The following is a 57,347-nucleotide window of genomic DNA, read 5'->3' as shown; positions in this document are numbered from 1 at the left end:
AGATAGTTGTGAAGCACTTCAAGAAAACCGCTATGACTGGCGTGATTGCTTTAAGCATGATCGTTGGGGCAGGGGCTGCTTCAGCCGCTACGTACACGGTTAAAGGCCAGGATACGATGTGGACGATTTCCAAGCAGTATGGAATACCGCTCAGCACCCTGATCAGGCAAAATCCTCAGGTGGCTAACCCGAATATTATCTGGCCGGGCATGGTATTGAACGTTCCTGGCGCTGCGAAAGGAACAACAACGCCGACCTCGGCTCAATCCTCTTATGCCGATCAAGTCGTTGCCTTGGTCAATCAGGAACGTGCGAAAGCCGGTCTGAAGCCATTAGTTTATGACAAAGCCTTGTCGGCCATGGCGCTGGATAAAGCAAAAGACATGAACAATAACAAGTACTTTAGCCATACTTCACCAACTTATGGTTCCCCATTTGATATGATGAAATCGTACGGCATCCGGTATACGTATGCCGGCGAGAATATAGCTATGGGACAGAAAAGTCCGCAAGAAGTCATGAAGGCCTGGATGAACAGCTCCGGTCATCGTAAAAATATTTTGAGTCCAAACTTCACGAAAATTGGCGTTGGCTATTATAATAATTATTGGGTGCAAGAATTTATTGCTAACTAATAAGCAATCAGACAAACACGTTACAGGCAGCGGCCGTTTCCCGATCACCTTCGGGATCGGCCGCTGTTCTCCTACTATGGAGCATTCCCTCATGCCTCGGGACTCATTCGTTCATAAATATGACGCTCAAAATAATAAAAAAAGGCATCCGGAGTAAGTTCATCTGGAACAAACCCCGGATACCTTTATTTATGTTAGCGATGGAAAGGAATGAAATTAGAACGGGAAATGACGATAGGTATTTTGGATGGAAACCCATTTGGTGATGGTAAACTCCTCGACAATCCACGGATTCCCGAATCTGCCGAGCCCGCTTGCCTTATTTCCTCCGAACGGAATATTAGGGCTGTCGTTCACCGTCTGGTCGTTAATATGCGTCATACCGCTATCGATTTGCAGGGCAAGCTCTTCTCCTTTGGCCAGATCGGACGTAAAGATCGCCGAGCTTAAACCATAGGCCGTATCGCTTGCCAGTCTAATCGCTTCTTCGTCCGTTTCCGCTTTAATCATGGTAGCGATCGGTGCGAACAGCTCGGATTGCGCAAGATTACTGGAATTATCGACTTCCGTAAATACATAGGGAGTCAGAACATTGCCCTCACGTTTTCCTTCCAATGCGATCTTCACGCCGTCACGTTTGGCTTCCTCAATCACTTGAAGCGCTTTCTGAAGCTGACGCTCATTGACTAGAGGACCGATAACGGTCTTCGGATCGCTCGGATCGCCGTAAGGAAGAGCTTTGGCGCGTTCCACAAACTTCTGGACGAACTCATCGTACTTATCCTTATGGATAATCATTCGATTAATAATCATACAAATTTGGCCCTGATGAATGAATTTCCCGAAGACCGCGGCGTCCACAGCCCGGTCTACATCCGCATCCGATAAAACGACGAACGGGCTGTTCCCTCCAAGCTCAAGGGCAACACGCTTTAGGTTCCGGCCCGCAATCTCGCCAATGTGTCTTCCAACCGCCGTCGAACCGGTGAAACTGATCATTTGGGCATGCGGATTCGTAAGCATTTCGTCTCCGATTTCGGTCAGGTCGGTCAAAATCACTTGCAGCACGCCGTCAGGAAGACCTGCATGCTCGAACGCTTTCGCGATAATGGACCCGCCCGTCAAGCCAACCTGAATATCAGGCTTATGCACGACGCTGTTCCCCAAGGCAATAGCCGGCGCAATGGTGCGCATAGATAAGTTCATAGGGAAGTTAAACGGAGATATGGAGGAAATCACGCCCAAAGGAAGACGGTGAATATGATTGACCTTGCCTTCGATACCGGACGGAACTTCCCTAACCTTATAAATTTCATCGGCAAGACGAATCGCTTCTTCCATCACTTCTATAGCCAGATGCAGTTCCACGTTGGCTTTTAGAACGGTGCCGCCCGTTTCCCGGCTAATCACGGCAGTAATCGACTCCCGATTCGCTTGTAAATATTCGATGGCCTTATGAATGACTTCTTTTCTTTGTTCCGCGGAAGATTTCGCCCATTCCTTCTGGGCTTGCTTCGCACCATCAAATGCTTCTTGCAGCTGTTTGACCGACGCTAAACGCACAGATGTCACAACGGAATTATCGTAAGGATTCAAAATATCGTAGGTCCGTTCACTAGAGCCTTCCGTCCACTGGCCATTGATATAGCTTTGGTTCAAATCCTCGTAACGTGTCATATTTTCGTCGCTCCCTTATATGGTTATTATTCCAAACAGCTGTAAGCGTTTTTATAATTGTTTTACAAAAACATACTAAGATTCATAACTCCTAAAACAGCCTGATCCGGATAAATGGTTCGCGACGCAAGCTTCCATTCTCCATTCTCTTTGCGTATCACATCTTCCCGTTCTCCGAACATCTTCTCGGTTTCAATATCCGAGCCCCGGCTCCGGTGGAATAAAAAGTAGCTTCGAACCTTGTATTCGTCGGGCTGAAGACCGGGATCGACCGTGATGTTACTAATAAAATGCCGCTGCCGCGGCGCCGGATTTTCAACCCAAGCCGAAGTCGTATACAACCTGTTCACCCTGGTGGTCAGCGACTTCTTCGTTTCTTCCAAATGCGTCATCTCATCGACGATATTGGAGCCGCCCCGTTCTTCGGTCGTCACACGGACGGGCATCCGGTAAATGAGGTCATCGGCCAGCAATTCTAACCATTCTTTATATTTCCGATGATCCAGCAAATACGCTTCGTCTTGGAGAAATCTGCTAATTTCGTAGTGCAATTGCGGGTTCATTAGCAACCCTCCTCAGAATCATTTATATCTTTCGTAATGAGTTCCAGCCAATACTCGTGCATACTTCTGGATATGGCGTCAATGTAGCAGGTCGGATAAGCGACGCCGGGTCCCGGGAAGGACGGATCAGGGTCCACATGACCGAATCCCATGAGATAATTGCTGACATTGTTGTAGCTCAGTTCTTTATCTCTGACCATCAATCCCTTACTGGCTTGAACGACGCGGGCCCATATCTCGGTGTCGTCCTGCTCCAAAGTACCGGAAGTGCCGAAGGAACCGATATAGCCTTTATACGCTTCCTGCTTGTAATCTTCCGGCGCGGCCTTATCGATCATAAACCAGCACCAAACTTCCACTTTATCGGGTCCCAGCGGCCTCCAAACCCGGAAATTCAAGTAGTTGTGCAAATGTCCTTCCGTTCCGTGAATAGGGCTGACGAAGGAAAGATTCGGGTAGACGCCCCCTACAAAGACGGTCGTTCTGGATAAGATGTCCGCTTGCTCGGGAGTCAAGTTTCGCTCGAACATCGGCCACATCGATTCAGGCGTTGACTGATAGCGATGGATGGATCGGCCTGTAGCGGACGTGATCACGTTAATGCCGTGCCCGTGCTCCATAACGACTTGATGGCCATATCCTGCATATAAAGGATCTTTGGGACTGATTCCCATCTCCACCGTTGAGCGGTGCGCCGTCTGCACGTGATACGGATCGGCAGAGAAATTTTCGCTTGTGCTCTTCCAGTTGGCTTGGGCTACCCAGCGTTGCGGAACTCCCCGGACTTCCATGCCGCCGTCGCTTCTGCCGAGCAGCATGTCGAAGTACCATTTCATATCGCCTAAATATTCTTCCAGTGAGATGGCGTCAGGATCCAGGTTTCCGAAAATCATGCCTTGATACATGGCTACCTTAGGAATCGGACGAAGGCCCCACTCGCTTTTGTCCATCTCTTCTCCGTACACCTTGTCTCCGGCTACAATTCCGATCAATTCGCCATCCGTGTTATAGCTCCATCCATGATAAGCACATGTAAACGTTTTCTTTTTCCCGAAATCGGCTGTACATAAATGTGTTCCCCGATGTGTACAGGAGTTGAGAAAAGCCTTGATCTCCCCTGCGCTGTTTTTGACGAGCAATACAGGATCGTTAACCATCCACCGCGTTACATAACTGCCCGGCTCTTTGAATTCCGATTCATGCGCCAAAAACTGCCACGTACGCCCGAATACCTTTTGAAGTTCCAACTGGTAAACTTCCGGATCCGTTAAGACCCACTGCGGCAGCAAACCTTCCGACATTTTTTGCTTTAAAACCTCGAGCGTTTTTTTGTCTAACGTATTTCTTGTCATCTGAACCTCTACCTCCTTGCCCGAATTTAAAAAAGCGCTTTCAAACCTAATAGTAAGCGGTTCCACTGTTGTGAAACATGACACTAGACGAGGAATGAAGGACATCTCCATTATGAATTCCGTATAGCTGATCATGGACGAGAATACGATATCCTCTACTCTGATTCATCTAGTGAACTGGCGAATCATCAAGTGATCTGATATTTCAAATATATCCAATTTCATTGCACATGTCAATTTAAAAATCTCTTTTCGTTTGTTCAATATTCATTCCGAAAAACAAAAAATCACCCCTCCTGGAGTGATCGATTTTATTTAATGATGTAGCCCATCCGCAGCGATATTTTCAGGGCGGTCTCTTTCGTCAGATGGATTAATCGTTCTCTTGCTTCCCCTTCCATCTTGAAGCTGGATCCGGAAACGCCGATGGCCGCTATCGCTTTTTCTTTGCTATCAAATACAGGAACAGCGATGGCCGTAAAACCGCTGAAAGTTTCCCCCGCATCCACAAAGAAGCCTTCTTTCCGAATGTCCTCCAGACGCTGGATAAAACGTGCATGATCCGTCATGGTATCCGGCGTAAAAGCTTCGAGCGGGTAACGGCGGAGAAGATCGCGTACAAATTCCGGCTCCATATAAGCCAGCAGGACGATTCCGAGGGCTCCGTTATGGAGGATACGCCTTCGGCCTATAAAGTTTCGGGGCTGGAAGCCCTCGTCGCTGTCAAACCTCATGAGATACTGGAGCGTTTCACCCTGGGGAACCGCCAGCACCGCAGAATGACCGGTTAGTTCCTGTAAATCCTGCAGGTAATGTGCAGCTTCCCGGTGGATATCCAGATGCTCTAGAACAATCCCCCCGTATTCCAGCGATTTATAGCCGAGACGATACGTGTTCTCTTTCGGATCATAATGAATAAGTCCATTTCGTTCCAGCGTCCACAGCAGCCGATAGACCGTCGCTTTGGCCAATTTTGTTTTTCTAATAATTTCTTCGATGGATTGATCCGGCCGCTCAAAGCTGAAGCAATTTAAAATTTGGATGGCACGCTCCACCGCTCTAACTGGTTCCACATTCAATTCCCGCATCGTCAAAACTCCGGTTCATCAAATTAGATTGCATCCTGTATGTGCCGATTATGTAAGTTATTGTGAAGGTTTCGGCATTCCATTCGCATTATACCACACTTTTAGCAGCGATGTGCTAATCATCTATGTTTTTGCATAAGAGATTGATAGATTTGCAAGTGACGTCAATTACCCACCGTTAAGCTTATCGGTGGGTGTTTGTTCGTCCTATTGGGATACAAGATTTAAAGCCGTCTGAATATTCGTCATATCGAGCTGAAGCTGCTCCTTCACTTCATATGGATGATACAAGCCATTCTGCACCATATAATTGGAAATTTGTTCGTGAGTAAGAATCGCTTCCTCCAGCTGTCTGCGTAAGACATCCTTAATTTCAGGAGTCGCGGTTTCTGTAAGAGCCAAGGCATACGTGATGACGCTGTTTTTGGCCGCTATAAGAAAATCCGTCGCAATGACTTGATCGGTCATCGTATTCATTCCCGTTAAATGCTCAAGAATCGTGTTCATTAACTCGCCTCCTACCTGATCGCTTGGGATAACAGATCGTTTAACTCCTGAATCTGTCTGGTTGATGACTGGACGTCTTGCTGCAAGATATCGTTCAACGCCGGATCTGATACCAACCTCTGCATCGTTACGGACTTCGTCAAGCAGACGGTTTTGAATGAGGCAATTTCATGAAGCTCCAGCGTTTCATGTAACCCGAACCTATTATTCATCTTTTCACAGCCTCCTATGCTTGGTCGTGCAGCGGACTTCCCCAGGTTTCAAACCGCTTAAGGTTTCAGAACGACTTTAATGCAGCCATCCGTTCTGGTGTCGAAAACTTCATAACCGTGCTTCGCTTGCTCCAACGGCAGCACATGGGTAATGACATCGGCGGGATCGACCTTACCTTCAGCGATCAAGTTATACAGATAAGGCATATAGTGGATAACCGGCGCTTGCCCTGTTCGGATGTTCACGTTGCGCTGGAAAATATCGCCCAGCGGGAAGCCATTGTACCTCGCCCCGTACACCCCTGTGATTTGAATCGTTCCGCCTTTTCGTACAGCTTGAGAAGCGATTACAATTGCACCCATTGCACCGCCATGAAGCTTTAAACCCGATGCAAGAAACTCCATGGGGCTCATCTTTCCGCTCATGCCGACACAGTCGATGACAACGTCCGCCCCGCCCTGGGTTATTTCCTTCAGATGATTTCCGATGTTTTCTTCCTGTTCGAAATTGACCGTTTCCACTTTATTCGTCCGCTTGGCATGCTCCAGCCGGTAATCGACGTAATCGACGGCAATTACCCTCTTCGCCCCTTTCAGCCAAGCGAACTTTTGTGCAAGCAATCCGACCGGGCCGCAGCCAAGGACGATCACGGTATCCCCGTCTTTCACCCCGGCATTGTCTATGCTCCAATAAGCCGTCGACATGGCGTCGGCCAACAACACCAATTTCTCATCCTCCACCTCCGAGCCTTCCGGAACCTTGAAGGACGTGAAGTTGGCGTAAGGGACCCTCAAATACTGCGCTTGCCCTCCGGGATACCCGCCCGTCGTTCCGGAATACCCGAAGTAGGCTCCCATATCTCCGTTTTTATTGGAGTTATCGCACTGACTTTCCAGCTGGTGCTTGCAGTAAAAGCATTCGCCGCAGGCGATATTGAACGGGATGATAACCCGGTCGCCTTTTTTGAGTTTGGTTACTCCCGGACCCGTTTCCTCAACAATCCCCATCGGCTCATGACCGATCACATAATCCGTAGGCAAATTGGGGATCATGCCGTGAATCAGGTGCAAATCCGATCCGCATATGGCTGTCGTTGTCAGCCTGACGATCATATCGTCTGCTTTTTCGATTTTGGGGTCTTGAACCTCTTTGACTTCGACATTTTTAATGCCTTGAAAGGTGACGGCTTTCATGTGATTGTTGTTCCTCCCTATTATTTGTCTGGTGTCGCGAATAAGCCGAGTCGAGAGGTATCTTCGGGAAAGAGCTTCATTTGGGCGATTTGAACCGTGGTCTGGGCGGCTTTCAGATCGATCGGGAATTGTTCGTTGACATCGTACGGATGCAGCCAGCCATTATGTATCATCAGCCGGCTGATTTCGTCATGCAGCGCAAGAGCTTCGTTCAATTGATTCTTCAATACGGTTCTGACTTCGGGGGTTATGGCTTCCGTTAATGCAATGGCGCAGTTTCTTACCCCGTTTTTGGCGGAGAGCAAGAAGTCAAGCGCAAACAGCGAATCGGCTTGATCGGGCATCCCCTCGGCGTTTCGGGGATCTAAATAATCTTCCATAATCGAGGCACCTCCAATTATTGAATCGGGAATTTGGCATACAGGCCTTGAAGCTGTTGAATAGCTTTAATCGATTGATCTACATCTTTTTGCATCAATGCTTTGAGGTCTTTATTGAACACCAATCCCTGCATCATTTTCGATTTCGTCATGCAAATCGTTTTAAAATTGAGCATCTCATGAATTTCCATCGATTCATGCGGCGCCAAGCCGTGTTGAGACATGTTCATCACCTCCTGTTCAACAGAGCTATTTTATCCTCAGAAATAAGGCTTATACAGTGACGTAACATATATTGTCCCGGCCATTTTTTAGGTATAAAAAAAAACAAAAACCGCTTGTCGTCCATACGACACGCGGTCTAGATTCGGTATTCGGCAGTCCTGAAGCCGTCCTTTATTCCCAAGGATAGTTCGTGATCAAATAATCGGCGAACTTCTTGCTCTCTTCCCTTCGAATTTTGCGCATTTCCGCCCGGTGGGCCGCCGTCTCGAACAATTTCTTTTCTTCCTCAGTCTCAGGGACGATCTGGGGAACTTGAACGGGCTTATTGTTTTCATCCAGCCCGACAAATGTTATGAAGGACGTGGCGGCTATATTTCGTTCTCCGGTGCGCAAATCCTCCGTAATGACTTTAACGAATATTTCCATCGAGGTCCGGCCTGTCCATGTAACAAAAGACTCTAACGCCACGCTGTCCGTTGGCCGGATCGGAAACAAGAAATCCACCGAATCCATCGAGGCCGTAACTGCAGTAACCCGGCACAGCTTGGAGGCCGATATGGAAGCAATATCATCGATTTGAGACATTAATTTGCCGCCGAACATCGTATTATGATTGTTTACATCGGGCGGAAATACTCTGGAAATTTTGAAGCATCTTGTTTCCCTTACATATTTTTGTTCCAATCCCAACACGTCACTTTCTTCAATATGATGAACAGTCTCCCCAACTTCAGGTCCGTTATGCTTGTTTACAATTTCCAGTATATAGGTTACGCCCCGATGTGCCAAGCTTGCTTAAGGATTCAATTGATCCAGCTCCGCCGTTACTTTTTCAATCATTTGAACGAACGATGACAGCTCTTCGGAGCTGGCGGCCTGCGTTTGTGCCTGATGGGTCGTCTGCTCCGACTCCAATTTGACTTCTTGCAGCAAGCGCAGTATGATGTCAAGCTTGGCATGGATTTGTACAAGGGCTTCTTTGGATTTCGCGGCGAGCTTACGGATTTCATTGGCGACGACTTCAAAGCCGCGACCCAGCTCGCCGGCGCGGGCGGCTTCAATGGCCGCGTTAAGCCCAAGCAGCTGCGTCTGGGAGGATATCTCTTCCATAAGCGAGCCCATATGATGAATATATTCAATTTCCTGAGTCAGCTCATACACGGTGTCCAGTGACTTTTCCTGCGATTCCGCGGTACGGATGGCCGTTTCCGCCACCGATTGAGTACTCCCGCTTAGTTCAACCATCATCGAGGCCAGATCTTGCACGGCAGCGTTTATTCCTACCAGGAGATGTCCGCGTTCTTCGGCAAGCTTTTCCACTTTTTGCTTCTCTCCGGCCTCATAAGCTTCAAGCACCAGCTGCGAATCAAAATTAAACATCTTGGTAACGGCTTGAATAACCGGCAGCCATTCGTCCGGAAGCACATGCTGGAAATGGGCTGTGGCGAGATCCAAATAAAGCATGTAGGTTCCCAGATACCACTGTGTCGTTAACCCGATGCTGGAGTGCACCCCGCCGATAAAAAGTCTCCTGTTGATAAAAGACTCGTCGATCTTCCCCTCCGTCAGAGAGAGAAAATACCATCTCTGCGTCTCTTTAAGCCGATCGATTGTGCTATGGGCTTCAATAATTCGCCTAAGTTCGGACTGACGCATAATGCGTTCATAGAGCTCGTCCACCAGTACGTTTACGACTTTTGAAAATTCCGCTTTTTTATTTTGCAGAAGCAATAAATCATCGGCCGTTATGCCGATGTAGTCCAGCTGCTCTTTGCGTCGACCCGATAAACCTTCCATGCACTCATCCCCCAAGTCAGCATTCATCTAATTCATATTCATTAGCATAAAATATTAATTGCTTAAAAAGTGTGACGTATATCACACGCCTGCGGCCATGAAAAAAGCCGCTTCCCTGAGCGGCTTCATCCCTGCATATTTTAATGAGAACCTATTACCACGTCACATAACCCGGTGATTGCGTACTCGCATGACCGAACATATCCATCACGGGAATCGTATAAGCGAATAAAATGAGCACAACCGTTAGAGCAATCCACACTTTCCAGCGCTCTAAATACCGCGGAGTCGCTTCTTCCGGTTCCGCCGCCTCGCCGATCGGATACTCTGTGTATCCTTTGGGAGCGCGCAGCAGGGCCACAACATTATATATCATCAACGCCAGCGCGATGAACAGGATGATGCCTCCGATCGCCATCGCCGCATAGTAGGGCATCCACAGCACCGCATCCGGATGGTCCCCATACGTCGTATAGGCCGTTCGCCTTGGCGAACCCAACAGACCTACGGTGTGCATCGCGCCCGACATGAATAACATGCCGACGCACCAGATTACCGTCTGAATTATTCCCAGCCTGTTGATCCGCGGTGTCAGCAGCCGGTTGGTGACGGCCGGGATAAGCCAGTACGTAATGCCGAAGAACGTCAGCGCTACGCTGGTCGCCACCGTCAAATGAAAGTGTCCCGTCACCCACAGCGTATTGTGCACGACCACATTCATCTGATTGCTTGCATTCACAATGCCGCCCGCCCCTGCCGGAATAAAGACCAGCATGCCCATGAAGGGCGCGAAGAAGCGAACATCTTTCCAGGGAAGCAGCTTCACCCAGCCGAACAAACCGCGGGCACCCTTAGCCCTGCCGGCCGACTCAAAGGAAGCGAACAGGGAGAAAGCGGTCATGAGCGACGGTACGACGACCATGAACGTGAGGACGACCTGGATGAATTTCCACAGCGGGCTGATGCCCGGCTCCGTCAATTGATGGTGAAAACCGACCGGAATGGAGAACAGCAGAAGCAGGATGAACGACATTCTCGCCAAGGCGTCGCTGAATATTTTGCCGCCGATGATTTTGGGAATGATCACATACCAGCAAATATAGGCGGGCAGCAGCCAAAAATAAACGAGCGGATGACCGAAATACCAGAACAAGGTGCGGCTGAGCATGACATTGATTTTTTCCGTCCAGCCGAACGACCAGGGGATCAGCTGAACGAGAACCTCGACCGCCACGCCGATCGTCGCAATTTGCCAGAGCAGCATGGTGCAGACCGCCATAAATCCGAACAGCGGCGATAGCTTGCCGCGATGCGTTTTTTTCCAATACATGTAATGATAGAAAATGCCGAAGCCGCTGAGCCAGCTGCCTACCACCACCAAAGCTAAACCGATGTAAAAGTACGGAGAAGCTTTAAGCGGCGCGTAAAACGTATATAACACGCTTGCTTTATTCAACAAAATCATGACTACGTCGATCAGTGTGCCGAGCGACATGAGGACAAACCCCGCCCAGCCAAGCCGGTGCGTTAGGGGGAGCAGCTCGCCGCCCATCGTCTTGGAAACTCCCGAATACAGGAAGCCGATAATAAAATAAGTGGTAAAGACAAGCGCCATCAGCACGCCGTGGGCGGTGAGAAGCTGATAATAGCCGATGCCTCCAGGCAGCGTATACATCCCTCCGCGCACGACGCTTTGCAGCAAACCGGCAATGCCTCCAAGCAGCAGCGCCACGAAAGCAAACACAATATGGGCGACGACAAGCGCCCCGTCTCTACGGTTGAATGATTGCGATTGATTTGAATTCATGGCATTCCCTTCCCTTTTGAAATCGCTTATTTCACGACAATGACGGTATTCATATATTCATGACCGGTGCCGCAATATTCATTACACAGGATGAGATACTCGCCTGGCTTCGTAAATTTGTGGGAAATTTGACTGACCTCCCCCGGAATCACCATCATGTTCACGTTGGTCCCCGGGATTTCAAAGCCGTGGATCACGTCCGGGCTGGTAATCGTAAAATGAACCGTAGACCCGGCTGGCACTTCCATTTTGTTCGGGGAATATCCGAATGCGTAAGCAATCATCACAGCCTCGTATTCGCCATCCGCAACCTGCTTGATGCCCGGCGCATCGAACGGGGCGGTTTCCTGTACCCGGGTCGGATCAATCATATGACGGTGCGGGCTGGGTGGCTGAGCGCCCATGGCAAAAGCGGATATGCCCAAAATACCGAGAAATACAAACAGCATGGCTAACCCGAATGTGAGCCAGATTTTCTCCAAACGATGAATGTGCATCGGCTTTCCTTCTTTCTTTATTTCGTTATTGTCGAACGATGAACAGGATGAAAACCGCCAGCCACATCAACACCACAAATGCACCCAGCGCCATGACGCTGACAAACGTGCCTTTGAATTCCGTTTCTTGGTTAGGCTGTTCCGGTATGGACCTAGACTCCGTTCGCTCCTTGATTTGCTGCAAGTCGGCGCTCACTTTAACCCCTCCCTCATTTGAAGCGCGGTTTGACGTTTCTCATGTTTCTATTGTATCGATCGCATAGCGATCCATCTGTGATTTTTTGCACAAGCGGGCTGCCGCTGTTTCCTGGTTTGTTCGCGAAGAACATTGCCGAGTTTCGCCTTCATTCTCCTGACAAGCTCTATCTGTTTGCTGCTCTCCATGACCTTTGCTTCCAGTGTGGTAAACGGCGTTTTCTTTGACATCCGTTATGTCATTATGTTTTTTGGGCTGGTGTTTGGCGGTATCCAAACAGGCCTTCTTCTTCTCCTTGAGTTCATCATCTACCGTTTATATCTTGGCGGCGAAGGAACATGGGTCGCTGTCCTCATCATAGCCTTCACCTTTACTTTCTCCCTGTTTTTTCACAACATCTACAGAACGACATTGCGGAAATCGCTGGTTACTTTTTGGGCTGGAATCGTATTCTCGTTGTTCCCGCTAGCGCTTACGTATTTATTTTTCCCTGCCTATGTTACCAAACATCTTGCCTTCCACATCGTTGTTATTCCCGTCCAAAACTCAATAGGAATCTGGCTGCTGATGTCTTTGTTCAGCAAATCTGTTTCCAACAAGGAAATCTTTATTAAGCACGCTCAAAATGAAAAAATGGAAGCGATGAGTCATATGGCGGCTTCGCTCGCCCATGGGTGCGCAACCCTCTCACGGCCGTGAAAGGCTTCCTGGTACTGATCCGGGAAAAGCCTCGAGAGCTTCAAAAGGTTAGGCAGTATATTGATATCAGTTTGGATGAAATTCAAAGAACCGAATCGATCATAACGGAGTATCTCTCCATAGCCAAGCCTCCTGCCGAACGACACGGGATCATTAACTTTTCAGAGCAGGTGCAAATTATCATGGAGGTCATGACTCCCTATGCCAATATGTATAATGTGCAATTGGACGTACATCGGCTTGAAACCCCCCTGCTGATCTTGGCAAATCCGGATGAGATGAAACAAGTGCTTGTTAACTTTATTAAAAATGCCGTCGAGGCATGTTCCGAAGTGACGAACGGACAAGTCATCCTGACTCTCCATGCGGAAGAACATTACGCCAAGCTTTCGATCAAAGACAATGGGATCGGGATGAGCGAGGATCAAATGAAGCGGCTTGGCACGATTTATTTCTCAACAAAATCAAGCGGAACCGGGCTGGGACTTACCTTTTCCTACCAGGTGATTCATGCCATAGGCGGCTTAGTAAGCGTGTCCAGCAAGACGCAAGGAGATACAAAGTTTACCATCTCTCTCCCCTTGTACGGCCCCAAATAAGAAAAAGCTCCTGACCGACAGGAGCATGGACCGGGAACAACAAAAGGCCAGACTCAAAGTCTCGCCCGGGGGATCCATCGTGAAGCCGCTAGATTTCAATATCAATCACAATGCCATCAAGTCTTCCTACGCTCCGAATAAAGGCCGAGCAGGCATGATGCTCCGTATTGGCTTTATACGCGTCAAGAGCCGCCCGATCCTCGAAACCAACTTTCAGCACAACCTGGTACCCTTGATTTCGGTCTGAACTACCATTAAATTCATCCTACCAAGACAATTACTTGGGGTTGTTGGGATCGCGCTGCAATTCGTATCGATTGACGGGACGGCCTAAGCCGCCATAATGCACCTCAAGACGCACGATCCCGCGTTTCTCCAGAAATTCCAAATACCGTCTGGCGGTTACCCGGGAGATGCCTACTCCTGCCGCGGTTTCCTCCGCAGACAGTCGGCCGCCCTGAAGCTTCATCACGCTGAGCACCTGCTTAAGCGTCGCAGCATTAAGCCCTTTAGGCAGATCGTCGGACGGGACTTGCACATCATCAACCGGAGCTTCCTTCGTCCCCGCTTCATTCGCGGTTTCACCGCTGATCAGAAGGTCATCCAACTGATCCTGCGTTACCGATTCCCCCGGTCTAAGCGCCATTTGCTGTGCACGGTATCGTTCCAGCGTTTGCCGAACCCGCTCCATCTTGAAAGGTTTAATGATATAATCGAACGCGCCATTGCGCATCATAGTACGCACCGTCTCCGTATCCTTCGCAGCCGTCACGACGATCACATCGACAGGCAGCATGCTGGAACGGAGGCGCTGCAGGGTGGCGATCCCGTCAAGCGACGGCATGAAGATGTCAAGAAAGACTAGATCCGGCTTAAGCTGCTCGATCAGCTTAAGACCTTCCAGACCGTTGGCTGCTGTACCTACAACCTGGAACCCGTCCACCTGCTCTACAAACTGGCGGTTCACTTCCTGCACCATAGGATCGTCTTCAATCAGCAGCACCCGAAAATGCGGTTTCTCTGTGTTACTCATCACGGACACTTGCCCCACCTTTCATCGGAAAAATAATTTCCATCGATGTGCCCAAACCGACCGCCGATTCACATGTTAACTTGCCGTTCCCTTTCGTTACAATATCGTTCAACAAATACAGGCCCATACCGCGGTTCTCCCCCTCCTTGGTGGAAAAACCGCGTTCCAGCATGCGGTCCATCGTTTCTTTCGACATGCCGCATCCGTTGTCCTCGACAGCTATGGACAGCAGTTCATCATTTTGCTCGATGCTGATGTACACTTCTTTATGTTCAGCGTCCAAAGCGACAAGCGCATCGAAGGCATTTTCGATCAGGTTGCCGAGCAGCAGTACGAAATCATGACGGTCCAGCAATTTTGGAAAGCGCTCCAGCCTGCTGTTCGGATCGATCCTGATCTCGATGCCCAGCTCCTTGCCGCGGCTGATTTTGCCCAGCAGCAGTCCAGCCACGCCGTCATCGTCGAAGTGCTGCTGCAGAAACCGGGTGATCTCCTCCTGCTGCTCGGCGATTTCGAACAAGTAGTTGAGCGCCTCCTCCTGCTTGCCGAGCTGAATCAGTCCCGCCGCCGTGTGTATTTTGTTCATATACTCATGATTTTGCGCGCGCAGAGCATGAACAAACTCACGGACGCCTGTCAGTTCTTCGGCCATCCTCGTCACTTCGGTCCGATCCTGAAAGATTCCGATGGCCCCGACCGTATGACCCTGCTCGCGGATCGGAATCTGGTTGCTCCACAGGATGGCCGCTCCGAATTTCAGCTCTCTGCCCAGTTCCGGCTGACCCGAATCGAGCACCTCCATCAGCCGCGTTTCCGGAATGACATCGCCGATCGGCCTCCCGGTCACATCGTCGCTTATACCGAAAATTTGTTTGGCGCGCTCATTGAAAATCGTGATGGCTCCGCCGCGGTCGATGGCAATAACCCCCTCGTGCATCGCCTGGAACGCCGCCGTACGTTCCCGAAACATACTGGCGATTTCCTGCGGCTCCAGATTGAACATCTGCCGCTTGATATGGCGGGCCAGCAGTACAGAGCCAAAAATACCGAACAGCAGCGACAGCAGCGAGGTAACGACGACCGAACGCTTCTCTTCGCCGATCAGCTCATCCACGCCCGGCAGCAAGCCTCCCGCAACAACAACCCCTACCTGCTCGTGCGCGGCATTCATGACCGGCACGAACGCTCGAAGACCGACGCCCGCTTCGCTTCGCACTTTGGAGACATAGGTGTGCTCGGCGAATGCGGGATCGTCCTCTTCTGCGGCGAATATTCCGCCGATGCGACTCGATAACGGATGGGACAGCCGCTTCCGGTTCATGTCAACGACGCTTATATAGGCCACATTATTCAATATCCGGATCTTGTCCGCTACTGGCGCAATATGGATCGCAGCATCGGGACGGCCAATGCTGTCCACGACGTTCGGCAGGTTAGCGACCGTTTGAGCCGTAATCGTCAGTCGGTGTTTCAGTTCATCCTCCTTGAGCCGGGTGAGGCTTCCGATCAGAACGATTCCGCCGATCAGAAGGGAGAATAGGACCAGCCCGAACGAGAGCAGCATGATTTTCCAATAGATGCGAAGCCGATGCAAGAGTTCCCCGTCCTTTCGCACGGTTTATTTTTCTATTTCATTGTGAAATAATAGGGCTGAAATAGCAACCAGGAGGTGAGCCCCCATAAAAACTGTTGCGGGAATCGGCATTTTTCTTGTGCTTGGCTTGCTTGCCGCCTATCTGATCGGGTTTCAACCCGATATCGGAGGCGAGCTGCCGTACGATGACGAGCACACCGGTCTTAAAGACCGAATCGTGATCAAATTCAGCCATGTCGTCGCCGAGAATACGCCCAAAGGGCTCGCCGCGGCGCATTTTGCCGAGCTTGTCAAAGAGAAGTCGCAAGACCGGGTCGAAGTTCAGGTGTTTCCGAACGGGATGCTGTATGCGGAAGACAACGAAATCACCGCCCTTCAGCATGACGACGTTCAAATGATCGCTCCGTCGTTCTCCAATATGAACGTGATTGATCCCGCATGGCTGGTGATGGATCTGCCGTTCGCTTTTCGGAATCAACAGGAAGTGGAGCGCGCCCTGCAAGGGGTACTGGGCGAAAGGCTGCTCGCGACGCTGGAGCCACACGGCATGAAAGGAGCGGCCTTCTGGCATAACGGCTTCCGGCAAGTCACCAACAACGTCCGCCAGCTGCGGACGCCTGAAGACTTTCAGGGCTTGAAATTCCGAATTCAGCCCAGCCCGGTGTTAAAGCGGCAGTTTGAAGCGCTGGGCGCATCGACGATCAGCACCCCTTTTAATGAAATCTACCGCAGTCTGAAGAACGGCAAGGTCGATGGACAGGAGAACACCATTTCCAATATTCTCAGCAAGCGGCTGTACCAGGTTCAACGCTTTATTACCATCAGCAACCACAGTTATCTTGGCTATATCGTCACCTTCAACAAACGGTTCTGGGAGGATCTCCCTCCCGATGTACAGCAGCTTCTTAAGGAAGCGTTAGCGGAAACCTCGGATTGGAATAACCGTGAAGCCTTGTCACACGAGAACCGGCTGCAAACGCTGGCTCAAAATCAGTCGATCGAGATGACGACCCTTTCAGATGCGGATAAAGCGCTTTGGAGACAGCGATTCGAGCCCTTGTACCAAGAGTTCGCCGACATCATCGGGAGCGATTTGATGAAAGAAATTCCATGACCAAAACGAACTAAACAAACAATATGACCGTATTCTTGTTTTGATCCGTCTTCTTTTATACACTTGGGACACGAAATAAAACGTTTTCAGAAAATGAAAGTGAGGCTGTGTCCCATGAAGTTTCGGATCAATTTGAAGAACTTGACCGTTCAAGTCGTCATTGCCATCATACTCGGTATTCTCCTTGGACATTTCTTCCCCGCTACGGGCGAAAAATTGAAAGTCCTCGGCGATGTCTTTATCAAAATGATTAAAATGGTTATTGCTCCCATTGTATTTTTCACCGTTGTGCACGGGATCGCAAACATGGGGGATATGAAGAAAGTCGGTCGCATCGGCGGGAAAGCGCTTTTATATTTCGAAATCGTAACGACGATCGCGCTTGGGATCGGTCTTGTCGTCGTCAACCTGATCAAACCGGGGGCCGGGATCGATGCATCCAAGGCAACCGGCGACATCTCCAAGTATGCCAAAGCGGCGGAAGCCAATCACGGCATTGTCGACTTTCTTGTTGGCGTCGTGCCTGATAATGTCGTCGCCGCCATGGCCGGCGGGGATCTGCTGCCGATCCTGTTCTTTGCGATCCTGTTCGGTCTGTCTATGACGGCTATGGGCGAGAAAGCCCAGCCGATCATTCAATTGTTCGATAAGCTTTCACAAGCCTTCTTCGGTGTCGTGAACATGGTCATGAAGGTGTCCCCGATTGCCGCCTTCGGCGCCATGTCGTACACGATCGGCAAGTTCGGGATTGGATCTCTTACGTCTCTTGGAAAGCTGATGGGTTCGGTTTATATCACGATGGCCTTGTTCATTATCGTCGTTCTCGGCTTGATCGCCAGAGCATACGGCTTCAGCATTTTCAAATTTATCGCCTTCATTAAAGAAGAAATCATGCTGGTGCTCGGCACCTCTTCTTCCGAGTCGGCGCTGCCGCGCATGATGGATAAGCTCGAGAAATACGGCTGTTCCAAATCGGTAGTCGGACTTGTCGTTCCAACCGGCTACTCGTTCAATCTGGATGGCACCGCCATCTACCTGTCTATGGCAGCCATGTTTGTCGCCCAGGCTTCCGGTGTGGAGATGACCATCTGGCAGCAGCTTACCCTGCTTGGCATCCTGATGGTGACCTCTAAAGGCGCTGCAGGCGTTACGGGTTCGGGATTCATCACGCTGGCTGCCACCTTGGCCGCCTTTCCTTCCATCCCTCTGGCGGGTATGGCATTGCTCCTCGGCGTCGACCGGTTCATGTCGGAAGCGCGCGCCATTACGAATCTGATCGGCAACGGCGTAGCAACCGTCATCGTCGCCAAATCGGAAAACGAATTCCACCCGGGCGGACATCCCGAATCGGCCGAACAAGCGGCGGAAGGAACAAATTCCATCAAGAACAGTGTAGCCAAACCGGTCTAAGCCTTATACAAAATTTTTACGCCAAAGGAGCTAATCCATAGGATTAGCTCCTTTGGCGTAATCAGTGAATAAAGCAGCTTATCCGCGGCTGCCGGAATCGGAGCTACCCCAATTCGGCTTTTGGCTGCCTTGCGGCAGCCCTATGGCTGCGAGACACGACTACGCTCAAAGTACCGGCAATAAGCAGTAATAATCCGGTATAACCGACCAGCCCCGACCACCCGAATCGACTCCATACCAATCCGCCTATCGGACTCATCATACTGGAGCCTGCATAATAAAACAGCAGGTATATCGACGAGGCCTGAGCCTTCTGATCTGGCGCGGCCAGCTTTCCGACCCAGCCGCTCGCTACAGAATGGGCGCCGAAAAATCCAAAGGTGAATAGGGAAACCCCTATGATTTTAAGCAACAGCGGCATGCTTATCGTCACACACGCCCCGGTCAGCATGAGGGCAATGGCTATCGCGATCACCTTGGAATGAGGCATGCGGTCGGTAAGCTTGCCCATCCAGGCCGAGCTTAACGTACCCATCAAATAGACAACAAATATGGAGCTTACTAACGTCTGGCTTAATTCATAAGGAGGAGCCAGCAAGGGAAAGCTGATAAAGTTAAACAGGGAAACAAAAGCACCCATCAGCAGGAAACTGATCGCGTACAGAGCGAGCAGCCTTCGATCCTTCAGCAGCCGGAATACATGGATGCTCCGCCGTGACTTCACGTTCGAGGTTTGGTATTTGGACTCGGGCAACAGAATCCAGAATAAACCTCCGAACGTCAAGCTGATGACCCCAAGCATCCCGATCGCAACATGCCAAGTGAAATAATCGGACAAAGCCCCGACAACCAAACGGCCCGCCATGCCGCCTACACTCGTCCCGCTTATATAAATACCGATGACGGTCCCCAAGCGGCTTGAATGAAATTCCTCACTGATATAGGCCATTGCTATGGATGGAAAGCCAGCCAATACGATACCTTGCAGAGCACGAATCACCAGCAGCGGCTCGAGCCGATGGCACAAAGCCGCCCCGACCGAAAGCAGCCCTGACAGCAGCAAAGCGAAGGTCATCGTTCTTTTCCGCTTCAGCCGGTCGGAGAAAAGGGAGACGATAAACAGAAAAAATGCGAGAAATCCGGTGCTAACCGACAGCGTCAAGCTCGCGGTGGCCGGCGATACCCCAAATTCCTTCGTCAGCACCGGAATCAGGGGTTGTGTGCTGTAGAGCTCCGCAAATGTGACAAAACTGCCTAAAAAGAGCGCGATTATGGCGCTTGCATATTGCCTGCTTCCCGGTTGTATATATTCCATGAATCTTGCAGCCTTTCTGTGCATCCGGATAGGTTTGATAGAGATACCTATATTAAAATACCATATTTGGTGACCGAACAAAAACGAACAAAAAAACAAAAGATCGCAAGCACTGAAAACTTCGGGCTTCAGGCTTGGCGATCTTTTTGTAATTTTTTACAGAGTCATGATTTGATAATCATCAGCAATGAACTGCGCAACACTTAGATGTCCGTCCCGTTCCCCTATTGTGGTCAAACCCGACGCTCGCACTTCATCTTTGACACCGAATGCATGAGCACAATATTCGCACACCCCTGCGATGAGGCCAAGGTTTTTAACAGCTTTGTACAGCGGGTTGAAGTCACTGGCAGGATCCTCAAACTTTTTAACCCATACCGTACCGGCACCATCAAAAAATACCTTCACCTCATGCCCCGCTTCATGCAATTCCTTTGCGTATAAAAGCGAGTGCAGCGCCCGTCCCAATTCAGCTTCTGAAGCATGTACAATAATCGCGATTTTTTTCATCGGTAGTTCCTCCCTTAGGCGCTCCTCTCTTCCCAGCGCCTTCATGAGTTCCTCGACCGGCATATATTCAAGTACCAGACTCAGACGTTCCAAGTCTCCGGGCGTTTGAATCTCCGTCCACTTAAATAGTTTCAGTTGTGGTATAATTGCCATTTCTGGCGATCCCTCTCATTGGAAAATTGTTTTCTCGACAATTACAATTTTACCATGGACAGGCTCGCCTGTTTACTATTTATTACCGCATCGAGGGGCTGGGGTGGATTTTCGGACCCGGCCTACTTTTACGCCTGAAATCCTACGTTTTTCGCTGATTTTTGGGGTAAAGATTATTTTCGCTTATTTCTTAGACCTTGTCTTGTCCGGTACCGAGGGCACACCTCTTGCTCCACAGCGTCCCCCGCTTACGCCGATGCTCTTAAATCCCTTATCTTTTTTCCAATTCAGATGAGGTGAATATAAATAATCCCCCCACGAAAAGTGGGAGGAACGAGGTCTTGCGGGGTGAGGAAAAACCTTGCACCGCAAGGCTCGGCGAATGCCGAGAGTCTATTTAAAGGTTCGGGAGGTCTACCATGCATTTATTCAAATTCAGAGTCAAAACGATAAGAGTCAAGCTTGTCTTATTATTTTTCATTTTCTTTCTTCTTCCCTTTATGCTATTTGGTTACATTTGGTATCACCGTTCAACTCAGTTGATCGAAGAGAATGCGATTGCTTCCGCGAGGAAATCGATCCAGCAAGCGAACGGCTACTTAAATTATTATTTCGGCGAGTTGGAACGAACGACCTTCCCGTTAATCGCCCATCCGCTTATTCAAGATTTCATGAAAATTACGACAAACGATGTTTACGAGCGGCTTTCCCTAACACAGCAAATCCAGAACCAAATCATTAATCAAGTCTTATACGGGAAGAAAGAAGTGTACGGTTTATCGATAATATCTGATAAAGGGATGATCGTTTCTAATATAGCCGATACCCTGGAAGGGTTCGGAAACCGCGATATGAGCCAGCTTGAGCCGACAGGGCAGCAGAACATTAAGTTTAACCGCATCCATTGGGAGAATGGGATGCCTATTATGTCGATCAGCAGAAGATTTACGGATGCCCATACATACGAAATAAAAGGCTTGATGCTGATCGACCTTCGTCTTAACGAAATATCAGCGTTTATTAATAAGCTCGGCTTAAGTGAAACCGGTATTACGTGGATTGCAAACAAAGAGGGAGAAGTCGTGCTTCACCCGGCTCATAACCAGATCGGCAAGGCGGTGCCGGAATGGTATGACGAGAATGTACGGAAGAAGGAACAAGGATCGCTCATTGTAAACGATTCGGGGGGGCAAAAGCTGATCGTCTTCGAGCATTCCCCGTTGACGGATTGGACTCTAGTATCCGAGGTTCCTCTTCAAGAGCTGACCGGCGACTTGTTTGCCCTGCGTAATCTGACAGTCATCATCTTGATCGCGGTTACCCTCGTTTCGTTGTTTTTTATAGGAGGCTTCGCACTTAATCTGACAAATTCGGTTTCCAACCTGAAAAGACTGATGAAACGGACCGGAAGCGGAGATATGTCCGTTCGCGCGCATGTGCCGCCGGGAAATCACGATGAGCTGGGCGAGCTGTATGAAAGCTTTAATCAGATGGTTGAAAAGCTGCAAAGATCGATCGATGAGATCCATGCTTCCGAGCTGCGGGAGAAAGAGCTCACGATCAAACAACGGGAGACGATGCTGAAATCGATGCAGGCGCAAATTAATCCTCATTTTCTATACAACACACTGGAGGTCATCAATTCTTACGCGATCTTGGAGAACGTCATGCCGATCAGCCGCATGGCCATTTCGCTTGCTTCTTTATTCCGTTATAGCATTACAAGCGGAGATGCGAAAATATCGCTACACGATGAGATGCAGAATGTGCAAACCTATTTGGACATCCAAAAAGAGCGGTTCGAGCATTTGATCGTCGACATGCAATTCTCATGGAGCGATCTGCCTCAGGTCCAGGCGCTGCGCCTTATTCTTCAGCCTTTAGTTGAAAATGTGTTTCGCCACGCGTACGAAAAGCATGAGCTTTATCCCGAGTTTATTGCTCTAGCGGGCGAAAGAACGTTGATAGGCTACCGTCTTGTCATCATGGACAAAGGGGGAGGCATGGATTCCGCAGTTATGGACAAGCTGAACCAAGCTTTCCGGTCGGAAGAAGATGCCGAATCCCAATTGCCGGGAAATGACTGGAACGAAGAGAAACGATGGGGACACATCGGGTTATGGAACGTTCACCAAAGGCTGCGATTGAGCTTTGGGGCGCCTTACGGACTTACGATCTTGAACTCGACGGATAAGGGAACATCGCTGGAAATTCATTTGCCGATCATAGATGGAGGGAATTGGGATGCTTAAAGCGATTGTTGCAGATGATGAGACCTTGATAAAGAAGAGCTTGAAGATGATTGTGGAGAGGACCGGCTTATTTGAAGTGATGGAGGCTTCCTCCAATGGCCGCGATGCGCTGGAATATATGAAGGAGAACTCCGTGGATTTGCTCATTACCGATATCCGCATGCCGGTTATGGACGGACTGAATTTAATAGCGGCGCTGCGCGATGCGGGTCATCAGACCGATGTCATCATTTTAACCGGGTATGGAGAATTCGAGTATGCCCAGAGAGCTATACGTTATGGAGTCAAGGATTATTTGCTCAAGCCGATTGTACCGGAGCAGCTGAAGCTCATGCTGGAACAAATCGCGCTTAAGCTAAGCCGCCAAAAGCACATACAGGAGCAGCGCCAGGAATCTCTTTGGTATTGCAGACAGCAGGGGGAGCGTTTGTCTCTGCTGCTGAGAGACATGGATGGAGTGGCGATCCTTACCCTTCTAGACGAGGTTAGCAGCTATTTAAACGACTGTTATGGCGAGGATTTGCATATGTACAAATCCTTTTATGCCGATTTGCTTGCATTTGCCAATAAAGAGCTGATCTTAATCGCTCCTGATCTTAAGGATGTCGCGCCGGCGTCCTGTTCCTTCTCTGAGGAAGACTCCATGGAGATGCTTCGGGGACAAGTCCGTAAGCAGATTAGCAATTGGATGCTGCGGATGGCGGATTTCAGAAGTCACGGCATCGCTCTGACGATGAAGAAGGCTTTGGCCTATATTCAACAACATATCTATAATGAGAATTTGACGCTGCAATCCGTTGCCGATGAGCTTCATTTGTCCGTCTCTTATACAAGCGAATGCATCAAGCAAGCAATAGGAATGAACTTCACCCATTATGTGACTAGACTCCGGATGGAGCAGGCAAAATCACTTCTGTCAGACCCTTCCTGCAAAATGTACGAAGTGGCGTTCCAGTGCGGATATGCGGATTACGCTCATTTTACAAAAACGTTCAAAAAGGTTTACGGTTATTCCCCTAAGGACTATCGTGCGCGGCTAAACGAGCCTAATCTGGAATAATAGGCGAAAAAATGACAACCTGGACCTCGCTAAGCACATGTACCTTTCTCCTGATGGCGTTTACAATGAGAGCACATCAGAGGAAGGAGGCCGAAAAGATGGTTAAAGGGTCTAATTATTTTATGAAAAATTGGCAAATTTACTCCATGATCATACCCGGCTTATTGTTTTTTGTCATCTTCAAGTACATCCCTTTAGCCGGCAGTATTATCGCATTCCAGAATTACACGCCTTTCAAAGGAATTAGTGGTAGTGATTTTGTCGGATTAGAGCATTTTGTACGCCTGTTTAGCTACCCCGAGTTTTACCGGGTGCTGCGCAATACGCTGCTTATCAGCTTGTATCAGATCGTATTTGGATTCCCGGCGCCGCTCATTCTTGCGCTTTTATTGAATGAGATTCGTAAGGTCGCAATCAAGCGGGTCATGCAGACCGTATTATACGTACCTCATTTTTTGTCCTGGGTTATTTTAGGCGGTATGATGATGACCTTGCTGTCGCCGGAAACAGGTCTAGTCAATCAAATTCTCAATATGTTCGGGCTGGAAAGCGTGTTTTTTATGCAAAAGCCGGAGTATTTTCGCAGTATTGTAGTGGTCTCGGGAATTTGGAAAGAAGTCGGCTGGGGTACGATCATTTACTTGGCTGCGTTGACAGGGATCAACCCTGAATTATACGAAGCAGCAGAGGTCGATGGCGCAGGGAAGCTGAGGCAAGTGTTCAGTGTCACCATACCGTCATTGTTACCGACAATCATGGTGCTGCTGCTGCTCAAGATAGGTCATATCCTCGATCTTGGCTTCGAGCAAATTTATGTATTGCTGAACCCTCTTGTACGCGAAACAGGCGATATTCTGGATACTTACATTTATGATGTGGGTTTGCTCAACGGACAATACAGCTATACGACCGCAATCGGATTGTTCAAATCCATCGTGGGTCTTGTTCTCATATTAGGAGCAAACACAATAAGCAAGAAAACAACTGGAGATTCAATTTACTAGGAGGATGGGTGTGTGTGAGAAAAGTCAATCCATCTCTGAAATGGTTTGAAGCGTGCAATTATATATTTCTTTCACTTGTTTCCCTGATGGTGCTGCTGCCTTTCCTTAATATTGCAGCAGGGTCGTTCAGCGGCGGGAATGCGATTTTGCAAGGGGAAGTCACGCTCCTCCCTGTTGACTTTACGCTCGAGAACTACCGGGCTGTTATCAAGAACTTAGGCTTCTGGAAATCATTCGGCATTACGGTCTATATTACGGTCTTGGGCACTGCGCTTAACCTGATATTTACATCCTTAATGGCGTATGGGTTAGCCCGACGCGAGCTAAAGGGAAGATCGACGATTCTCCTTATTGTCTTGTTCACGATGATTTTTACGGCTCCGATTATTCCTTCGTATTTGCTCGTTAAGTCTTTAGGAATGCTGAACACGCTGTGGGCCGTCATGATTCCATCGCTAATCAGCGGTTTTAATCTATTAATTATGATTTCGTTCTTTCAAAATATTCCGGACGGGTTGACGGAGGCGGCAAAGATCGACGGCTGCAATGAATACCGTACGTTCTGGAGCATCGTATTGCCCCTGTCCATGCCTGTTATGACAACGATCGGATTGTTCTATGCCGTCTCCAACTGGAACGGTTATTATGCGGCGATGATGTACTTGCGCGATCCTGGCTTGTTTCCGCTTCAAGTGAAAGTAAGACAATTGGTTACTCAGGATAATGCCAGCGATATCCTTACTTCTTTATCATCGGCGGAAGGCATTAAGATGGCTACGATTATCGTAGCAACCATACCTATCATGCTGATCTACCCATTTATACAAAAGCATTTTGTAAAGGGCGCCATGATCGGATCGGTGAAAGGATAGTTACCTAATCTCAAAAACTATAGGGGGATTTTATTCGATGAATAGGAAATCGATTACAGCTTTGACTTGTCTTTCTTTAACCGGAAGCTTGCTCGCCGCATGTGCCGACAAGACAGATACAAGTCCCGCTGCACTACCGACTATCAAACTTGCCATCGGGGATCGGAATATGCCGTATGTGACGTCTTCTCCGAACCTTAACGAAGACAAATATGTGAAGAAACTGCGCGAGCTGTCGAAAACTGATTTTCGGATCGAAGCAATAAACCAAGCCGACTATTCCAAAAAGCTTAATCTGATGTTTGCGTCAGGCGATTTGCCGGATGCCATTCAGGCCGTGAACGGGATTACCTCCCCCGAGATCTCGGCGGCTATCAATAACGGCGTTTTCTATGAGCTTAATGATTTGATCGATAAGCACGCGCCTGGATTGAAGACGAAAATTAATAAAGACCTGTGGAATTCGTCGCTCGTGAGTAAAGACGGAAAAATATATGCAATTCCACGCGAGGCACCGGTACCAAACAACCGAATTGTCTATATCCGTAAAGATTGGATGGATAAGCTCGGACTGCAGGTTCCGAAAACCGTAGACGAGTACTTGAATGTGCTCCGTGCATTTAGAGACAAGGATCCGAACGGGAATGGAAAAGCAGATGAAATTCCTTTTATTGGGCGGAAAAATTTTGATTTCGGATATGTATTCTTTGGTGCTTACGACGTTAGCCCGGAAGGATGGAAGTTTGTTAATAATCAGCTCGTTCCTAACTTTATTCGTCCGGAGATGAAGGACGCATTGAAGCTGCATCAGCAAATGTATCAAGAAAAACTGATCGATAATGAGGTCTTTGTCAATACATCTACGGATTGGGTAGCTAAGATCGAGAATACTCAGCGGGTCGGCATGTGGATTCACGCTACCGAGTATCCGGACAAGACAGCTACGGGTTACAAGAGGCTGACTCCTCCTGTTGAGTTCATCAACATTCCTGCTCCTACCGGACCGGATGGAAAAGGCGGCAACTTGATCGGATCGGTAGTGGATCCTCTGTCCACCTGGGTGATCCCGAAGACGAATAAACATCCGGAGCAAGTGTTGAAGTTCCTGGAATGGTTCTTATCCGATGAAGCCCAAGCATTCTTGAATTACGGGCTTGAGGGCGAAGATTATACGGTAGAGAATGGCAAGAAAATGCCTAAGCCGATCACCACGAAAGCCGAATCGGACAGGGAACAGATGCATCTTCAATGGCTGCGATGGATTGGGCCGAGCAATATCCACGACCAGGAGTTCATGAAGAACCGCGAGAACGGGCAATACGTTCCAGCCGCCATGAAAATCGCAGCAGCCGAAGGCCGGGTAAATGACGGCCTGGATATGCCGATTCCGCCGACACTCGCATCCAAGCCTGAACTTCAGTTTACTGGTCTATGGATGGAGACCGCGGCCAAAATCGTAACCGGTCGCGATCCGCTCGATAGCTTCGACAAGTTCGTTGAGGATTGGAAAAAGCGCGGCGGAGACAAGGTCATTCAAGAGGCTACCGAGTGGTACTTGAAGAACAAGGGAGCCGAATCTAAATAACTTTTCCGACAAGGGGGATATCCATTATCCCTCTTGTCTTATTACTAAGCTAAAGAGACTGTTGATTCAACCAAATTGGAGGAATTGTACGATGGAACCTAACCGCGACAACTTAATGCAAAACATATTCTCCCTTCGATCGCGTCTTCAACGATATTTGGACGTGGAAGCTGCATTGGCATTGGCGCAAGCTGAGCTTGGAATCATTCCCCAATCGGCCGCTGACAAAATAGCGGAAGCTGCCAAAGTAGAATTAATGGATATAGAACGACTAGAAGCCGATCAAGCCAAAACGGGTCACTTTATGATGCCGATTGTCTCCGAGCTGTCCCGCGTTGTCGGGGAGCCAGAAGGAGGGTTTGTGCATTGGGGCGCTACCTCCCAAAACATTGAGCAGACCGGCGATGTTCTCGGATACCGTTCCGCTGTGGCCGTATTAAAGAATCAAATGTGCGATGTCATTGAAGCTTTGGCTGTGTTAGGCGAGAAGACCGCTGATACGCTCATGGCGGGACGTACTCATTGGCAGCAGGCGGTACCGATTACGTTCGGATTCAAAACGGCTTCTTGGACCGATGTGATGCTGCGGCATTTGGAACGGATGGAACAGCTGGGGCCGCGCCTATTTATATCCATGACCGGTGGCGCTGCCGGCACATTTGCCAGCTTGGGGGATATGGGACCGGCCGTACAGGCAGGCGTAGCGCGGCGGTTGAACCTTAATCCGATGCCGGTGCCTGCCCGCAACATTGCGGATCCCTTTGCTGAGTTTGTACTGCTTCTTGGTATGATCGCCGCTACCTTGACCGCGATTGCCGAAGAAGTGTCTCGCTTGATGGCGACGGAGTTTGGAGAAGTTAGCGAACGGCTTCCGGAAGGAGACGTCGGCAGTTCGACGATGCCGCAAAAAAAAATGCAAAGAAATGTATGGAGGTCGTCACTAAATCGGCTCAGATTCGATCCATGGTACCCGTCGCCTTGGAAGCTATGATCCATTCGCATGAAGTGGACGGTGCCCGGTTTGCCATTATGCAAAATGCGGTGGAACTAAGCGCGGTACTGGCTGGCGATATTCTCAAGGCTATATATAGCGTGCTTGTTGGACTTGAGATTTACCCTGAGCATATGAAACGGAACTTGGAGCTGTCCGGCGGTCTCATTAATGCTGAAGCGGTGATGATGACTCTGGCCGATACGATCGGACGTCAAGTCGCCCATGAAGTCGTTCATGAGGCGGCTCATCATGTGGCGACAAGCGGTGCGGCCATCACATTCTATGACGTGCTGTCCAAAGATTCCCGGGTTACTGGACACGTTCCGCCCGATGTAATCAAGAAGATTCTCAATCCTGCGACACATACAGGTCTAAGTGCGCAGCTTGCTAAGGAGACCGCCGCTCGTGCTTATGCCGTTGTTAACCTTCAGCGAACCCATTGATCACCGGAAAGGAAGGCTTTGAATACGTGTGGCAAAAACTAGTGTCATTATGCGGATCGAGCTCGATCACGAGAAAATAAGCTTCGGAGATACAGCTGCCGTCATCAGCAGAATGGGTGGAGATATTACTTCGATCGATGTGATCCGCTGCTCGCGGTGGCCGGCGATACCCCAAATTCCTTCGTCAGCACCGGAATCAGGGGTTGTGTGCTGTAGAGCTCCGCAAATGTGACAAAACTGCCTAAAAAGAGCGCGATTATGGCGCTTGCATATTGCCTGCTTCCCGGTTGTATATATTCCATGAATCTTGCAGCCTTTCTGTGCATCCGGATAGGTTTGATAGAGATACCTATATTAAAACACCATATTTGGTGACCGAACAAAAACGAACAAAAAAACAAAAGATCGCAAGCACTGAAAACTTCGGGCTTCAGGCTTGGCGATCTTTTTGTAATTTTTTACAGAGTCATGATTTGATAATCTTTTGATCCTCGCCGTCCACTTCGCGTACAGCGTGACGTCGCTCGTTCCCATGTTTCCTGTGTTGTCAGGCACTTCGTACCCTCGGAGAGAGTATTGTTAAGACAATTGCTGTATGCTTCCTTTCCACGAAAGTATACCGCCTTGTAATTGTGATATCTTCGAATAACCGTTTTTCTTTAAAATGAATGCCGCCTGCTTGCTCCGCATCCCCCCGCGGCAATACAACAAAATCTCTCTGTTCTTTGGAACTTCGTCTAGGCGTCGTTTTAATTCCGACAAAGGGATATTTACAGCCCCAGGAATAAAGCCTTTACTATATTCTGTTTTTTCTCTAACGTCTATAAGCACATGATTAGAGCTGCGTTCAATCTCTTTCTCAAAATCATTTGCATTATAGTTTCTCAAACCTTTCAGCGGCACTAAACGCGTATACATAAAAAAACCTATTATAGCTACTGCTGTGATACATAGCACCCAAACTAAACTAAACAATTTGTTCATCCCTTTCACGATTAACTGTATGCCGTGTCTACATGTTTTAAGCTTTGAAGTCGTTAGAGCTTTTGCACTGTCAGCCATTCTACCATCCGATTTGCCACAAGTTTCCAATCAGCCTCCAACATCATATCGTGCGCCATATTAGCGAAAATTTCCGGCTTTGTGCCATAAGCGTGCGCCGTTTCCTGCATCTCATCAGCATCAATGAAGAAGTCGTTCGCTGCACCGAGAACCAGCATGGGAGTCTTGATTTTCTGTGTCTGCACCGGCATTCGAGCCATCTCCAAAAAGGCCCGGAGCGACTCGTCCTGCAAATTGCTGACGTATCGCTTGAGCTGTTCCGGCGGCATACTGGCCGAGAAAAATGCTTGGACCGCTCCAGCTTCATTGTTGTAAAGATTTACTCGTCCGGTAATTAATGTTTTCAGCAGCTTGCCTGGATTCTGGAGAGAGGTCTTTACCGTAGTTTTCTTCGTGCCTCCAGGTGGTGCTGAAGCTAGCAGAATACCACATGGAGCATGATGATGCTCTAAATACTTTTGAACGACGTACCCGCCCATCGAATGACCCACAATGATCGGCGGCTGTTTCAGGGAAGACGCTACCTCAGTAACATCTTCAACATAATCGGTAATCCGATTCCACCGCAGTCGTTCTCGCCCGGCGCTTTTTCCATGCCCTCTCCAGTTGAGTGCGTGAACCTCGTACCCTTTGTCAGCGAAATAGGGCAGAAAGTATTCTTCCCACGCCCAAGCGCCATGGAAAGCGCCATGGACAAATAGTATAGGATTGGGGCGACTATGATTTGATGGGTGTAATGTCACGGTATCGATTTTTGCCATACATGTACCTCCAGCTGTCTTTGTATTTTTCACAGACAACGTACGTTATGTGTTCAGGATTCCAACAAACTTTATTGCAGATCTTTGGTTTTTTATCATATCACCCATAAGATACTCAGCATCTTGGCCAACCCAGCCCATCAGTGCCGACCCCCGACGAGATTGCCATGGCAGCCCCAAAAAGTATAATCCATCTATAGGACTGACACCTCTTTCATGCTGTGGAAATCCGTTCGAATCTAAAAGGCCATCAACGTCAACCCAACTATAATCGGGCCGAAAACCTGTCGCCCAGATCACGTTATTAGCTTGAATGGAAGAACCGTCTTCGAATCGTATTGTTTCCCCTTCTGCACTAACGGCTCGAGGCTTCATCGCAACGGTTTTAGCACTCAGGAGATTCTTTAACTCCAAACCATAAATTTGTTCCGGCTTTTTCTTAAGCCAGGATGCCCTTTTCGTATGAATATCCGCTCCCAGCAAACCAATTTGGTTAAAATACCAAAAAATACTTTTACGTAAGAGGTAAAGTGGCTTGAAACTCATTTTATGGCCTATAGATATGGTTACTTCATGCTGCTTAGCTAGCTCAACAGCAATTTGTGCTCCGGAATTTCCAGCCCCTATGACCAACACAGAACCCGAACGTAATTCGGTAGGGTTACGGTAAATAGAAGAATGCACCTGGTATATATGTTTATTAAAGCCTTGAGAAAACGTAGGTATAAAAGGCTTTTGAAAAGGACCTGTAGCAATAACCACTTGATTAGCTGCAAATTCGTCTCCTTGACTGCTCCGGAGGTAAAAGCCATTTTGTATTTTCTTCAATAAGGTAACGGTAGTATTGAACACAATGGGAAGAGAATAATGCTGGGCGTAAAGTTCCAAATAGTCCGCAGCCTCATCTTTAGTAGGAAGACCATCCGGTCGGCCCGGAAAGGCTAAACCAGGTAAGCTGTTATACATTCGCGGTGTGAATAAAAACAAAGAATCATAGCGATTTCTCCAACTGTCGCCGGAACGTGCTTTTGCATCGAGAATGACAAAATCACACTGATTTTTTTGTAAATAATATCCCATGGATAACCCTGCCTGACCGCCACCGATAATAATTACATCTTTTTCTATCATTCTAAGATACCTCCCATGGATATCACCAATCCCTTTGTTACCATCATAAACAAGGAAGAGACAGGTGAACGCGCAAACGATGCATGCATCCCCGCAAATATTTGCGGACTGCGCGCATCTTTCTAAGCCCTCAAGTCCCCAGAGCTCCAGCGCGGTGAGCCATTCTACCATCCGGCTTGCCGCATCCAACATCATGTCGTATGTATGTTACAAAAAATTTCTGGCCTTATGCCGGTTGAATGGGCCCTTTTCTTGGAGCTCGGTGGCAATGCTTCACGTGGAGGGCTAATAGAGCAACAAAAAAAGGTTCGCACTTTGGTCTTATCCCCGTCAAGTAGACAATTAAAAAAAGAGGTAATTAAGCGGCGATTGCCTCCCGGAATTCAACTGGGGAGCGGTCGCCTAATTTTTTCTGGAACCGTTCCCTTTTTTGCCATAAAAAATCCCCCCGGTCAACCGTGTTGAGTCCATCATAACATGAACTCTTTTTTCACTGTCTACCGTAAGGGGATAATACCACTTGCCTAAGGTGCGTTCCTTTTTTTTGTCCCAAAGTACTATTCAGCTCGCAGCAATTCTGAACCTTTACAGGTCGAGTGCGCCCACTTCGGTTTTATCCGAACTGGATTTTAATAGGTGACCGATTGGGATTCAATATCCTGGCCGGTCTTCTTTTTAGTCAAAATCATACCTTTGTTCTTTAAACGGATCTCCGAGCATTAGTTAAAGTACCCGTTGGAATGTAAGAAAGCCTCATAAAGTGGCCCTGGTACCTATAAGAATGGTCATGATGCGGAATTAAGAAATAAAGCCTTTCTTCATCGCCTCAGCCTTTTCCTGCATCGCATAAAATTTCAATGCAGCGATGTCTCTCTCCGCCTCGGCTTGCTTCAGCTTCAAACCGAAAGCGTTCACCTCATGCTTGGAAACCGCGCCTACCTTGTAACGAATTTCCATTCTACGAAGATCGACCCGCAAATCCTCTACGTTTCGCGCCTCCTCGGTGTAGGCCTGTAATGCTTGATTCGCTTCCGAGTACGTCGCTTCAATTTTCTTGGTTAGCTCAAGCTGTGTCTTCCGGTTTTGTGTAGCTGCGATGGCTGCATTAGTTGATAAATATCGGTCACCGTAGACGTTAGAGGTTACCGTGTGCTCTTGCTGCCACAACGTCTCGTCCAAATTGTTGGATGCGATCTTTACTTGATAAGCTTGTTCCAGTAGTACATACATATGGGGACGTGATTTATTCACGTCCCCTGTACGTCCCCAACTATTCCTTTACTTAAATCCCTTAATCAAAAAACGCTCAGTTCTGTGTAACCGAGTGAGTTTCTTCTAAGTATACCTTTAATCGAAATCGTAGCGTTGCTCCTTGAAGGGATCGCCATACATGTGATACCCGTTCCGTTCCCAGAAGCCCGGCTTGTCTTTCTCCATAAATTCGATGCCGCGCAGCCACTTCGCGCTCTTCCAGAAGTAAAGATGCGGAACGACCGCGCGCACGGGAGCCCCATGCTCGGGCGTCAGCAGCTGGCCGTTGTGGCGGATGCCAAGGAACGTCGTGTCGCGCAAGAAATCGTCCAGCGGCAAATTCGTCGTCCAGCCGTGCTCGGCGTGCAGCATCACGTATTTCGCTTCCGGCTTCAGCTTAACCAGTTCCATGATTGTCGCGACCGAGACGCCTTCCCAGACGTTGTCGAGCTTCGACCACGTCGTTACGCAGTGAATGTCATTATGGAACTCGCGCATCGGCAGCGCCAGAAATTGTTTATAGCTTAAAGTAACTTCCTCTTCCACCAGTCCGAATAGGCGCAAATCCCATTTGCTCATATCATTGTAATACGGAACGCTGCCGTAGTGCAGAACGGGAAAGCCGTCGGTTAGCGTTTGGCCCGGGGGAACGCGGTCGGCGATATTGTCATTTGTGAATTTGGTTTCGTTTGCCATGTTAATGATCAACCTCCTTAACATTGGGGAGTATTACATATTACATATAGTATAACCGTATCAGGCAAGTTTGACCATGCGGTCCATTAAGCGCCAGGATGAAGCGCCTCAACGAGCCGGTGCGCCGGAAGAACCCGGTCGGCCCGAACCGTGCAGCTGCCGGGATCGGCAAGCGAAGCAAGCACATGCTGGACGACGCCGGCAAACCCTCTTCGGTATAAAATGGTGTCCCAGCTGCCGAACGTTTGCTCGCGGGGGGCTTCGCCTCGCTCCATCCAAACCGCTCTCTCCATGTTCAGGACCTCGGCGGAACGTCCGCCGCCATGCAGCTCCAGCTTCTCTAGGTCGGCTCCCGCCAGCCGCGCCATCCCGAAATGGGCGATCGCCCCATCGGCGCTGCCTGCCGAGTCCGCATTCCCTTGTCCGAACAGCAGCGTGCCCGAGCCGAGCACCAGCCTGCCTTCGGCATCCGTACGCTCCAAGTACGATCCGACCTTGAAAGCGTCCCCGCCTAGCCACAACAGCAGATCGAGCATATGGATCAGATCGTCGTAAAGCGTATGCCGGGCGCATTGATTTTGCAGCTTGGTGCGGTGTTTCGAGACGGTAACTGCGTCAAAGCCGCCAGTTTGCGCCAGCCAACGCCTGGCCTCCGTATAGAGTGGAGCAAACCGGCGATTAAAGCCGACGGCCAGCAGCAAGTTATGATCGAGGGCGTAGTCTGCCATCCGCTGCGAGGCCTGCAAATCATAGGATAACGGCTTATCCACGTAGACGTGCGCGCCCGCTTGCAGACAAGACATGACGATATCCTCATGCGTTTCCGTCGGACTGTGCACGAACACGATATCCGGCTTGGCTTCCTTCAGCAAATGCTCGACCGAGGCAAAACGCCCCGGTATCCGATACTGCGCGCCGATCCGTTCGACTGTGGCCGGATTGCGGCTTGACAAGCCGACGATATCGACATTATCGTTTGCCGAAAGCAGCGGCATGTATACCTTTTGGGCGATATCGCCCAGACCGACGATGCCGATCCTTGGTTTCATCCGAACCCCTCCTTCACCAAAATTTGATAAAACCTCCAGCACCAAGCGACTTTCAAGGGACCAAGCGTTATGGTAATATAAAGGTTGGCGATCCCACCGCTTTCGCCTGATCCGTACCTTACTTCTGGGGGATTTCACTATGCATAAAATGAAAACCTGGCTTTTCGCCGCCTCGCTCGTCGCGTTCGCGGTACTGCTCGGTTTGGCCATCTATTACGAATCAACGGTTTACTTGTATGCCGCCAGCGCCTTGCCGATCCTGATCGTCATCTGGCTGCCCGATATCGAACGGCATCAATATATTCGTCCCAAGCATCGCAAGCGGGTCAGCCTTCGCATCCATTCGGGAGGCGTGAACGGCAAGGTAACGATCTCGTTCGACCCCGGTTTCGTCCGGTGGCGGAAGGCCGGCAAGCTTTATTTTCACTTGGACAGCCTCAAGCGGGAGGAAGCTCCCGAAACGAACATGAAACCCGGTAAAGCTGCAGACGCCGGACTTCCGGTACTGTCTTATGACTTGTCGGCGCACCCGAGCAAGCCGGGATGGATCGGCATCGACCTCAAGCAGCTTGCCGAACGGACCGCAGGACTATCCGTCACGACCGACGAAGTGACGCGACTGACGATTCGTTTGGGCGATCTCGAGGAGATGGCCGTCCGGCAAATGACAAATGCCGTTCCCGTGACATCTGGCAGCAAGCAGATGCAGGCTTAATACATGAAAGCAGATGACCGCCTTCGGGTAACCAACCGGGCGAATCATCTGCTTTTTTCGTTGGGCGGAACCGGATGAACTTTCGTTACGACTTGCCCAGCAGCCTGGCCAGTGTGCGTACCGTCGCCCCGGTGCCTCCTGCCGGCTCGGTGCCCCGCTCGCTCCACAGCCAGGCCGTGCCTCCCGTATCGAGGTGAACCCAGGGGGTTTCCCCGGCGAAATGCCCGATGAACAAACCCGCCGTAATACAGCCCGCCCAGCGGTCGCGGCCGGTGGCGTTCTTGATGTCGGCTACGCGGCTCTTGAGCATGTCCCGGTACTCCGGATAGTTCGGCAGCGGCCATATTTTCTCGCCCGCTTCCTGCGCGTTCGCGAGCACCTCTTGAAGCAGGGCGTCATCATTCGTCACCGCGCCCGTCGCGACATCCGCGAAGCTGACCAACACGGCCCCGGTCAAGGTAGCCACATCGATCAGGCGCGTAGCGCCCAGCTTTTTCGCATACAACACGCCGTCCGCCAGCACGATCCGTCCTTCCGCGTCCGTATTCAATACTTCCACCGTTTGTCCGTCCATCAGCTTCACGATGTCGCCCGGCTTGAAAGCCGCTCCGGACGGCATGTTCTCGGCGGTCGGAATGACCATGACGACATCCATCGGCGGTTTCAACCGCCCCAGCACATGGATCAGCCCCAGCAGGACGGCGGCCCCGCCCATGTCGCTGATCATTTCTTCCATCCCGTCGGGCTTCTTGAGCGAGATTCCGCCGGTATCGAAGGTGATGCCTTTCCCGACGAGGCCCAGCACGCCCGCCTCCGGCGACGAGGCTCCGCGGTAGCGGACCGCGATCATGCGCGGCGGGTTGACGCTGCCTTGGCCGACCGCTGCGAGCCCGCCCATCCCGTGCTCGCGAATGCCCCGCTCGTCGAGCACGGTACATTCGAGGCCGTAGCGGGCGGCCAAGCTTTGAGCTGCGCGCGCGAGCTCCTCCGGCCCGAGGTAGTTCCCGGGCAGGTTCGTCAGGTCGCGCGCCGTGTACACCGCCAGCGCGGTCGCACGCGCGGCTTCGATGGCGCGCGCAAGCTCGGCGCGCGCGGAAGGCTCGGCGCTGCCTGCGGGCAGCAGCGCCACGCTTTGCAGCGGCGGCGCTTCCGCGGCCGCCGCCGCGCTATAGCTCGGCATGCGGTAGCCGCCGAGCCAGAGCCCTTCCGCGAGCGCCTGCACGCGCTCGCACAGCCCCGCGCGCGTATCGGCGCGCGGCAGCGGCGCCGCGAGGCGCTCGAGCCTTTGGCCGAGCGCGGCGCGGGCCGCATAGACGCCAGCGTCGCGCCAGGCGTCGGTGCTCACGCGGGCGGCTTCGCCAAGCCCGCAGAGCAGCAGGGCCTGATAGCCGCGCATCAGGCCTAGCGTCGGCAAGGCCTCGGTCTCCCCGAGGCCGGCCGAGAATCGTCCGCGCTCCTGCGAGGCGCGGACCGCTTGCACCAGCGCGGCCGGCACGGCCATGCCGGCCTCCGCCGCCCACGTCCCCGCGGCCAAAGCCTCGCGGGTGACGAACAGCACGAGCGCATCCGTGCCGGCGCTTGCCGCTGCTCCTGCCGGGATTCCCTCGCTTTCGCTTGTCCCGTCTGCCGCCACACTTCCATCCGCTCCCGCACTTGCTTCTACACCTGCATCGGCTAATACGATACGCAGTCGTAACTCCTGCGTCACATAGCGCTCGAACGCATCCATATCCGCTCACACCTTCCTCCGACCGTTATGTAGGTCGCACGACTTCCCGGTTTCTTTTCCTGCCGCAGCTCGTGCGCTTGCATCTACTAATCGTTACGCCCATACTTAAGCCATTCCGCTCACCTTGTAATAATCGGCAGCCCCCATGACGACCTCGCGCATCGGCAGATGGTAAGGACACATCGGCTCGCACAAGGGCTTCTCCTTACAGGGCTCGTGGTCGGCGCACGATAAAATCTTTTCCTTATTGTTCTGATAAAATCCGTCGCCCTTCGGCAGCAGCCCGAACGTCTTGCGGATTTGACTGGAAATCATAATGTCCGGAATCGCGATCTCCACCGGACAAGAGCAATAATTGCAGCGCCGGCAGTTATGCCCGCCCAGGTCAGCCGCCAGCCGCTCCAGCTCGGCACGCTCCGCGTGCCCCACTTCTTCGCGCATCGCCGCGATATTCTCTTCGACCTCGGCCTTGCTGACCATCCCGGACAGGATCACGTGAACATCTTGGCTGAACGGGTAGCGTATCGCCTTCGCCACGGGTTGAATAAAACCGCCCGACAGCGGCTTCATGGCCGTTTTCCCCATATTCAGACGGGTTAACTCCGGAATCAGCTCATCCAACGCGAACGGCTGCGCCAAATTCAGATGGAACAACACTTGATCGAACTGCTCCTTCTTAATCCACCTGGCCAACAAATCGGGCCGGTGCCCGGTAATGCCGATATGCCGGATGTACCCCTTCTCTTTCATCTCCAGCGCCGCCCGGTAAGCGCCTTCTTCGGCCATGGCCGCCTGATATTCCTCCACCTTATTCACATAATGGATTTGCAAAAGATCGATACAATCGGTCTTCATTCGCACCAGGCTTCGCTCGATCTCTTCCTTCGCCGTCTTGTAATCCCGCTTCGATGTCTTGGTAGCCAAAAAGTACTCCGACCGTCGGTGTGAAATGCATTCCCCGATAATTTCCTCGCTGTTGCGGTAGCCCGCCGCTGTATCGATATAATTAATCCCTTGATCGAGCGCATAGTTTAACGCTTCCCGCGCTTGCTCCAGCGGAACTCCCGGCAAATTCATCGCTCCAAAACCGAGCGAAGATACCCGATAGCCCGTCTTGCCGAATATGGAATAACGCATGACGTCCGTTTCCCTCCCCTGTGTGCCTTGGTTCATAAGCTCTTTGATCATTATAGTTCAAACCTACGCGAAAAAACACCCGTCCCCGGGTGTCCGTATCATCCAACTTGCCTCTTGCCAAGGCGGCTTTGCCGATAGCTTCAAAAAAACCGCACCCGGCCTGAATCAACAGCCGAATACGGTTCTCTTTCTTCAAGCGCCCCCCTGCCGTACACGCATCGCTCCCTGCCGTGTCACGGCAAGGATGGCTGATAGGCACCCATCGGCAGCGCAAGGAGATGACGTTTAATCGTCATTGTTATCACGGTCCCTGTTCCTGGAATCGTCCGACGTGGAGGAATTGCTATTCTGCTCCTGATTCTTCTTCGCTTCTTCTTGCCTCTTCCTGGCATCTTCCTGCTTCCTGCGTGCTTCCTCTTCCAGCTTCTTGCGTTCATCCTCCAACTTTTTCCGGGCTTCTTCCTGCTTCTCGCGCGCTTCCTCTTGCAGTTTCTTGCGTTCTTCCTCTTGCTTCTTCCGCGCTTCTTCCTGCTGATTCCGTTCTTCTTCCTGCTTCTTCTTCCTCTCTTCCGTCTGCTTCTTTAAATCTTCGAGGCGCCGGGCTTCTTCGCGCCGACGCTCATCATCCTTCTTTGCTTGCTCTTTATTGTTTGGGTTGTTGTCTTTCCTGTCGTCGCCCTTATTTGAGCCCGACCCGGACGATACCGGCTTCGTTACACCGGTCGACGGCTTCACGTTCGTGCCCTTGCGATCATCGTCGTCACGGTCGTCGTCACGGTCGTCGTCGCGATCGTTGGACGATTTGCCGGTCGTACCGTTTCTCTTGGCATCGTCTTTATTGCCGCTGCCGGAAGAACCGTTTTTGCCGCCGGACATCACCGGTCCCGATTTATCGGAAGAGCCGTTCGTCGTCCAACCGTTCCTGCCGTTCGACGTTGTTCCTTTGCCGGAGCCGGTTTCCGTTTTCTTCTCCGCCACCTTTTTATCCAGCTCGCCCGCTTTTTCCTGCTTCACGAGCTGCTTCAAATCGGCCTTCGTCGGCAGTTGATTCAGTCGAATCGATTGGGCTATATCCGGCTTCGATTTGGAAATTTTCAGCACCGATTCCTTCTTCAGCTCCTCCAGCGTCACATCCGCCCCGCTGTTCTTTGCATTCAAATAAACGGAATATTTCCCCGTCGAGACACCGTTCTGATTGGCCGCCTCGCGAACTTCCGCCGGTGCCGCAAAAGCGGCTATTTGATAAGACTTCGCCTGCTGCGGGTGTGTCGTTTCAATGTGCTTGGCCACCTGCTGCTTCAGCTTGGCCGCGAGCGATTCGTCGTTCACCTTGCTGCCCTCCTGCACGACGGTGCTGGTAATGACGATTTCCGCCTCGCCCCCGGCGAGCGCCTTCTGCTCGGCCTTATCCAGCAAGCCTTCGGTCACTTGCTCAAGCTTTTTCCCCTTATACTCGAGCGATTCGACCAAGGCTATCCCATCTTCATTCAAGCCCCGAAGCTCCAGCACGTTCTCGTCGATGTCGATGCCCATCTCGACGCTCGGATTGATGTCCATCGATATGTAGGCGACAACCTCAGGACTGCCGAGCTTGCCGTTAAAGCTTGCGAACAGCACCAGGCAAAAAATGACGGCCGCCGCAATGGCGGATCTTCCCGCTACCGAGGGACTTCGCCAGTTGATGCCGGAACTCGCATAGACGATCTCTTCCCCGATTTCACAGGCTCTCGTTTTACGGGAAATACGGTCGAACTTGCCGTCGGACCGCATCACCACAATGTGCCTGTCCGTCATTTCCATGACGATTCCTTTATGCATATACGTCCCCCCTTCCTCTAAGCCTCATCTCTGATATGTAAATAGTCTTTCAAATACGGGTACGGTCCGTTAAATATCAGAGCGACGGCGATAATGAATTTCCGATTACGTTCCAATGTTTTGCGGGAGACGTTTACCTGATCCAACAGTTCTTTAATCGGCAGCATGCGCTTTTGCAGCATGAGCCGCATCAAGTCTGCGTCGTCGGATAGTTTCTTGGCGATCCCGAATAAAGCTTGCCGCGAATCGTCATGCTTGGGTGAAGCCTCCACCAGCTCGTCAAATTTGATACCAAAGTCCGACAAGGAGCGGCTCAGATCGACGATCTCGCTTCGCCGTTCTTCCATGCCTTTCTGTTTCTCAAACTGCTCGATCGCTTGGTGAATTTCGACCGGGTTGACCGTATGTTCCTCCTCGTCCTCCACCTCGAACGTGCTATAAGGAATTTGCCCGGCAAAACGCTGCTCTTTACGCACATAATCGATCAGCCTCCGGCGGATGACTTGCTCCGAGAACCCTAGAAACGAACGGCCCGCCTGCGGCGAAAACTGATTGATGGCCTCGTTGAAAGCACCTAGCGCGATGCTGAATTCGTCGTCCCTCGCAGGATCGACGTAACGTTTGCAAAATCGGCTTGTGACCTTCGCAACATATGGCTGATAATCGGTTATAAATTGGTTGCGTAGGCGCAGATCACCTTCTTGAATTCGAATGACAATCTCTTCCGGAGTTTGCAGTTTCTCCGGCTCCGTGTGGTGTGATTGACGTTTTCCTAAAAATCTTTTAAATAAAACAAGCAGCAACCGTTCCACCTCACACTAAATTTTTCGCTACCCTCTATACGATTACGGGGGTACAGCAGACGAGCTCCCCCTAGATTCTTACAGGAATATTTATGAAAAAAAACGTCCCTCCCGGCAGCGTGACGAACGCTGGACCGGAACGGATTCCGGGCACATCGTCATGTTGCCGATCACGCTGCTTCTCCCCGAGAACCGGTTGGGATGAAGAGGAGAAAGCGCGTGGTGGAGGGACGTTTCGTCGGGTCGTAAAGATCAGGACATGCCGCGCATCGTTTTTTTACTTTTCAGCTTGTTTCGACGCTGGCTCAAGACGTTCAACCGCTTCTTCAGTTGCCGCTCCCATTCGTCATCGCCGATTTCCTTGGCGACCGTGAGCAGGTCGAGCGCCATGTCGATTTGGCTGCGCACCACATCGAGCGGTTCTTCATCCTCGTGGTTCACGCAGTTCTCGAACAATTCGGCTTGATCACGGTTCTCCACATACTCGCCGAAATCAACTTCCGGAGCTCCGTCCCCATGCGCATATTCGGCCAATATTTCGTATTCGTTCTCCACCAGATGATGCACTTCTACCCGGTGGCAAACCGGACAAAACAACAGAGGCACATTGTGAATCTGCGTTCTTATATGTTTTAACGTCCCCTTAGTCCCCAACATGCTGGCGCCGCAGCAAAAGCTCATTCACATTCGCCTCCAGTTTTGCATCTAAGTGACAACCGACATCGTAAATTGCGATACTGCGTTGTACGGTGTTGACAACCGGGCATCCGCTGCGATGCAGCAGCTGTAACACAGGCCGTGTTCCCCTTCGGGAGTCCGACCATCCTTAAAGTTATTCGACCAAATGTGTCAAAAATCCTCTTTTCCCCGAAAAACGCCATATGCTAAATATTGGTTGCGTATTATACCGCACGATTTTGGGAAAATTAACGCTTATTCCAACTGTATGAAGTGAGGTTTCCGGTTTATGATCAATCGCGTAAAGGAAAACTCCGGATCATCGGTACCCCGGCACTCGTTATGCACCGCTTAGCCGCCTCTATCCTGCTAGGTGCTCGGCGATTAGGACGCCGCTGTATTCGCACTTGTAGAGCGGTGCCGCAAACGTATTCTAAACTTCATGCAAGCGGCATACATATCTAAATAAAGGCTTCGTCTTCGGAAAATCCGCTGCCGTTCCTACTGGCGCAGTCGGATTTTTCCCACTTAACCCCCGCGTCCCCGAAAGGAGAGAATCGCTTGTGCAATTAATTTCGATCGGCTCCAAGCAAATTCCGTTCGTGCAGTATGATGACCAAGCCTCGCAAATGCATATTCAGTATTACACGGGTCAGACGTACACCTGCCTTGACGTCGCCCCCGACCAGTATCAGATGCTGCTGCAATCTCCCAACCGGTACGACATGATCATGCGAATGGCGGCCACGAAGACGGTATTTCCCCCTCAAGCGTAGACGGCGGATCAAGTACATAATCTCCCTTGCCCAGCGGGAGATTATTTTTTTTAGACTATCACTATTTAATTTTGGTAATAATAGGATGTGATTCTAGTAAGATCATCTTTTATTATCGCAAAAAAAGTGCGCCAATATCCGTTTTCATTCATTTTCATGGATTGACCCACTTGCCAGAAAACGGTACTCTAAAGTATGAAGATAGCATTCTGGATAGAGAAGGATGTGGATGCATTGCCCAGACATCTTGTCATCGGGAACGGCAAGTTTTTAATCAACTTGGATCGCAACACCTTCATGCGCGATCTGTACTACCCTTATGTAGGGCAATTGAACCACATCGGCGGTTATCAATGCCGCGTCGGCTTATGGGTGGACGGCAGTTTCACCTGGCTTTCCGATCCCGAATGGAATATCGAGCTTTCCTATGTCGAGGACTCGCTTGTCACGGAAGTCCGGGCATCGCATTATCATCTGGGTGTCACGCTGCTGATCAACGACGGGGTACACCAACGCGAAGACGTTTACTTGAAACGCATCCGAGTCCATAACCACTGGGATAAGGTCCGCGAAATCCGGCTGTTCTTCAATCAAGACTTGGTCATTAACGAAACCGAAGTCGGCGATACCGCCGCATACTATCCTCTGAACAACACCGTGTTTCATTATAAAAAAGACCGCTACTTCATGTTCAACGGCCTGACCGGCAGCGAAGGATTGTATCAATATACGACCGGCGTCAAACGATTTTATAACGCCGAAGGCACATGGCGCGACGCCGAGGACGGCCACTTGTCCGGGAACGCTATCGCGCAAGGCTCCGTCGACAGCACGATCTCCCTGCGTGCGCACGTGGCGCCGAACGCGGACGAATCGCTCTACTATTGGATGAGCGCAGGGAAAGACCTTGAAGAAGTGAAGAAGCTCGACGCTTATGTGAAAGAGAGCCACCCCGACAAACTGCTGGAGCGGGCCATCATCTACTGGCAGCGCTGGGTCAACAAGTCGGAACGCGATTACGGCAACCTGACCGAAGCTTGTATCCGCATGTACAAACAAAGCCTGCTGATCGTCCGGACCCAAACCGACGTCAATGGCGCGATTATCGCGGCTAACGACTCGGAAATCATGCAATCGAACCGCGATCATTACAGCTACATGTGGCCGCGGGACGGCGCGCTGATCGCGTACGCCATGACGATGGCCGGGTACCAGGGGATGATTACGCCGTTCTTCCATTTCTGCGCGAATGCGCTGTCTCCGGAAGGCTACCTGCATCATAAATATAACCCGGACGGTACTGTGGGGTCCAGCTGGCACCCTTATCTGAACGGAGGCAAAATGCAGCTGCCGATCCAGGAGGACGAAACCGCGCTCGTCTTGTTCGCACTGTGGCAGGATTACGTCCGCCACGAGGTGATCGAGCTGCCGCAGTCCCTGTACCGGACGCTTATCCGGCGCGCGGCGCGGTTCATGTCCAGCTATCTGGAGCATGACTTGTCCCTGCCCAAGCCGAGCTACGACCTGTGGGAGGAACGGTACGGCATTTATACGTTCACCGCGTCGGCGGTGTACGGCGGGTTGATCGCCGCGGCCAACTTCTGCAGCCTGTTCGGCGACGAAGAACGCTCCAACCGGTACCGCCATACCGCCGAGAAGATCAAGAACGGCATCCTGAAGCATCTATGGGACGAAGAGGAAGGCCGGTTCGTCCGCGGCTTGTACCTCGAGAACGGACAATGGGTCAAGGATCGTACTTACGAGAGCAGCGTTTACGGCATCTTCGAGTTTGGCGTCCTGCCGGCCGACGACCCCCGCGTCGTCAGCACGATGCGGGCGAACCGCGATCGCTTAACCATCAAAACCGATGTCGGCGGCGTCGCCCGCTACTACCACGACTATTACTTCCAGCGTTCTTCCGATATCGAGAATATCCCGGGCAACCCGTGGATCATTTGTACGCTGTGGATCGCAGAGTGGGAAATCGAATACGCCAAGACGCTCGCCGATCTCGAATCGCCGCGCAAGACACTCGAATGGGTCGTCCAGCACGCGATGGAAAGCGGTATTTTGCCGGAACAGCTCGATCCGTTCAATGGCGATCCGGTCTCGGTCGCCCCGCTCACTTGGTCGCATGCGACCTACGTGCTCGCCGTCGTGAAGTATACCGAGAAGTACAAGAAGCTGCTCGCAGCTTCGAAATAAGTACAGAATAACGGGCAGTTCCGGGCAGGCAGAGCTCGGGTCTCCTGCTCCGGAGCTGCTCAAACCACACATAACGGAACAACAGTTCGCTTGCATGTGAGACGATCGCAGCCTTGAACTTCATGGAATAAAGCAACGCTGTTCCGCTATTCCTCAATTCGAGCCAGCTCTAGCCCCTTAGCCGCTTGCAATTTAAATGTCATTTAAAATAACATGAACATCTCTTTTTTTCATCATTTCCGATGTTTCTATCTCTTAATTGTTTAAGAAGCATGTTAGTTCTTCAGTGGAATATTATAAATGTTATTTTACATAACACATATTGACATGTATATACCTATGAATTACAATTCGAGGTAAGCGAATAAGTATCCCCTTTTCGTTTACTAGAAACCGTACATTTCTAGCTGCGAAATAAATAGGCACGTTGTGCGTATTTTTTTCGTAGCTTTTTTGCATTCAAAGGAAGTTGAGCTCTTCATTTTCATATCAAACGGAGGAGTCAGTCATGGGAAGCTTGCTGATCAAGAATGCGCAAATCGTGACGATGAATGCACGCGAGGACATTGTAACCGGAGACGTCCGGATTCAGGACGACCTCATTCACGCCATCGGGCCCGACTTACAACCGATACCGGATGAGACGATCATTGACGCAACAGGTAGAACCGTCATTCCCGGCTTCGTCCAAACGCATATCCACCTGTGCCAAACGCTCTTCCGAGGCAAAGCCGACGATCTGGAGCTGCTCGATTGGTTAAAAAAGCGGATTTGGCCGCTGGAAGCCGCTCACGATCAGGAATCCATCTATTATTCGGCCATGCTCGGCATTGGCGAGTTGATCCAAAGCGGCACGACAACCATTGTCGATATGGAGACGGTCCATCATACGGACTATGCGTTTCAAGCGATTGCCGAAAGCGGAATTCGCGCCTTATCCGGGAAGGTCATGATGGATAAGGGAGATGAGGTCCCTTTACCTTTGCAAGAGAATACCTGGAACTCCCTCCAACAAAGCGTCGATTTGCTGGAGAAGTGGAACGGCTTCGATAACGGCCGCATCCAGTACGCGTTCTCCCCGAGATTCGTCATCTCATGCACCGAAGCCTTGTTACGGGAGGTTCAGAAGCTCTCGGCGCAGTATGAGGCGAAGGTGCACACCCATGCTTCGGAGAATCAGCATGAGATTCAAATCGTACAAGCAGAAACCGGCATGCGTAATGTCGTCTACCTCGATCACTTAGGTCTGGCGAACGAACGGTTGATACTGGCGCACTGCATCTGGCTGGATGCGGAAGAGAAGCGGATTATCCGTGAGAGAGGCGTGCACGTCAGCCATTGTCCCGGCTCCAATCTGAAGTTGGCGTCCGGTATTGCCGATACGCCGGGGATGCTGGAACTTGATATTTCCTTAAGCCTGGGCGCCGATGGGGCTCCGTGCAACAACAATCTGGATATGTTTAACGAGATGCGGCTGGCCGCGCTTATTCAGAAGCCCGTTCACGGCCCGACGGCCATGAACGCCCGTAGCGTCTTTCGTATGGCTACCATTGGCGGAGCCCGGGCCGTCGGCTTGGAGAAGCAGATCGGAAGCTTGGAACTCGGCAAGAAAGCCGACATGGCGATCTTGAACCTGAACAACTTCCACATGTACCCGTCCTTCGATGTCGATCCGATCTCCCGGATCGTCTACTCCGCCACCAGAGCCGACGTCGAAACGACCATTATTAACGGCAAGATCATCATGGAGAACGGAAAGATGCGAACGATCAACAAAGACGTCATCTTGCACGAAGCGAATCGTTCGATCCAGCGTCTGTTGAAACGAACCGCAATCAGCCGCTAGCGAAACAGCCAGGGATACACAGGCGTCGGCGCTCTGTCGGGGCGCCGACGCCGCTCCTTCAGGCACGTGGATGGGGGATTGATTCGGCAGACTTGCGGCCATTCTCATAAGAAAAGCTCCTGATCGGAGCCCTTTCGAGGAAAATCGCTATATCTCAAGAGAAAAACAACCCCGACGAAGCAAGGTTGTCCGTTTATTCGTGGGCATAAGTTTGTTCGTACTTCGCTGCGTCCCAGAGCTTGTCCAATTCGCCCGGATCGCTCATCTCGACGACTAACACCCAACCCTGCCCGTAGGGTGACATGTTGATAAGGCCAGGGTTCTCGTTCAACTTCCGGTTGATGTCGATCACCTTACCGGATACCGGCGCGTACAGTTCAGTAACCGTTTTCACCGATTCCATACTGCCGAACGGTTCTCCCGCGCGCAGCGTCTCCCCCACTTCCGGGAGCTCAATAAACACGATGACGCCGAACTCCTCCTGCGCAAAATCAGTTAACCCGACAACCGCGCGGTTTCCTTCAAGACGTACCCATTCGTGATTTTCGCTGTATTTCAGTCCTTGGATGATTTCCATCGATCGCTCTCCTTCTTAACCTTCTTAAGCTCATATAGCGTGGAAAAACCCCAGAGCCTGCCCGGGTAGGCAGACTGAGGGGTATAAGGGTCGGAAAAATCCGATTATTTCGCCACCAAGTGCTTGTCCCCTTTTTTCCAACCAACAGGGCACAAACCGCCGGATTGCAAAGCTTCGAGTACGCGGAGCGTTTCTTCAACGCTGCGGCCTACATTGTTATGGTGAACGACTTGGTATTGCAATTCGCCTTCCGGATTGATGATGAACAAGCCGCGAAGCGCGATACCTTCTTCTTCGATCAATACACCGTAGTCACGGGCTACGGATTTCGTCAGATCGGATGCAAGCGGGAAGTTCAGCTTACCAAGACCGTTTTGGTCCACTGGTGTGTTGATCCATGCGCGATGGGAATGTTTGCTGTCAACCGATACGCCAAGGATTTCAGCGTTCACAGCTTTGAACTGAGGCGCCGCATCGCTGATCGCCGTAATTTCTGTCGGGCAAACGAAAGTGAAGTCGAGCGGATAGAAGAACAAGACGAGCCATTTGCCCTTGTAATCGGAAAGAGAGACTTTACCGAAATCGGAGCCATCGCCCAGAACTGTTTCCATCGTGAAATCAGGAGCCGGTTTACCTACTAAACGTTCAGACATGTGTATAATATCCTCCTTGTTGTAATTTATTGATAATGATTATCACACTTTAAATCCTATCATTCGACAATAGCAAAGTCAAGATTAAAGCAATTACTTCATGATAATCATTATAAACTGTCACATTTTGTACAAAATTGTCGGTCTCTTATCCTTTTTGACTGGACTGACAAAGAAAAACTCTTAAGAAAGAGTATTTCCCAAGAGTTTAACTGTATACCCGGTTATAGTTTATTAACTAGCAAGCTTATTTACGGATTGCGTTCACGATCAAATCGCCCATCGCTACGGTACCGATGGCTTTGCTCTTATCGACAGCGATGTCGCCTGTACGGTGACCTGCATCAAGCACTTCTTTCACGGCGCGCTCGATCGCTTCCGCCGCGTCATGGTATCCGAACGTAAGGCGGTACATCAAGGCGACGGACAAGATGGTCGCGATCGGGTTCGAGATGCCTTGTCCCGCAATATCCGGCGCAGAGCCGTGTACCGGCTCGTACAAGCCGAAGGCGCCTTCGCCAAGGGAAGCGGAAGACAACATCCCGATCGAACCGGTCAGCATAGCCGCTTCGTCACTAAGAATATCTCCGAACATGTTCTCCGTCACGATGACGTCGAAGCTGGACGGACGGCGCAGCAGCTGCATCGCGCAGTTGTCCACGAGCACATGCTCAAGCTCGACATCCGGATATTCCGGCGCAATCCGGTTAACCACTTCACGCCACAGGCGGGAAGTCTCAAGCACGTTCGCTTTGTCGACCGAAGCAAGCTTCTTGCGGCGGGTTTGGGCAATTTCGAACGCTTGGCGCACGATACGCTCCACTTCTGTCACGTTATACACGCACGTATCGACGGCTTCCTGGCCTTGCGCGCCTTCGCGGCGGAACTTCTCTCCGAAGTAGATGCCGCCGGTCAGCTCGCGCACCACAATCAGGTCGGTGCCCTCGAGTACTTCCGGTTTCAAGGTCGAAGCGTCTTTCAAGCAATCGAACACGTTCGCCGGGCGAATGTTCGAGAATAAACCGAGTGCTTTACGAATGCCGAGCAAGCCCGTTTCGGGGCGAAGTTCTTTCGGGTTATTGTCCCATTTCGGACCTCCGACTGCGCCGAGCAGCACAGCGTCGGAATTTTTACAGATGTCCAGCGTCTCTTGCGGCAGCGGAGTGCCTTTCTCATCGATCGCGATTCCGCCGAACAAACCGTGCTCGAATTCAAAACGGTAGCCGAACAGCTCCTCTGTCTTCTTCATTACTTTAATCGCTTCCGCCACAACTTCGGGACCGATCCCGTCGCCTGCGATGACGGCGATTTTCTTTACATCTGCCATTCGTTCCACTCCTCATTTCATTGGGGTTCATTAGTTCAGTTGTAGCATATTTATCCGCTGTTTACAAAGATATAAAATCTATCATCTTCATAGGCATTGACTATATACCTATAGGTTGATCCTCGGGACCGATTTGAAGGTTGTCATCCTAGTTGCAAAGGATTAAAATAAATTTAATAGATTCAATACAACTATAAAGCGCGACATAACTGCCCGCTGTTAAAGGAGTCCATTCCCATGAATTATCGCTTCTCGGAGACGATCGACAGCTTCAAATCGTCCGCCGTTCGTGAGATTCTGAAGCTCACGCAAGGACGCTCGATCATTTCGCTCGCCGGCGGTTTGCCGAATGAGCAATACTTTCCGCTGGATGCCGTACGAGACGCGTTCGCGCGCGTGTTCGAGCAAGGCAACAGCGTACTGCAATACGGATTAACGGAAGGCTTCACCCCTTTACGGGAAAGCATTTCCAAGCATTTGGCGCGCAAAGGCATTCATGCCGGCATCGACAACATGCTGCTTACAACCGGCTCTCAGCAAGCGATCGACCTGCTGACGAAAATTTATGTCGACCCGGGCGACGTCATTCTGGTAGAGAAGCCGACGTATTTGGCCGCCATTCAAGTGTTTCAATCGCATAAAGCGCGGCTTGTATCGGTGGACTGCGACACGGACGGCATGAACCCGGAAGATTTGGAACGCAAAATCAAGCTGCATCAGCCGAAGTTCGTGTACGTCATCCCGACGTTCGCCAACCCGACAGGAAAAGCCTGGAGCATCGAACGCCGGCAGCATACGCTGGACATCTGTAAGCGCAACAACGTGCTCATTCTGGAGGACGATCCATACGGAGAGCTGCGTTTCGGCAAAGGCGAGCCCTTGCCTTCCATCTTCTCGCTGGGCGGCGAGGCGGACGGCAATCCGGTCATTTACACGAGCACCTTCTCCAAAATCGTCGCCCCTGCGCTGCGTACCGGCTGGGTCGTCGGCGATAAAGAAGTCATCCGCCATATGGCGCGCGCTAAACAAGCGGCCGACCTGCATTCGAGCACCATGGACCAGCAGGCGATCCACCAAATTTTCGAAAGCTTCGACATTTACGGTCACATTGATCTGATTCGTACGCAGTACGAGATCCGGATGCACCAAATGATCGATCTGTTGAAAGCGCAAAATTGGGAAGGTGTAAAGTGGGTTGAGCCGAAAGGCGGCATGTTCATCTGGGTGGAGATGCCACAGCACATCGATACCGCCGAACTGATGAAGTTCGCCGTCGAGGAAGGCGTCGCTTTCGTACCGGGCGTCAGCTTCTATGCCGACGAGCCGCAAACGAATTCGATGCGACTCAACTTTACGCATACGGACTACGAAGAAATGAAAACGGCGTTCGAGCGGCTGAACCGCGCCATCGAAAAGTTACAATCGGTTGCCGTTCAACCGTAAGACACACTTCCGATTATTCGCCTTCTGAGCATAAAAAAAACGACTGACATTTAAATGTCAGTCGTTTTTGCGTTAAACCGTCGATACGTTGTTGCGTCCGCGTGCAGGCGTTTTGCGTTTGTCAATCAAACGGTTGATCGCATCCACATAGGCGCGCGCGCTCGCTTCGAGGATGTCTGTGCTCACGCCGCGGCCCTGTACGGAATAATCGCCCTGCTTCAGCACGACATGCACCTCGCCGAGGGCGTCCTTGCCTTGCGTCACGGATTGGATCGAGTAGTCGTCAAGCTCAACGTCTTCCTTCGTCGCTTTATCGATCGCATTGTAGATCGCGTCGACGGAGCCGTTGCCAACTGCCGCTTCATCCAGCGTCTGGCCTTCCAGCGTACGAATCCGCACCGTTGCGGTCGGCGTGGATTGGTTCCCGTACGACACTTGGATCATCTCGAGCGCGAACACTTCCGGCGTCTCGATCAGCTTCTCCTCGACCAGCGCCAGGATGTCTTCGTCAGTGACCTGCTTCTTCTTATCGGCCAATGCCTTAAACTTCCCGAACGCCGTATTGAGCTGTTCGTCGTTCAAGCTGTAACCAAGCTCCACCAGCTTCTCGCGGAACGCGTGACGGCCGGACAGCTTACCCAGCGGCAGCTTGCCGCCCTTCAGCCCGATCTTCTCCGGAGACATGATCTCGTAGGTCGTCTTCTCCTTCAGCACGCCGTCCTGATGAATGCCCGATTCGTGCGCGAAGGCGTTGGCGCCGACAATCGCCTTGTTCCCCGGCACGACCATGCCGGTCAGCTTGCTGACCAAGCGGCTCGTACGCGCAATCTCGGATAACGTCAGCGTTGTCTTCGCCTGGAAGTACTCCTGACGCGTCTCGAGCGCCAACGCCACCTCTTCGATCGCCGTGTTGCCGGCGCGCTCGCCGATGCCGTTGATGGTGCCCTCGATCTGATCCGCACCGTTCAAAATCGCCGCCAAGGCGTTCACCGTAGCCATCCCGAGGTCATCGTGACAATGAGCGCTAAGCTGGATCTTCTCGATGCCCGGTACGGTTTCCTTCAACGTCTTGAAAATGTTGCCGTACTCATACGGGGTCATGTACCCGACCGTATCGGGGATGTTCACGACCGTCGCGCCGGAGCGGATCGCCAGATCGGTTACCTCGCAGAGGAAATCAAGCTCGGTACGCCCTGCATCCTCGGCCGAAAACTCGATTTTGCTGAAATATTTCCTGGCATACTTGATCGCCGCTTCAGCCGCTTCCAACACCTGATGCTTCTCCATTCTCAGCTTATGCTTGCGGTGAATGGGGCTGGTCGCCAGGAACAGGTGAATACATGGATCCTCCGCGCCTTGAAGCGCCTCACGCACGGCTTCGATGTCCTGCTCGCGCGAGCGGGACAACCCGATAACAGATGCATTCTTGACGGCTCTGGCCACCGCGTTAACGGCAGCCAGATCGCCGGGGGATGCTGCCGGGAAGCCGGCTTCGATGCGGTCTACGCCAAGCTTCTCGAGCTGCAAAGCAATTTCCACCTTCTCCTGAATGTTCAGGTTGACGCCTGGAGATTGCTCGCCGTCACGCAGCGATGTATCGAAAATATAAATTTTTCTCATGCCGGTTTCACCTACGCTTTACCGAAATATGGAATACTTACTTAAAGCAGAAAAAGGTACGGCTCGAAACGTGCGGAACGCCCGGCGCTTCCGGTTCGTCCCGCCTGACGTCATCAAGCCGACCTTATACAGTGCTGACATGTAAACCGCTGACTAGCGTAAAAACTACTTCTTGATCCAGTGCATCATTTCACGCAGCTGGGAACCGACTTGCTCCAATGGATGCTCGGACTCCAGGCGACGGGTAGCCGTCATGAATGCGTTGCCGGATTGGTTCTCCAGGATGAAGTCGCGAGCGAATTTACCTTGTTGGATATCGGACAGTACGCGCTTCATTTCTTTCTTCGTTTCTTCCGTGATGATGCGAGGACCGGTTACATAGTCACCGTACTCAGCCGTATTGGAGATCGAATGTCTCATCGTTGCGAGGCCGCCCTCGTACATCAGGTCAACGATCAGCTTCAGCTCGTGCAAACACTCGAAGTAAGCCATCTCTGGAGCGTAGCCTGCCTCTACCAACGTTTCGAAGCCCGCTTTCACGAGTGCGGACGCGCCGCCGCAAAGTACGGCTTGCTCGCCGAACAAGTCGGTTTCGGTTTCTTCGCGGAAGGACGTTTCGATAACGCCTGCGCGTGTGCAGCCGATTCCTTTTGCATAAGCAAGGCCGATTTCTTTCGCTTGGCCGGTTGCATCTTGGTGAACGGCGATCAGACCAGGTACGCCAAAGCCTTCCACGTATACACGGCGAACCATGTGACCTGGAGATTTCGGAGCGACGAGGAATACGTCTTTATCCGCGGACGGATTGATTTGCCCGAAATGAACGTTGAAACCATGGGAGAACATGATCGCTGCGCCATGCTTCAGGTTCGGTTCGATTTCGCTTTTATATACGCGAGCTTGCGTCTCGTCCGGCATCAAGATTTGTACGATGTCGGCCAATTTCGTAGCTTCTGCTACCGAGTACACGTCAAAACCGTCGTTTTTCGCTTGTTCGAAGGATTTACCTTGGCGAAGACCGATAATAACTTTCAAGCCGCTGTCGCGCAAGTTTTGCGCCTGAGCGTGGCCTTGGCTTCCGTAGCCGATAATCGCAATCGTTTTGCCTTTCAGAACGTTCAGGTCTGCATCTTTTTCATAATACGTAGTTACTGCCATGGTATAATAGCTCCTCCTTTAATTTAAAACCCTGTGAGTGGGTGCTCAAACGCACCACCGGCCTGCGGGCTTCCGTCCGTAGGAAAGGTCATCCGCTTGAGATCCCACTCACAGGAACATTGTACTATGTTTTGGGTTACTTCACCATACCGCGAATCATCGCGGTTACGCCCGTGCGGGATAATTCCTTAATGCCGTAAGGCTTAAGCAGCTCGGTCATCGCGTCGATTTTCTCGGAATCGCCGACGACCTGCACGATCAGCGAGTTCGGGCCGATGTCGACGACCGCTGCGCGGAACGTCTCGACGACGCCGAGAATTTCGGGCCGCATATTCGGCTCGGCATTCACTTTGATGAGCGCGAGCTCGCGGGCGACCATCGGATTGGAGCTCAGATCGACGACCTTGATGACGTCGATCAGCTTATACAGCTGCTTGGAAACCTGCTCCAACGTATGATCGTCTCCAGTCGTGACGATGACCATGCGCGAGAGACCGTTCTCCTCCGATTCCCCGACTGTAATGCTCTCGATATTGAAACCCCGGCGGCCGAACAGGCCGGATACGCGCTGCAGCACACCGGGCTGGTTATTCACTAGAACGGAAATGGTGTGTTTGCGTGTCATTCCGAATCCCCCAGTATCATTTGATCTATCGTCGAGCCTTGCGTTACCATCGGGAACACGTTCTCGTGCTTCCGAACGACGAATTCGACGAGAACCGGACCCGGGGTATCGAGCGCTTCCTGCCAAGCGCGGCGCGCTTCTTCCTTGTTCGTGGCGCGAAGGCCCTTCACGCCGTAAGCTTCCGCCAGCTTCACGAAATCCGGGCTGCCGGCCAAGTCGATATGGCTGTAGCGATTATCGTAGATGATTTCCTGCCACTGGCGAACCATACCGAGCACTTGGTTATTGATGACGACGATTTTCACCGGAATTTTGTTAATGGCGCAAATCGCCAGCTCCTGCGAGCACATTTGCATCCCGCCGTCGCCGTTGATCGAGACGACCAACCGGTCAGGATTCGCTACTTGCGCGCCGATCGCCGACGGGAATCCGAAGCCCATCGTGCCCAGGCCGCCCGAAGTGATCCACGAACGCGGCTTGTTGAATTTGTAGAACTGCGCGGCCCACATCTGATGCTGGCCGACGTCCGTTGTGACGATCGCATCGCCTTTCGTCGTCTCATGAATCATCTCGATCACATACTGCGGCTTCAGCTCAGTCTCGGAGTCGTTGTACTTGAGCGGATTGTTCCGCTTCAGCTCTATCACTTCCGCGATCCAGCTCTCCGACTTTGCCGCTTTCGCCTTCTGGTTGGCCAGCTGCAGAACGGCTTTGATGTCGCCGACTACCGGAATGGCTGTCTCGACGATTTTGCCGATCTCCGCCGGATCGACGTCAATGTGCACGATCTTCTTCGCTTTCGGCGCGAAGCCGTCCACCTTCATCGTCACGCGGTCGTCAAAGCGGGCGCCGATGCCGATCAGCAGGTCGCAGTTTTGCAGCGCCATATTAGCCGCATACGTGCCGTGCATGCCCGGCATGCCGAGCCACAAATCGTCGGCGCTCGGGAATCCGCCCAAGCCGAGCAGCGTTGTGGTAACCGGGATGCGCGTTTTGCGCACGAATTCCATCAGCTCTTCCGCCGCATTCGCATATACAACACCGCCGCCGGCAATAATCATCGGGCGTTCGCTCGCTGCGATGGCTTCCAGCATCCGGTCGACCTGCAGCTTGTTCGGCTGCACCGTCGGATGATAGCCGCGAATATCCACCTTGTCCGGATACGAGAACGGGGCCGCCGCGTTGGAGACATCCTTCGGAATATCGATCAGCACCGGACCTTTGCGCCCTGTCGATGCGATATGGAACGCTTCTTTAATAATGCGGGGCAGATCCTTCACATCGCGCACCAAGTAGCTGTGCTTCGTAATCGGCATCGTGATGCCGGTAATATCCGCTTCCTGGAACGCATCCGTTCCAATCACCGTCGTCGCGACATTGCCGGTAATGACGACGAGCGGCACCGAATCCATATACGCGGTGGCGATCCCCGTAACGAGGTTCGTCGCTCCCGGCCCGCTCGTGGCGATACAGACGCCGACCTTACCGGTCGAACGGGCGTAACCGTCCGCCGCATGAATGGCTCCCTGCTCGTGACGCGTCAGCAAATGATTGAAATCGGGATTGCCGTGCATCGCATCATAAATATATAAAACCGCTCCACCCGGATAACCGAAGACGCAATCGACACCTTCCAGCAGCAAGCTGCGCAACAGCATTTCCGATCCGGTGATGACATCTGGCTTCAACAGCTCTTCGCGAAGCTGCTCTTTAGACTTTTGTGTGGTTTGTACGATCATGGGTTGGGCCTCCTTCTCTAGATTTAGGACGACGCTTGTAAAATAAGCAAAAAACCCCTCTCGCCCCCAAACGCAAATGCGCCTGACGGGACGAAAGGGGTTGATCTTCCGTGGTACCACCCAAATTTGTTAAATGCCTCACGGCAAATAACCTTAGCAGGTAATGAACGTTGCTAGCAAACGTTACGCTTACCCTCGGCACAATAACGAGTGCCAATCCGATTTTCCCTACTAGCTGCAGCTTGGCATAGCCGCACTTTTCAGGAAAACAGCTCCGAGGTGAGCTCGTAGATAAGGGATTATGGCATTGGTTTCAGCAAATCCAAATGCTCTCTGAACATAAGGGCCCTTAGCACTTCGTCCTCTTCACAGCTGTTAACTGCTGTTTTGTACTTTAATGTATTATATGACGAATCGAGGACTTCGTCAAGAAGAATCGATTTCAGCCTTGCTTCGCGCCTACGGGCAAAAACCGCCGGTTGCGAACGAAAGGTATTCTGCGAAAGTTGTCGTTAGAGGTTGTCAATCATGGACAGGTCGGGTAAAAAGACGTACCTGTACCGTTAAACTTGAAGGGAGTGATTGAAGTTGCGCAAGCCCCTCTTGTCGATTCTCGCTGCTCTGATCCTCATTTCCGCCTTGAGCGTTCTGCTTGTAGCGAACCTTCCGTCCGACCTTCAAGCCGCTTCGCCCCAGGCATCGGCTTCCGTTCAGCAAGCCGCACCTGCACCGGCTGCCGGACGGGTATTGAAGCCCGTACCGAAGTCGCCGCCGTCAAACCAGCCGCTGCTCACATTCTCTGTGCTCAGCGATGCGCACGTCCGCGCTGAAGACGAGTCGTCCCATCAGAAGTTAAGCGCCGCTTTAAGCGATCTGCATAACCTCGATCCGAATGCGGAAACCATCATCTTAAACGGCGACATGACCGACGGCTTACCCGAGGATTATGAAGCTTTCCGGAACATTCTGGAAACTGCTCCGCTTCCGGACAAGCTCTTGTATGCGATTGGAAATCACGAATACTATAAAGCCTGGCATGACGATCAGGGCCGATGGAAGCCGGCAAGCTTCCCCAATGGCGAAACGGAGCAGACGTCCCAGACGCGCTTCCTGCAATTCTCCAACGCCGAGAACCTCTATTTCGAGCGGATCATTGCAGGATACCGGTTTATCGTGCTCGGTTCGGAACAATACCGGCAATCCGCTCCGGGTAATGGAGAGGATGCTGTTCTTTCTGCGAAGCAGCTGCATTGGTTGGACGAGAAGCTCCACGAGGAGGACGGTTCCGGCAATCCGATCTTCGTGTTCTTGCATCAGCCGCTTCCTTACACGGTAGCCGGCAGCGGGCTGAATCGCGGGGTCGTGGCCTATACCGAGCTCAAATCGATTTTGTCGAAATACCCGCAGGTTATTTTCTTCTCAAGCCACACGCACTGGGAATTGAAAACGCCGTATACGATGAGATGGGATCAATTTACCATGATCAACACCTCCTCCGTAGGTCATCCTTTAACGGATGACGGTAAGGGAGGCGAAACGGAGACGGCGCCCGAAGATAGCGAAGGGTTATTCGTTCGCGTCTTCGCAGACCGGGTGGAGGTGCGGGGCCGTGACTTTGCCCGCAATCGCTGGGTGCCTGAAGCTCAGTTCAGCGTGCCCGTTCCCGGCAGGTGAACGGAAAGGAACCTTACAACGAAGGCATGAAGCCATGCGCAAGGTGCCGGCGTGCGTCGGATGCTCCATCCTTCGCTCTCCGGCATCAGTCTGGCTTGCCCCAGGTG

At 51.3% G+C, this 57,347-nt stretch carries 55 protein-coding genes and 2 pseudogenes; 20 read left to right on the top strand and 37 right to left on the bottom strand.

Annotated elements, in window-relative coordinates:
- Positions 1-32: 32 nt before the first annotated feature.
- Positions 33-635 (top strand): CAP domain-containing protein, encoded by a 603-nt coding sequence (locus JMF85_RS07820; RefSeq protein WP_155615654.1) that lies wholly within the window; start codon positions 33-35, stop codon positions 633-635.
- Positions 636-851: 216 nt separating this feature from the next.
- Here the strand turns inward: JMF85_RS07820 and JMF85_RS07815 are convergent, their stop codons facing one another.
- From JMF85_RS07815 to JMF85_RS07750, 14 genes are all read right to left on the bottom strand, one after another.
- The gene (locus JMF85_RS07815) at positions 852-2,312 is read right to left on the bottom strand and encodes an aldehyde dehydrogenase family protein (RefSeq protein ID WP_155615648.1); all 1,461 of its coding nucleotides are present in this window, start codon (positions 2,310-2,312) and stop codon (positions 852-854) included.
- Positions 2,313-2,374: 62 nt separating this feature from the next.
- A complete protein-coding gene (locus tag JMF85_RS07810) occupies positions 2,375-2,875 on the bottom strand; it encodes a 3-phenylpropionate/cinnamic acid dioxygenase subunit beta (protein ID WP_054799956.1) in 501 nt (166 codons plus the stop codon).
- A complete protein-coding gene (locus tag JMF85_RS07805) occupies positions 2,875-4,227 on the bottom strand; it encodes an aromatic ring-hydroxylating oxygenase subunit alpha (RefSeq protein ID WP_127608119.1) in 1,353 nt (450 codons plus the stop codon). Before JMF85_RS07805 ends, JMF85_RS07810 begins: the two co-directional genes overlap by 1 nt.
- 311 nt (positions 4,228-4,538) lie before the next feature.
- Complete coding sequence (locus tag JMF85_RS07800) at positions 4,539-5,315, bottom strand: IclR family transcriptional regulator (protein ID WP_054799954.1); 777 nt, start codon at positions 5,313-5,315, stop codon at positions 4,539-4,541.
- 207 nt (positions 5,316-5,522) lie between these two features.
- Positions 5,523-5,822 carry a spore coat protein gene (locus JMF85_RS07795; RefSeq protein WP_054796965.1) on the bottom strand — a complete coding sequence of 100 codons (300 nt, stop codon included), beginning with the start codon at positions 5,820-5,822 and terminating at the stop codon, positions 5,523-5,525.
- Positions 5,823-5,833: 11 nt separating this feature from the next.
- Positions 5,834-6,034, bottom strand: coding sequence for a hypothetical protein (locus tag JMF85_RS07790; RefSeq protein WP_054796964.1), 201 nt, complete (start codon positions 6,032-6,034; stop codon positions 5,834-5,836).
- Between the two features lie 57 nt (positions 6,035-6,091).
- A complete protein-coding gene (locus JMF85_RS07785) occupies positions 6,092-7,228 on the bottom strand; it encodes a zinc-dependent alcohol dehydrogenase (protein ID WP_127608120.1) in 1,137 nt (378 codons plus the stop codon).
- 20 nt (positions 7,229-7,248) lie between these two features.
- A complete protein-coding gene (locus tag JMF85_RS07780; RefSeq protein WP_054796963.1) occupies positions 7,249-7,608 on the bottom strand; it encodes a spore coat protein in 360 nt (119 codons plus the stop codon).
- Between the two features lie 17 nt (positions 7,609-7,625).
- Positions 7,626-7,832, bottom strand: coding sequence for a spore coat protein (locus JMF85_RS07775; protein ID WP_127608121.1), 207 nt, complete (start codon positions 7,830-7,832; stop codon positions 7,626-7,628).
- A gap of 172 nt (positions 7,833-8,004) precedes the next feature.
- Positions 8,005-8,517, bottom strand: a complete 513-nt coding sequence (locus JMF85_RS07770; protein ID WP_054799966.1) for an acyl-CoA thioesterase — start codon at positions 8,515-8,517, stop codon at positions 8,005-8,007.
- Positions 8,518-8,628: 111 nt separating this feature from the next.
- Entirely contained in the window at positions 8,629-9,630 is a 1,002-nt protein-coding gene (locus tag JMF85_RS07765; RefSeq protein ID WP_155615647.1) for a globin-coupled sensor protein, read from the bottom strand.
- A 154-nt stretch (positions 9,631-9,784) separates the two neighbouring features.
- Positions 9,785-11,437 carry a b(o/a)3-type cytochrome-c oxidase subunit 1 gene (locus tag JMF85_RS07760; protein ID WP_155615646.1) on the bottom strand — a complete coding sequence of 551 codons (1,653 nt, stop codon included), beginning with the start codon at positions 11,435-11,437 and terminating at the stop codon, positions 9,785-9,787.
- A 26-nt stretch (positions 11,438-11,463) separates the two neighbouring features.
- A complete protein-coding gene (locus JMF85_RS07755; RefSeq protein WP_054796962.1) occupies positions 11,464-11,934 on the bottom strand; it encodes a cytochrome c oxidase subunit II in 471 nt (156 codons plus the stop codon).
- Positions 11,935-11,959: 25 nt separating this feature from the next.
- Positions 11,960-12,130 (bottom strand): cytochrome c oxidase subunit 2A, encoded by a 171-nt coding sequence (locus tag JMF85_RS07750; protein WP_127608124.1) that lies wholly within the window; start codon positions 12,128-12,130, stop codon positions 11,960-11,962.
- A gap of 174 nt (positions 12,131-12,304) precedes the next feature.
- Here JMF85_RS07750 and JMF85_RS27980 point away from each other — a divergent pair, with 174 nt between their 5' ends.
- The 3 genes and pseudogenes from JMF85_RS27980 to JMF85_RS27970 all read left to right on the top strand — a co-directional run bounded on the left by JMF85_RS27980 (position 12,305) and on the right by JMF85_RS27970 (position 13,428).
- Positions 12,305-12,829: a LytS/YhcK type 5TM receptor domain-containing protein gene (locus JMF85_RS27980; RefSeq protein ID WP_236595770.1), complete on the top strand. Its 525-nt coding sequence runs from the start codon at positions 12,305-12,307 to the stop codon at positions 12,827-12,829.
- Positions 12,805-12,900: pseudogene (locus JMF85_RS27975) on the top strand (hypothetical protein); the annotation flags it as partial. The gene JMF85_RS27980 and the pseudogene JMF85_RS27975, both read left to right, overlap by 25 nt.
- A 111-nt stretch (positions 12,901-13,011) precedes the next feature.
- Positions 13,012-13,428, top strand: coding sequence for a sensor histidine kinase (locus JMF85_RS27970; protein WP_236595772.1), 417 nt, complete (start codon positions 13,012-13,014; stop codon positions 13,426-13,428).
- A gap of 88 nt (positions 13,429-13,516) precedes the next feature.
- Here JMF85_RS27970 and JMF85_RS07740 read toward each other — a convergent pair.
- The 3 genes and pseudogenes from JMF85_RS07740 to JMF85_RS07730 form a co-directional block, all read right to left on the bottom strand.
- Positions 13,517-13,666: pseudogene (locus tag JMF85_RS07740) on the bottom strand (Dabb family protein); the annotation flags it as partial.
- Positions 13,667-13,705: 39 nt separating this feature from the next.
- Positions 13,706-14,461: a response regulator gene (locus tag JMF85_RS07735; RefSeq protein WP_127608145.1), complete on the bottom strand. Its 756-nt coding sequence runs from the start codon at positions 14,459-14,461 to the stop codon at positions 13,706-13,708.
- On the bottom strand, positions 14,454-16,055 hold the full coding sequence (locus tag JMF85_RS07730) for an ATP-binding protein (protein WP_201318007.1): 1,602 nt from the start codon (positions 16,053-16,055) through the stop codon (positions 14,454-14,456). The genes JMF85_RS07735 and JMF85_RS07730 overlap by 8 nt, the downstream gene beginning before the upstream one ends.
- Before the next feature lie 85 nt (positions 16,056-16,140).
- Here JMF85_RS07730 and JMF85_RS07725 point away from each other — a divergent pair, with 85 nt between their 5' ends.
- Entirely contained in the window at positions 16,141-17,169 is a 1,029-nt protein-coding gene (locus tag JMF85_RS07725) for a DctP family TRAP transporter solute-binding subunit (protein ID WP_201318010.1), read from the top strand.
- Between the two features lie 114 nt (positions 17,170-17,283).
- A complete protein-coding gene (locus JMF85_RS07720; protein WP_127608128.1) occupies positions 17,284-18,579 on the top strand; it encodes a dicarboxylate/amino acid:cation symporter in 1,296 nt (431 codons plus the stop codon).
- A gap of 103 nt (positions 18,580-18,682) precedes the next feature.
- On the opposite strand, the gene JMF85_RS07715 is transcribed toward JMF85_RS07720, so the two are convergent.
- Together JMF85_RS07715 and JMF85_RS07710 are read right to left on the bottom strand one after the other, a co-directional pair.
- Positions 18,683-19,894, bottom strand: coding sequence for an MFS transporter (locus tag JMF85_RS07715; RefSeq protein ID WP_127608129.1), 1,212 nt, complete (start codon positions 19,892-19,894; stop codon positions 18,683-18,685).
- Between the two features lie 156 nt (positions 19,895-20,050).
- Positions 20,051-20,557, bottom strand: coding sequence for a DsrE family protein (locus JMF85_RS07710; protein WP_201318006.1), 507 nt, complete (start codon positions 20,555-20,557; stop codon positions 20,051-20,053).
- A 419-nt stretch (positions 20,558-20,976) separates the two neighbouring features.
- On the opposite strand from JMF85_RS07710, the gene JMF85_RS07705 reads away from it, so the two are divergent.
- From JMF85_RS07705 to JMF85_RS07670, 8 genes are all read left to right on the top strand, one after another.
- Positions 20,977-22,809 carry a cache domain-containing sensor histidine kinase gene (locus JMF85_RS07705; protein ID WP_201318005.1) on the top strand — a complete coding sequence of 611 codons (1,833 nt, stop codon included), beginning with the start codon at positions 20,977-20,979 and terminating at the stop codon, positions 22,807-22,809.
- Positions 22,802-23,869, top strand: a complete 1,068-nt coding sequence (locus tag JMF85_RS07700) for a response regulator (RefSeq protein WP_201318004.1) — start codon at positions 22,802-22,804, stop codon at positions 23,867-23,869. The genes JMF85_RS07705 and JMF85_RS07700 overlap by 8 nt, the downstream gene beginning before the upstream one ends.
- A 98-nt stretch (positions 23,870-23,967) precedes the next feature.
- Entirely contained in the window at positions 23,968-24,873 is a 906-nt protein-coding gene (locus JMF85_RS07695) for an ABC transporter permease (protein WP_236595769.1), read from the top strand.
- Between the two features lie 14 nt (positions 24,874-24,887).
- The gene (locus JMF85_RS07690; protein WP_054796953.1) at positions 24,888-25,745 is read left to right on the top strand and encodes a carbohydrate ABC transporter permease; all 858 of its coding nucleotides are present in this window, start codon (positions 24,888-24,890) and stop codon (positions 25,743-25,745) included.
- Positions 25,746-25,782: 37 nt separating this feature from the next.
- A complete protein-coding gene (locus JMF85_RS07685; protein ID WP_201318003.1) occupies positions 25,783-27,330 on the top strand; it encodes an extracellular solute-binding protein in 1,548 nt (515 codons plus the stop codon).
- Positions 27,331-27,421: 91 nt separating this feature from the next.
- A complete protein-coding gene (locus JMF85_RS07680) occupies positions 27,422-28,321 on the top strand; it encodes a lyase family protein (protein ID WP_201318002.1) in 900 nt (299 codons plus the stop codon).
- Entirely contained in the window at positions 28,318-28,767 is a 450-nt protein-coding gene (locus JMF85_RS07675) for a lyase family protein (protein ID WP_201318001.1), read from the top strand. The genes JMF85_RS07680 and JMF85_RS07675 overlap by 4 nt, the downstream gene beginning before the upstream one ends.
- A 28-nt stretch (positions 28,768-28,795) precedes the next feature.
- Positions 28,796-28,999 carry a hypothetical protein gene (locus tag JMF85_RS07670; protein ID WP_201318011.1) on the top strand — a complete coding sequence of 68 codons (204 nt, stop codon included), beginning with the start codon at positions 28,796-28,798 and terminating at the stop codon, positions 28,997-28,999.
- Positions 29,000-29,346: 347 nt separating this feature from the next.
- On the opposite strand, the gene JMF85_RS07665 is transcribed toward JMF85_RS07670, so the two are convergent.
- The 6 genes from JMF85_RS07665 to JMF85_RS07640 form a co-directional block, all read right to left on the bottom strand.
- Positions 29,347-29,829, bottom strand: coding sequence for a rhodanese-like domain-containing protein (locus JMF85_RS07665; protein WP_236595768.1), 483 nt, complete (start codon positions 29,827-29,829; stop codon positions 29,347-29,349).
- Positions 29,805-30,590 carry an alpha/beta hydrolase gene (locus JMF85_RS07660; protein ID WP_201318000.1) on the bottom strand — a complete coding sequence of 262 codons (786 nt, stop codon included), beginning with the start codon at positions 30,588-30,590 and terminating at the stop codon, positions 29,805-29,807. Before JMF85_RS07660 ends, JMF85_RS07665 begins: the two co-directional genes overlap by 25 nt.
- A 45-nt stretch (positions 30,591-30,635) precedes the next feature.
- On the bottom strand, positions 30,636-31,721 hold the full coding sequence (locus JMF85_RS07655) for a flavin-containing monooxygenase (RefSeq protein WP_201317999.1): 1,086 nt from the start codon (positions 31,719-31,721) through the stop codon (positions 30,636-30,638).
- Between the two features lie 798 nt (positions 31,722-32,519).
- Positions 32,520-32,972 carry an HlyD family secretion protein gene (locus JMF85_RS07650; protein WP_201317998.1) on the bottom strand — a complete coding sequence of 151 codons (453 nt, stop codon included), beginning with the start codon at positions 32,970-32,972 and terminating at the stop codon, positions 32,520-32,522.
- Between the two features lie 96 nt (positions 32,973-33,068).
- On the bottom strand, positions 33,069-33,668 hold the full coding sequence (locus tag JMF85_RS07645) for a sulfite oxidase-like oxidoreductase (RefSeq protein WP_054796944.1): 600 nt from the start codon (positions 33,666-33,668) through the stop codon (positions 33,069-33,071).
- 86 nt (positions 33,669-33,754) lie between these two features.
- Complete coding sequence (locus tag JMF85_RS07640; RefSeq protein WP_127608135.1) at positions 33,755-34,717, bottom strand: Gfo/Idh/MocA family protein; 963 nt, start codon at positions 34,715-34,717, stop codon at positions 33,755-33,757.
- A 139-nt stretch (positions 34,718-34,856) separates the two neighbouring features.
- Here JMF85_RS07640 and JMF85_RS07635 point away from each other — a divergent pair, with 139 nt between their 5' ends.
- Complete coding sequence (locus JMF85_RS07635; protein ID WP_201317997.1) at positions 34,857-35,432, top strand: hypothetical protein; 576 nt, start codon at positions 34,857-34,859, stop codon at positions 35,430-35,432.
- 85 nt (positions 35,433-35,517) lie between these two features.
- Here the strand turns inward: JMF85_RS07635 and JMF85_RS07630 are convergent, their stop codons facing one another.
- From JMF85_RS07630 to JMF85_RS07610, 5 genes are all read right to left on the bottom strand, one after another.
- Positions 35,518-37,161 (bottom strand): leucyl aminopeptidase, encoded by a 1,644-nt coding sequence (locus tag JMF85_RS07630; protein ID WP_155615635.1) that lies wholly within the window; start codon positions 37,159-37,161, stop codon positions 35,518-35,520.
- Positions 37,162-37,266: 105 nt separating this feature from the next.
- On the bottom strand, positions 37,267-38,298 hold the full coding sequence (locus JMF85_RS07625) for an aldo/keto reductase (RefSeq protein WP_155615650.1): 1,032 nt from the start codon (positions 38,296-38,298) through the stop codon (positions 37,267-37,269).
- Positions 38,299-38,583: 285 nt separating this feature from the next.
- On the bottom strand, positions 38,584-40,116 hold the full coding sequence (locus tag JMF85_RS07620) for an anti-sigma-I factor RsgI family protein (RefSeq protein WP_201317996.1): 1,533 nt from the start codon (positions 40,114-40,116) through the stop codon (positions 38,584-38,586).
- 17 nt (positions 40,117-40,133) lie between these two features.
- On the bottom strand, positions 40,134-40,919 hold the full coding sequence (sigI, locus tag JMF85_RS07615) for an RNA polymerase sigma factor SigI (RefSeq protein ID WP_054800201.1): 786 nt from the start codon (positions 40,917-40,919) through the stop codon (positions 40,134-40,136).
- 252 nt (positions 40,920-41,171) lie between these two features.
- The gene (locus JMF85_RS07610) at positions 41,172-41,600 is read right to left on the bottom strand and encodes a hypothetical protein (protein WP_127610478.1); all 429 of its coding nucleotides are present in this window, start codon (positions 41,598-41,600) and stop codon (positions 41,172-41,174) included.
- Positions 41,601-42,160: 560 nt separating this feature from the next.
- Here JMF85_RS07610 and JMF85_RS07605 point away from each other — a divergent pair.
- From JMF85_RS07605 to JMF85_RS07595, 3 genes are all read left to right on the top strand, one after another.
- Positions 42,161-42,373, top strand: coding sequence for a KTSC domain-containing protein (locus JMF85_RS07605; protein ID WP_054797932.1), 213 nt, complete (start codon positions 42,161-42,163; stop codon positions 42,371-42,373).
- A 234-nt stretch (positions 42,374-42,607) separates the two neighbouring features.
- Positions 42,608-44,578 (top strand): glycoside hydrolase family 15 protein, encoded by a 1,971-nt coding sequence (locus tag JMF85_RS07600; RefSeq protein ID WP_164751970.1) that lies wholly within the window; start codon positions 42,608-42,610, stop codon positions 44,576-44,578.
- Positions 44,579-45,086: 508 nt separating this feature from the next.
- A complete protein-coding gene (locus JMF85_RS07595) occupies positions 45,087-46,424 on the top strand; it encodes a 5'-deoxyadenosine deaminase (RefSeq protein ID WP_127610482.1) in 1,338 nt (445 codons plus the stop codon).
- Between the two features lie 193 nt (positions 46,425-46,617).
- Here JMF85_RS07595 and gcvH read toward each other — a convergent pair whose 3' ends face one another.
- The 3 genes from gcvH to leuB all read right to left on the bottom strand — a co-directional run bounded on the left by gcvH (position 46,618) and on the right by leuB (position 48,981).
- A complete protein-coding gene (gcvH, locus tag JMF85_RS07590; protein WP_155615633.1) occupies positions 46,618-47,001 on the bottom strand; it encodes a glycine cleavage system protein GcvH in 384 nt (127 codons plus the stop codon).
- A 104-nt stretch (positions 47,002-47,105) separates the two neighbouring features.
- Complete coding sequence (locus tag JMF85_RS07585) at positions 47,106-47,654, bottom strand: peroxiredoxin (RefSeq protein ID WP_054800195.1); 549 nt, start codon at positions 47,652-47,654, stop codon at positions 47,106-47,108.
- Positions 47,655-47,901: 247 nt separating this feature from the next.
- Entirely contained in the window at positions 47,902-48,981 is a 1,080-nt protein-coding gene (gene leuB, locus JMF85_RS07580) for a 3-isopropylmalate dehydrogenase (protein WP_127610486.1), read from the bottom strand.
- A 237-nt stretch (positions 48,982-49,218) separates the two neighbouring features.
- On the opposite strand from leuB, the gene JMF85_RS07575 reads away from it, so the two are divergent.
- Positions 49,219-50,424 carry an aminotransferase-like domain-containing protein gene (locus JMF85_RS07575; RefSeq protein ID WP_127610488.1) on the top strand — a complete coding sequence of 402 codons (1,206 nt, stop codon included), beginning with the start codon at positions 49,219-49,221 and terminating at the stop codon, positions 50,422-50,424.
- A 72-nt stretch (positions 50,425-50,496) separates the two neighbouring features.
- Here the strand turns inward: JMF85_RS07575 and JMF85_RS07570 are convergent, their stop codons facing one another.
- The 4 genes from JMF85_RS07570 to ilvB all read right to left on the bottom strand — a co-directional run bounded on the left by JMF85_RS07570 (position 50,497) and on the right by ilvB (position 55,566).
- On the bottom strand, positions 50,497-52,044 hold the full coding sequence (locus tag JMF85_RS07570) for a 2-isopropylmalate synthase (RefSeq protein WP_127610472.1): 1,548 nt from the start codon (positions 52,042-52,044) through the stop codon (positions 50,497-50,499).
- Positions 52,045-52,209: 165 nt separating this feature from the next.
- Positions 52,210-53,202: a ketol-acid reductoisomerase gene (gene ilvC / locus JMF85_RS07565; RefSeq protein WP_054797931.1), complete on the bottom strand. Its 993-nt coding sequence runs from the start codon at positions 53,200-53,202 to the stop codon at positions 52,210-52,212.
- Between the two features lie 136 nt (positions 53,203-53,338).
- The gene (gene ilvN / locus JMF85_RS07560; protein ID WP_127610470.1) at positions 53,339-53,827 is read right to left on the bottom strand and encodes an acetolactate synthase small subunit; all 489 of its coding nucleotides are present in this window, start codon (positions 53,825-53,827) and stop codon (positions 53,339-53,341) included.
- A complete protein-coding gene (ilvB, locus tag JMF85_RS07555) occupies positions 53,824-55,566 on the bottom strand; it encodes a biosynthetic-type acetolactate synthase large subunit (RefSeq protein ID WP_201317995.1) in 1,743 nt (580 codons plus the stop codon). Before ilvB ends, ilvN begins: the two co-directional genes overlap by 4 nt.
- 588 nt (positions 55,567-56,154) lie before the next feature.
- On the opposite strand from ilvB, the gene JMF85_RS07550 reads away from it, so the two are divergent.
- The gene (locus JMF85_RS07550) at positions 56,155-57,240 is read left to right on the top strand and encodes a metallophosphoesterase family protein (protein ID WP_236595767.1); all 1,086 of its coding nucleotides are present in this window, start codon (positions 56,155-56,157) and stop codon (positions 57,238-57,240) included.
- The last annotated feature ends 107 nt before the right edge of the window (positions 57,241-57,347 follow it).

The organism is Paenibacillus sp. EPM92 (genome assembly GCF_016586185.1).
Lineage (GTDB): Bacteria > Bacillota > Bacilli > Paenibacillales > NBRC-103111 > Paenibacillus_G > Paenibacillus_G validus.
The sequence above is the reverse complement of the archived record's forward strand: the minus strand, read 5'-3'. Positions and strand labels throughout refer to the sequence as shown.

Coding starts and splice junctions, on each gene's coding strand:
- JMF85_RS07820 (WP_155615654.1), top strand. CDS start 33: ATGACTGGCGTGATTGCTTTAAGCATGATCGTTGGGGCAGGGGCTGCT.
- ilvC (WP_054797931.1), bottom strand. CDS start 53,202: ATGGCAGTAACTACGTATTATGAAAAAGATGCAGACCTGAACGTTCTG.
- JMF85_RS27970 (WP_236595772.1), top strand. CDS start 13,012: ATGGAGGTCATGACTCCCTATGCCAATATGTATAATGTGCAATTGGAC.
- JMF85_RS07790 (WP_054796964.1), bottom strand. CDS start 6,034: ATGAATAATAGGTTCGGGTTACATGAAACGCTGGAGCTTCATGAAATT.
- JMF85_RS07595 (WP_127610482.1), top strand. CDS start 45,087: ATGGGAAGCTTGCTGATCAAGAATGCGCAAATCGTGACGATGAATGCA.
- JMF85_RS07630 (WP_155615635.1), bottom strand. CDS start 37,161: ATGGATGCGTTCGAGCGCTATGTGACGCAGGAGTTACGACTGCGTATC.
- ilvB (WP_201317995.1), bottom strand. CDS start 55,566: ATGATCGTACAAACCACACAAAAGTCTAAAGAGCAGCTTCGCGAAGAG.
- JMF85_RS07665 (WP_236595768.1), bottom strand. CDS start 29,829: ATGGCTGACAGTGCAAAAGCTCTAACGACTTCAAAGCTTAAAACATGT.
- JMF85_RS07620 (WP_201317996.1), bottom strand. CDS start 40,116: ATGCATAAAGGAATCGTCATGGAAATGACGGACAGGCACATTGTGGTG.
- JMF85_RS07700 (WP_201318004.1), top strand. CDS start 22,802: ATGCTTAAAGCGATTGTTGCAGATGATGAGACCTTGATAAAGAAGAGC.
- JMF85_RS07800 (WP_054799954.1), bottom strand. CDS start 5,315: ATGCGGGAATTGAATGTGGAACCAGTTAGAGCGGTGGAGCGTGCCATC.
- leuB (WP_127610486.1), bottom strand. CDS start 48,981: ATGGCAGATGTAAAGAAAATCGCCGTCATCGCAGGCGACGGGATCGGT.
- JMF85_RS07635 (WP_201317997.1), top strand. CDS start 34,857: ATGCATAAAATGAAAACCTGGCTTTTCGCCGCCTCGCTCGTCGCGTTC.
- JMF85_RS07775 (WP_127608121.1), bottom strand. CDS start 7,832: ATGTCTCAACACGGCTTGGCGCCGCATGAATCGATGGAAATTCATGAG.
- JMF85_RS07695 (WP_236595769.1), top strand. CDS start 23,968: ATGGTTAAAGGGTCTAATTATTTTATGAAAAATTGGCAAATTTACTCC.
- JMF85_RS07705 (WP_201318005.1), top strand. CDS start 20,977: ATGCATTTATTCAAATTCAGAGTCAAAACGATAAGAGTCAAGCTTGTC.
- JMF85_RS07640 (WP_127608135.1), bottom strand. CDS start 34,717: ATGAAACCAAGGATCGGCATCGTCGGTCTGGGCGATATCGCCCAAAAG.
- JMF85_RS07575 (WP_127610488.1), top strand. CDS start 49,219: ATGAATTATCGCTTCTCGGAGACGATCGACAGCTTCAAATCGTCCGCC.
- JMF85_RS07760 (WP_155615646.1), bottom strand. CDS start 11,437: ATGAATTCAAATCAATCGCAATCATTCAACCGTAGAGACGGGGCGCTT.
- JMF85_RS07795 (WP_054796965.1), bottom strand. CDS start 5,822: ATGAACACGATTCTTGAGCATTTAACGGGAATGAATACGATGACCGAT.
- JMF85_RS07660 (WP_201318000.1), bottom strand. CDS start 30,590: ATGGCAAAAATCGATACCGTGACATTACACCCATCAAATCATAGTCGC.
- JMF85_RS07680 (WP_201318002.1), top strand. CDS start 27,422: ATGGAACCTAACCGCGACAACTTAATGCAAAACATATTCTCCCTTCGA.
- JMF85_RS07655 (WP_201317999.1), bottom strand. CDS start 31,721: ATGATAGAAAAAGATGTAATTATTATCGGTGGCGGTCAGGCAGGGTTA.
- JMF85_RS07735 (WP_127608145.1), bottom strand. CDS start 14,461: ATGAGTAACACAGAGAAACCGCATTTTCGGGTGCTGCTGATTGAAGAC.
- JMF85_RS07610 (WP_127610478.1), bottom strand. CDS start 41,600: ATGAGCTTTTGCTGCGGCGCCAGCATGTTGGGGACTAAGGGGACGTTA.
- JMF85_RS07585 (WP_054800195.1), bottom strand. CDS start 47,654: ATGTCTGAACGTTTAGTAGGTAAACCGGCTCCTGATTTCACGATGGAA.
- JMF85_RS07785 (WP_127608120.1), bottom strand. CDS start 7,228: ATGAAAGCCGTCACCTTTCAAGGCATTAAAAATGTCGAAGTCAAAGAG.
- gcvH (WP_155615633.1), bottom strand. CDS start 47,001: ATGGAAATCATCCAAGGACTGAAATACAGCGAAAATCACGAATGGGTA.
- JMF85_RS07720 (WP_127608128.1), top strand. CDS start 17,284: ATGAAGTTTCGGATCAATTTGAAGAACTTGACCGTTCAAGTCGTCATT.
- JMF85_RS07755 (WP_054796962.1), bottom strand. CDS start 11,934: ATGCACATTCATCGTTTGGAGAAAATCTGGCTCACATTCGGGTTAGCC.
- JMF85_RS07715 (WP_127608129.1), bottom strand. CDS start 19,894: ATGGAATATATACAACCGGGAAGCAGGCAATATGCAAGCGCCATAATC.
- JMF85_RS07815 (WP_155615648.1), bottom strand. CDS start 2,312: ATGACACGTTACGAGGATTTGAACCAAAGCTATATCAATGGCCAGTGG.
- JMF85_RS07675 (WP_201318001.1), top strand. CDS start 28,318: ATGATCCATTCGCATGAAGTGGACGGTGCCCGGTTTGCCATTATGCAA.
- JMF85_RS07765 (WP_155615647.1), bottom strand. CDS start 9,630: ATGGAAGGTTTATCGGGTCGACGCAAAGAGCAGCTGGACTACATCGGC.
- JMF85_RS07710 (WP_201318006.1), bottom strand. CDS start 20,557: ATGGCAATTATACCACAACTGAAACTATTTAAGTGGACGGAGATTCAA.
- JMF85_RS07810 (WP_054799956.1), bottom strand. CDS start 2,875: ATGAACCCGCAATTGCACTACGAAATTAGCAGATTTCTCCAAGACGAA.
- JMF85_RS07625 (WP_155615650.1), bottom strand. CDS start 38,298: ATGCGTTATTCCATATTCGGCAAGACGGGCTATCGGGTATCTTCGCTC.
- JMF85_RS07780 (WP_054796963.1), bottom strand. CDS start 7,608: ATGGAAGATTATTTAGATCCCCGAAACGCCGAGGGGATGCCCGATCAA.
- JMF85_RS07805 (WP_127608119.1), bottom strand. CDS start 4,227: ATGACAAGAAATACGTTAGACAAAAAAACGCTCGAGGTTTTAAAGCAA.
- JMF85_RS07645 (WP_054796944.1), bottom strand. CDS start 33,668: ATGGCAAACGAAACCAAATTCACAAATGACAATATCGCCGACCGCGTT.
- JMF85_RS07570 (WP_127610472.1), bottom strand. CDS start 52,044: ATGAGAAAAATTTATATTTTCGATACATCGCTGCGTGACGGCGAGCAA.
- JMF85_RS07685 (WP_201318003.1), top strand. CDS start 25,783: ATGAATAGGAAATCGATTACAGCTTTGACTTGTCTTTCTTTAACCGGA.
- ilvN (WP_127610470.1), bottom strand. CDS start 53,827: ATGACACGCAAACACACCATTTCCGTTCTAGTGAATAACCAGCCCGGT.